At 61.3% G+C, this 55728-nt stretch carries 62 protein-coding genes (1 of these 62 only partly in view); 10 read left to right on the top strand and 52 right to left on the bottom strand.

The genetic code is table 11. The features are described from left to right. The 46 genes from B5G06_RS04675 to glyA all read right to left on the bottom strand — a co-directional run. A protein-coding gene (locus B5G06_RS04675; protein WP_087187926.1) for an extracellular matrix/biofilm regulator RemA crosses the window boundary here: on the bottom strand, positions 1–8 show its 5' end (the start). Its footprint begins 262 nt before the window's first position; the window shows 8 of its 270 coding nt (coding positions 1–8); its start codon is at positions 6–8; the stop codon falls past the left edge of the window. An 11-nt stretch (positions 9–19) separates the two neighbouring features. Continuing rightward, positions 20–898, bottom strand: coding sequence for a YicC/YloC family endoribonuclease (locus tag B5G06_RS04670; protein ID WP_087187925.1), 879 nt, complete (start codon positions 896–898; stop codon positions 20–22). Positions 899–977: 79 nt separating this feature from the next. Then, positions 978–1517, bottom strand: coding sequence for a hypothetical protein (locus tag B5G06_RS04665; protein ID WP_087187924.1), 540 nt, complete (start codon positions 1515–1517; stop codon positions 978–980). A gap of 3 nt (positions 1518–1520) precedes the next feature. Continuing rightward, positions 1521–2114 (bottom strand): J domain-containing protein, encoded by a 594-nt coding sequence (locus B5G06_RS04660; RefSeq protein WP_087187923.1) that lies wholly within the window; start codon positions 2112–2114, stop codon positions 1521–1523. Further along, positions 2111–2980, bottom strand: a complete 870-nt coding sequence (locus B5G06_RS04655) for a DUF5685 family protein (RefSeq protein ID WP_087187922.1) — start codon at positions 2978–2980, stop codon at positions 2111–2113. Before B5G06_RS04655 ends, B5G06_RS04660 begins: the two co-directional genes overlap by 4 nt. After that, positions 2980–3408 (bottom strand): SoxR reducing system RseC family protein, encoded by a 429-nt coding sequence (locus tag B5G06_RS04650; protein ID WP_087187921.1) that lies wholly within the window; start codon positions 3406–3408, stop codon positions 2980–2982. The genes B5G06_RS04655 and B5G06_RS04650 overlap by 1 nt, the downstream gene beginning before the upstream one ends. A gap of 40 nt (positions 3409–3448) precedes the next feature. Then, positions 3449–4693 carry a CdaR family protein gene (locus B5G06_RS04645; RefSeq protein ID WP_087187920.1) on the bottom strand — a complete coding sequence of 415 codons (1245 nt, stop codon included), beginning with the start codon at positions 4691–4693 and terminating at the stop codon, positions 3449–3451. Then, a complete protein-coding gene (gene cdaA, locus B5G06_RS04640) occupies positions 4674–5561 on the bottom strand; it encodes a diadenylate cyclase CdaA (RefSeq protein ID WP_087187919.1) in 888 nt (295 codons plus the stop codon). Before cdaA ends, B5G06_RS04645 begins: the two co-directional genes overlap by 20 nt. Positions 5562–5791: 230 nt before the next feature. Continuing rightward, entirely contained in the window at positions 5792–6919 is a 1128-nt protein-coding gene (locus B5G06_RS04635; protein ID WP_087187918.1) for an aminotransferase class V-fold PLP-dependent enzyme, read from the bottom strand. Further along, positions 6916–7170, bottom strand: coding sequence for a DUF3343 domain-containing protein (locus B5G06_RS04630; RefSeq protein WP_087187917.1), 255 nt, complete (start codon positions 7168–7170; stop codon positions 6916–6918). The genes B5G06_RS04635 and B5G06_RS04630 overlap by 4 nt, the downstream gene beginning before the upstream one ends. A gap of 59 nt (positions 7171–7229) precedes the next feature. Next, complete coding sequence (gene ispF / locus B5G06_RS04625; RefSeq protein WP_087187916.1) at positions 7230–7703, bottom strand: 2-C-methyl-D-erythritol 2,4-cyclodiphosphate synthase; 474 nt, start codon at positions 7701–7703, stop codon at positions 7230–7232. Next, the gene (ispD, locus tag B5G06_RS04620; protein ID WP_087187915.1) at positions 7700–8431 is read right to left on the bottom strand and encodes a 2-C-methyl-D-erythritol 4-phosphate cytidylyltransferase; all 732 of its coding nucleotides are present in this window, start codon (positions 8429–8431) and stop codon (positions 7700–7702) included. Before ispD ends, ispF begins: the two co-directional genes overlap by 4 nt. A gap of 93 nt (positions 8432–8524) precedes the next feature. After that, positions 8525–9001, bottom strand: a complete 477-nt coding sequence (locus B5G06_RS04615) for a CarD family transcriptional regulator (RefSeq protein WP_087187914.1) — start codon at positions 8999–9001, stop codon at positions 8525–8527. Between the two features lie 227 nt (positions 9002–9228). Then, a complete protein-coding gene (locus B5G06_RS04610) occupies positions 9229–11172 on the bottom strand; it encodes a bifunctional 4-hydroxy-3-methylbut-2-enyl diphosphate reductase/30S ribosomal protein S1 (protein ID WP_087187913.1) in 1944 nt (647 codons plus the stop codon). Next, the gene (locus B5G06_RS04605; protein WP_087187912.1) at positions 11169–11765 is read right to left on the bottom strand and encodes a lysophospholipid acyltransferase family protein; all 597 of its coding nucleotides are present in this window, start codon (positions 11763–11765) and stop codon (positions 11169–11171) included. Before B5G06_RS04605 ends, B5G06_RS04610 begins: the two co-directional genes overlap by 4 nt. Continuing rightward, entirely contained in the window at positions 11762–12442 is a 681-nt protein-coding gene (gene cmk / locus B5G06_RS04600) for a (d)CMP kinase (RefSeq protein WP_087187911.1), read from the bottom strand. The genes B5G06_RS04605 and cmk overlap by 4 nt, the downstream gene beginning before the upstream one ends. A gap of 1 nt (position 12443) precedes the next feature. Then, the gene (locus tag B5G06_RS04595) at positions 12444–13697 is read right to left on the bottom strand and encodes an NAD(P)/FAD-dependent oxidoreductase (RefSeq protein ID WP_087187910.1); all 1254 of its coding nucleotides are present in this window, start codon (positions 13695–13697) and stop codon (positions 12444–12446) included. Continuing rightward, positions 13694–14563, bottom strand: coding sequence for a MurR/RpiR family transcriptional regulator (locus B5G06_RS04590; RefSeq protein ID WP_087187909.1), 870 nt, complete (start codon positions 14561–14563; stop codon positions 13694–13696). The genes B5G06_RS04595 and B5G06_RS04590 overlap by 4 nt, the downstream gene beginning before the upstream one ends. A gap of 225 nt (positions 14564–14788) precedes the next feature. Next, positions 14789–15496 (bottom strand): pseudouridine synthase, encoded by a 708-nt coding sequence (locus B5G06_RS04585; protein ID WP_087187908.1) that lies wholly within the window; start codon positions 15494–15496, stop codon positions 14789–14791. A 67-nt stretch (positions 15497–15563) separates the two neighbouring features. Next, entirely contained in the window at positions 15564–16640 is a 1077-nt protein-coding gene (locus tag B5G06_RS04580) for a D-alanyl-D-alanine carboxypeptidase family protein (RefSeq protein WP_087187907.1), read from the bottom strand. 26 nt (positions 16641–16666) lie between these two features. Then, positions 16667–17113, bottom strand: coding sequence for a GerW family sporulation protein (locus B5G06_RS04575; RefSeq protein WP_087187906.1), 447 nt, complete (start codon positions 17111–17113; stop codon positions 16667–16669). A gap of 3 nt (positions 17114–17116) precedes the next feature. Beyond that, on the bottom strand, positions 17117–17752 hold the full coding sequence (locus tag B5G06_RS04570; RefSeq protein WP_087187905.1) for a DUF2953 domain-containing protein: 636 nt from the start codon (positions 17750–17752) through the stop codon (positions 17117–17119). Next, positions 17749–18414: an SMC-Scp complex subunit ScpB gene (gene scpB, locus B5G06_RS04565; RefSeq protein ID WP_087187904.1), complete on the bottom strand. Its 666-nt coding sequence runs from the start codon at positions 18412–18414 to the stop codon at positions 17749–17751. Before scpB ends, B5G06_RS04570 begins: the two co-directional genes overlap by 4 nt. Before the next feature lie 3 nt (positions 18415–18417). Beyond that, positions 18418–19239 (bottom strand): segregation and condensation protein A, encoded by an 822-nt coding sequence (locus B5G06_RS04560; RefSeq protein WP_343214241.1) that lies wholly within the window; start codon positions 19237–19239, stop codon positions 18418–18420. Between the two features lies 1 nt (position 19240). Further along, the gene (locus B5G06_RS04555) at positions 19241–19951 is read right to left on the bottom strand and encodes a site-2 protease family protein (RefSeq protein ID WP_087187903.1); all 711 of its coding nucleotides are present in this window, start codon (positions 19949–19951) and stop codon (positions 19241–19243) included. A 3-nt stretch (positions 19952–19954) separates the two neighbouring features. Continuing rightward, positions 19955–20650: a tyrosine-protein phosphatase gene (locus tag B5G06_RS04550; protein ID WP_087187902.1), complete on the bottom strand. Its 696-nt coding sequence runs from the start codon at positions 20648–20650 to the stop codon at positions 19955–19957. A gap of 105 nt (positions 20651–20755) precedes the next feature. Next, positions 20756–21508, bottom strand: a complete 753-nt coding sequence (locus B5G06_RS04545) for a fumarylacetoacetate hydrolase family protein (protein WP_087187901.1) — start codon at positions 21506–21508, stop codon at positions 20756–20758. Then, positions 21505–22104, bottom strand: coding sequence for a ribosome biogenesis GTP-binding protein YihA/YsxC (yihA, locus tag B5G06_RS04540; protein WP_087187900.1), 600 nt, complete (start codon positions 22102–22104; stop codon positions 21505–21507). The genes B5G06_RS04545 and yihA overlap by 4 nt, the downstream gene beginning before the upstream one ends. A gap of 45 nt (positions 22105–22149) precedes the next feature. Further along, positions 22150–24549 (bottom strand): endopeptidase La, encoded by a 2400-nt coding sequence (gene lon / locus B5G06_RS04535; protein ID WP_087187899.1) that lies wholly within the window; start codon positions 24547–24549, stop codon positions 22150–22152. A 108-nt stretch (positions 24550–24657) separates the two neighbouring features. Further along, positions 24658–25971 carry an ATP-dependent Clp protease ATP-binding subunit ClpX gene (clpX, locus tag B5G06_RS04530; protein ID WP_087187898.1) on the bottom strand — a complete coding sequence of 438 codons (1314 nt, stop codon included), beginning with the start codon at positions 25969–25971 and terminating at the stop codon, positions 24658–24660. 94 nt (positions 25972–26065) lie between these two features. Continuing rightward, complete coding sequence (locus B5G06_RS04525; RefSeq protein WP_087187897.1) at positions 26066–26647, bottom strand: ATP-dependent Clp protease proteolytic subunit; 582 nt, start codon at positions 26645–26647, stop codon at positions 26066–26068. Between the two features lie 120 nt (positions 26648–26767). Next, positions 26768–28201 (bottom strand): trigger factor, encoded by a 1434-nt coding sequence (gene tig, locus B5G06_RS04520; RefSeq protein WP_087187896.1) that lies wholly within the window; start codon positions 28199–28201, stop codon positions 26768–26770. Positions 28202–28319: 118 nt separating this feature from the next. Then, positions 28320–29000 (bottom strand): metallophosphoesterase, encoded by a 681-nt coding sequence (locus B5G06_RS04515; RefSeq protein ID WP_087187895.1) that lies wholly within the window; start codon positions 28998–29000, stop codon positions 28320–28322. Further along, positions 29001–30488, bottom strand: a complete 1488-nt coding sequence (thrC, locus tag B5G06_RS04510; RefSeq protein WP_087187894.1) for a threonine synthase — start codon at positions 30486–30488, stop codon at positions 29001–29003. Next, on the bottom strand, positions 30476–31420 hold the full coding sequence (locus B5G06_RS04505) for a dipeptidase (RefSeq protein ID WP_087187893.1): 945 nt from the start codon (positions 31418–31420) through the stop codon (positions 30476–30478). The genes thrC and B5G06_RS04505 overlap by 13 nt, the downstream gene beginning before the upstream one ends. A 14-nt stretch (positions 31421–31434) precedes the next feature. Continuing rightward, positions 31435–31806: a YraN family protein gene (locus B5G06_RS04500; RefSeq protein ID WP_087187892.1), complete on the bottom strand. Its 372-nt coding sequence runs from the start codon at positions 31804–31806 to the stop codon at positions 31435–31437. After that, a complete protein-coding gene (locus B5G06_RS04495; protein WP_204220744.1) occupies positions 31803–32408 on the bottom strand; it encodes a ribonuclease HII in 606 nt (201 codons plus the stop codon). Before B5G06_RS04495 ends, B5G06_RS04500 begins: the two co-directional genes overlap by 4 nt. Positions 32409–32422: 14 nt before the next feature. Further along, positions 32423–33277: a ribosome biogenesis GTPase YlqF gene (gene ylqF, locus B5G06_RS04490; RefSeq protein ID WP_087187890.1), complete on the bottom strand. Its 855-nt coding sequence runs from the start codon at positions 33275–33277 to the stop codon at positions 32423–32425. Between the two features lie 135 nt (positions 33278–33412). After that, on the bottom strand, positions 33413–35407 hold the full coding sequence (locus B5G06_RS04485) for an amidohydrolase family protein (protein WP_087187889.1): 1995 nt from the start codon (positions 35405–35407) through the stop codon (positions 33413–33415). A 366-nt stretch (positions 35408–35773) separates the two neighbouring features. Beyond that, positions 35774–36115: a 50S ribosomal protein L19 gene (gene rplS / locus B5G06_RS04480; protein WP_087187964.1), complete on the bottom strand. Its 342-nt coding sequence runs from the start codon at positions 36113–36115 to the stop codon at positions 35774–35776. Between the two features lie 138 nt (positions 36116–36253). Then, positions 36254–36835 carry a site-2 protease family protein gene (locus B5G06_RS04475; RefSeq protein WP_087187888.1) on the bottom strand — a complete coding sequence of 194 codons (582 nt, stop codon included), beginning with the start codon at positions 36833–36835 and terminating at the stop codon, positions 36254–36256. Then, the gene (locus B5G06_RS04470) at positions 36836–37747 is read right to left on the bottom strand and encodes a M23 family metallopeptidase (RefSeq protein WP_242955346.1); all 912 of its coding nucleotides are present in this window, start codon (positions 37745–37747) and stop codon (positions 36836–36838) included. 136 nt (positions 37748–37883) lie between these two features. Next, positions 37884–39155 carry a replication-associated recombination protein A gene (locus B5G06_RS04465; protein WP_087187886.1) on the bottom strand — a complete coding sequence of 424 codons (1272 nt, stop codon included), beginning with the start codon at positions 39153–39155 and terminating at the stop codon, positions 37884–37886. A 90-nt stretch (positions 39156–39245) separates the two neighbouring features. After that, positions 39246–39446 (bottom strand): helix-turn-helix transcriptional regulator, encoded by a 201-nt coding sequence (locus B5G06_RS04460; RefSeq protein ID WP_087187963.1) that lies wholly within the window; start codon positions 39444–39446, stop codon positions 39246–39248. Next, positions 39443–39799, bottom strand: a complete 357-nt coding sequence (locus B5G06_RS04455) for a DUF3796 domain-containing protein (RefSeq protein WP_087187885.1) — start codon at positions 39797–39799, stop codon at positions 39443–39445. Before B5G06_RS04455 ends, B5G06_RS04460 begins: the two co-directional genes overlap by 4 nt. Positions 39800–39927: 128 nt before the next feature. Beyond that, entirely contained in the window at positions 39928–41169 is a 1242-nt protein-coding gene (gene glyA, locus B5G06_RS04450) for a serine hydroxymethyltransferase (protein WP_087187884.1), read from the bottom strand. Positions 41170–41307: 138 nt separating this feature from the next. On the opposite strand from glyA, the gene nth reads away from it, so the two are divergent. The 4 genes from nth to mreB all read left to right on the top strand — a co-directional run bounded on the left by nth (position 41308) and on the right by mreB (position 44392). Beyond that, entirely contained in the window at positions 41308–41955 is a 648-nt protein-coding gene (gene nth / locus B5G06_RS04445; protein WP_087187883.1) for an endonuclease III, read from the top strand. Positions 41956–42347: 392 nt separating this feature from the next. Beyond that, complete coding sequence (locus tag B5G06_RS04440; RefSeq protein WP_087187882.1) at positions 42348–42527, top strand: hypothetical protein; 180 nt, start codon at positions 42348–42350, stop codon at positions 42525–42527. Then, positions 42524–43180: a ComF family protein gene (locus B5G06_RS04435; RefSeq protein WP_087187881.1), complete on the top strand. Its 657-nt coding sequence runs from the start codon at positions 42524–42526 to the stop codon at positions 43178–43180. Before B5G06_RS04440 ends, B5G06_RS04435 begins: the two co-directional genes overlap by 4 nt. Before the next feature lie 189 nt (positions 43181–43369). Beyond that, positions 43370–44392 carry a rod shape-determining protein gene (gene mreB / locus B5G06_RS04430; RefSeq protein ID WP_087187880.1) on the top strand — a complete coding sequence of 341 codons (1023 nt, stop codon included), beginning with the start codon at positions 43370–43372 and terminating at the stop codon, positions 44390–44392. Between the two features lie 94 nt (positions 44393–44486). On the opposite strand, the gene B5G06_RS04425 is transcribed toward mreB, so the two are convergent. Continuing rightward, positions 44487–45269 (bottom strand): type III pantothenate kinase, encoded by a 783-nt coding sequence (locus B5G06_RS04425; protein WP_242955345.1) that lies wholly within the window; start codon positions 45267–45269, stop codon positions 44487–44489. Positions 45270–45281: 12 nt separating this feature from the next. Further along, positions 45282–45749 (bottom strand): metallophosphoesterase family protein, encoded by a 468-nt coding sequence (locus B5G06_RS04420; RefSeq protein ID WP_087187879.1) that lies wholly within the window; start codon positions 45747–45749, stop codon positions 45282–45284. A gap of 72 nt (positions 45750–45821) precedes the next feature. On the opposite strand from B5G06_RS04420, the gene B5G06_RS04415 reads away from it, so the two are divergent. The 3 genes from B5G06_RS04415 to B5G06_RS04405 are packed head-to-tail and all read left to right on the top strand — an operon-like array spanning position 45822 to position 46794. Then, positions 45822–46082: a hypothetical protein gene (locus B5G06_RS04415; RefSeq protein ID WP_087187878.1), complete on the top strand. Its 261-nt coding sequence runs from the start codon at positions 45822–45824 to the stop codon at positions 46080–46082. 24 nt (positions 46083–46106) lie between these two features. Then, positions 46107–46526, top strand: coding sequence for a hypothetical protein (locus B5G06_RS04410; RefSeq protein ID WP_087187877.1), 420 nt, complete (start codon positions 46107–46109; stop codon positions 46524–46526). Next, the gene (locus B5G06_RS04405) at positions 46519–46794 is read left to right on the top strand and encodes a hypothetical protein (protein WP_087187876.1); all 276 of its coding nucleotides are present in this window, start codon (positions 46519–46521) and stop codon (positions 46792–46794) included. The genes B5G06_RS04410 and B5G06_RS04405 overlap by 8 nt, the downstream gene beginning before the upstream one ends. On the opposite strand, the gene B5G06_RS04400 is transcribed toward B5G06_RS04405, so the two are convergent. Genes B5G06_RS04400 through trpS form a run of 4 tightly spaced genes read right to left on the bottom strand, consistent with a single transcriptional unit; the run spans position 46791 to position 50883 of the window. After that, positions 46791–47546: a hypothetical protein gene (locus B5G06_RS04400; protein WP_087187875.1), complete on the bottom strand. Its 756-nt coding sequence runs from the start codon at positions 47544–47546 to the stop codon at positions 46791–46793. The genes B5G06_RS04405 and B5G06_RS04400 overlap by 4 nt on opposite strands. 52 nt (positions 47547–47598) lie before the next feature. Continuing rightward, complete coding sequence (gene wecB / locus B5G06_RS04395; RefSeq protein WP_087187874.1) at positions 47599–48747, bottom strand: non-hydrolyzing UDP-N-acetylglucosamine 2-epimerase; 1149 nt, start codon at positions 48745–48747, stop codon at positions 47599–47601. Beyond that, complete coding sequence (locus B5G06_RS04390; RefSeq protein WP_087187873.1) at positions 48744–49859, bottom strand: MraY family glycosyltransferase; 1116 nt, start codon at positions 49857–49859, stop codon at positions 48744–48746. The genes wecB and B5G06_RS04390 overlap by 4 nt, the downstream gene beginning before the upstream one ends. A gap of 22 nt (positions 49860–49881) precedes the next feature. Next, a complete protein-coding gene (gene trpS, locus B5G06_RS04385; protein WP_087187872.1) occupies positions 49882–50883 on the bottom strand; it encodes a tryptophan--tRNA ligase in 1002 nt (333 codons plus the stop codon). Positions 50884–51062: 179 nt separating this feature from the next. Between trpS and gltX the strand changes: the two genes are divergently transcribed. The 3 genes from gltX (at position 51063) to B5G06_RS04370 (ending at position 55333) form a co-directional block, all read left to right on the top strand. Beyond that, complete coding sequence (gltX, locus tag B5G06_RS04380) at positions 51063–52547, top strand: glutamate--tRNA ligase (RefSeq protein WP_087187871.1); 1485 nt, start codon at positions 51063–51065, stop codon at positions 52545–52547. A gap of 55 nt (positions 52548–52602) precedes the next feature. After that, the gene (locus B5G06_RS04375) at positions 52603–53961 is read left to right on the top strand and encodes a PepSY1/2 domain-containing protein (protein WP_087187870.1); all 1359 of its coding nucleotides are present in this window, start codon (positions 52603–52605) and stop codon (positions 53959–53961) included. 193 nt (positions 53962–54154) lie between these two features. Then, positions 54155–55333: an iron-containing alcohol dehydrogenase gene (locus B5G06_RS04370; protein WP_087187869.1), complete on the top strand. Its 1179-nt coding sequence runs from the start codon at positions 54155–54157 to the stop codon at positions 55331–55333. Positions 55334–55728: the final 395 nt, after the last annotated feature.

The following is a 55728-nucleotide window of genomic DNA, read 5'->3' as shown; positions in this document are numbered from 1 at the left end:
AGTTTCATGGGGCCGCTCCTTACTCGATGTTCTGGATCTGTTCCCGGATCTTCTCGATCTCGGCCTTGATATCCACCACATAGCCGGCGGTTTCAATATCGCTGCACTTGGAGCCAATGGTGTTGGCCTCCCGGTTGAACTCCTGGATCAAAAAGTCCAGCTTGCGGCCGATGGCGCCGCCCTGGCTCAGCATATGGTCCAGCTGGGACAGATGGCTGCGCAGGCGGACAGTCTCCTCGTCCACCGCCACCTTGTCGGCATAGATGGCCGCCTCGGTGAGAATGCGGCTCTCGTCGATCTGAGTATTCTGGAGCACCTCATTCATCCGGGCCACCAGCTTGGCACGATAGTCGGCCACGATGCCGGGAGAGCGGGTTTCCACCTTGGACACCAGGCCCTCGATGGTGGCCGCCCGGGACCGGACGTCCTGGCACAGCTTCTCCCCTTCCCGGGTGCGCATGGCGTCAAAGTCGTCCAGCGCCAGATCCAGCACCGTACAGATATCGGCAGACAGGGCCTCCAGGTCCTCCTGGGTCTTTTCCACCAGGAACACGTCCTGGAACCGGGAGAGCAGGGATACAGAGATGTCGTCCTTCAGGCCATAGCTGTCCCGCAGGTCCTTAAGGGCGGCGTAATAGCCGTCGGCCACAGGCTTGTTCACCGAAATGGCCACGTCGCCATTGGCGGAGGGGCCAATGGTGATGTACACGTCCACCTTACCCCGGGAAATCCGGCTCTGCACCCGGCTCTTCACCGCGTCCTCGGCAAACACATAGATGCGGGGCAGCTTGACGGTGCAGTCCAGATAGCGGTTGTTCACCGAGCGCAGCTCCACCGTGATGGGACGGCCGTTCAGGTTGGCCTCTCCCCGGCCATAGCCGGTCATACTCTTGACCAAATGGGGTTCCCCCTGTCGTGTATAGTGTCTCCCGCCGCCCGGCGGGAGGAAAGCATCTAATCTTATATATTATATCAGACTACCGATTCTTCCGCAAGCCCCTGTCCACCCGGGCCACATAGAAGGCAATGAGCTTGGAAAAGCCGATGTCATAGATGACAAAGCCGATGTTGCCGGCAGCAAAGACCATCCAGCTCTGGCTGAGGGCGGCGGGCAAAAAGGGCAGAAAGAGTGCCTTCAGCCCGAACCACAGCACCGCCAGGGCGATGTTGCAGCAGACCAGCTTGCCCACCCATTCCAGTACCCGGCTGGGCAGCCGCTCCAGCAAGCTTTTCACCATGGGCCACAATCCGAAGAAAATCAGGTAGAGCAGCGCCACACTCTTGCTGGGGATAAGGAGCAGACCCAGAATACCGGTGGCGCCGTAGCAGAAAAACCCGGCGGCCAGGCTGGCGGACACCACCGCCCCTGCCGGAAACACCCCCGCCACCGCCACCAGCGCCAGCTTGCCGCTGGGCGCCAGGAAGGCCAGGTAGAGGGAGATGAGGGACAGGCCGGTGAGCAGGCCCACCAGCGCTGTCCGACCCGCACCGCCGCGATAAGAACCACGCCCTGCCATGGCTCAGTTCCCGCAGCCGCCGCACAGGCAGTTAAGGCACATACAGGCGGTACACATATCGCAGGCATCGGGGCCGCTGCCGTAGCCGTAGGGCCGGTAGGCCTGGCCGCCCTGACGCATCATCATCAGGGCCTGACGGTATTCGGCGTTGGAGGGGTCCATGTTGCAGGCGATCTGGATGTGCTGGGTGGCCTCGTCCAGCCAGCCCTTCCGGTAGGCCAGAGAGCCGGTGAGGAAGTGCCACTCGGCATCCTGGTTGGGGGCGGAGCGGAGCAGCTGCTCGGCCCGGCTCAGATCCCCCATATTGATGGCCTGGCGGACCTGGTTGTACAGGCTGGAGCCCTGGGAGGAGGAGCCGTAGGACTGCTGATAGCCGCCCTGATAGCTTCCGCCCTGGTGGCCGCCGCCGGAGCGCATCTTGGTAATGGCGTCGTAGGCCTCGTTGATCTCCTTCATCTTCTCCTCCGCCAGATCGGCCAGAGGATTGTTCTGATAGTTGTCGGGATGGTACTTCCGGGCCAGTTCCCGGTACGCCCGCTTGATCTCGTCGTCGCTGGCGTCAGGCTTTACACCCAATACGCTGTAAGGATCGCTCATGTATGTTTTCTCCTGTCTGTATGATTGGCGGCCTTCCATTGGCCGGTAAAAACCAGTTCTTCCACGGCGGGCAGGCCCAGATAGAGGATATTCTCCACCGTCTCCTGCCAGTGGCCCAGCTCCAGCAGGGCCATGGCGGACCGAGCCAGATTGAGAGAGTGACGCAGAGTGGTGCGCATGGTCTCCCGTCCCTCCTCCGGCCTGCCGTCAAAGCGGGTCAGGATGGGATTGTAGGAGCCGGTACGCTTGTCCTCCTCCAGATCGTCCCAGGCGTCCACCAGGTAGATCCACCGTCCGATGTGGTAGAGCAGCTGTTCCATGGCCCGGTCCCGGGCCCGGTCCCCTGAGGGGGGCGCGGCAGCGGTGAGCAGCCGGGCAAAGGTGTCCGCCGTCCGGTCCATGGAGGGACAGCGTTCGTTTTCCAGGGTCTGAAGTTCCTCCAGGCACCGGCGCACCTGGGCATCAAACTCCGGCCGGGCGGCCGCCGCCTTTTTGTAGCCCCGTCGGAGCAGCAAAGAGAGCAGCCGGGCGGGCAGCCCCTTCCAGAAACCGCTGTCGTCTACCGTGTCCCGCAGCTTCCAGTAGCTGAGGATGGTACCGGCATCGGCGGCTGCGTCCACTCCGTCAGAGAGGACGCAGTTCTTCTTCCTGCACCACAGCCGGGCGGGACATCGCCTGGAGGCAGGCTCCGGCTTTGCCCCGTCCAGCAGCATGGCCAGGAAGGTGAAGTCGTAGTTGAGGAACATCCGGGCCAGAAAGCCGTGGCGCTTGCCCAGAGCGTGGCACACTCCGCAATAGAGGGCCTCATAGTCCCGGTTCTGGCACACCTTCAGTTCGTCCCGCCAGGGACGCACATAGCCGAACATCAGTCAGCTGGATTGATGGCGGTGATACAGAAGGTAATGGAGCGGTTGCGGCGGACCTGCCGGTCCAGCAGCACCGCCAGCAGCACGCCCAGGGCAAAGCCGATGCCGCCCACCGCGGCGCTGATGCCGCTGCTCAGCTGAAAGGCAGCGCAGATAAAATAACCCAGGAAAAACAGGATAAAAGGCACCAGATAGACCACCACAGCCGCCTTCAGAATGCCGCCGGTGGAGGACTCCACCCGCACCATGTCGCCGGGCATGGCCCGCACCGGGTTGGCCGCCATGACGGCCACGGTGGAGCTGACCATCAGCTCGCTGCATCCGCCGCCGCACTTGGAGCAGTCGTGGCCGCAGGCGGACTGACGCTTCACCGCCACCTCCGCCCGGCCATCGGGAAATACTTTGGTTACTTTTGCAGTTTGAATCATGGGATCACCTTGGTTTTTCTCTTTATTCTGTGACAGGAATCTAGGTCAGAGACACGGATATGGCGTATTCGCCCACCACGCCCACGCTGCTGCTGCCATCCAGGTAGACCTTGACCGGGACAGTGCGGCTGCCGGTGGAGGGATCGGTGTTGGACAGGTCGGCTACGATCCGAAGCTGGGACTCGGTGATCTCATTGACCTCCTCCTCCGGGCCCCGGATGAGGACGCTGCACGACTTGGTGATGGCCTCCGCCTCATAGCCCTCGGGCGTGTTGATGATCTCGATGTTGTCCACCTTCATGGTGCGGGTAGCCAGACCCTGAATGGTCACCGTCACATTCACTTCGGTAATGCCGCTGACGTTGGTCAGCTCCGGGGAGAGCTCAATCTCCTTGGTAAACACATTGGTGCCGTATACGTCGGCCAGTTTGATATCACCCAGGGAGATTTCCTTCAGGCCCTCCACATCAGCCTGATCGCCGGACACCATGATGGTGTCGGTGGGACTGAAGGTCACCTTGGCGTCGGCCGCCGTAGCGCCGCCGCCCTCGATGAGGTTGACGGTGAGGGGTACTTCCTTGAGCACCTCCACCGGCAGGGTCACCAGAACGGTTTGGGGATCGGCCTGAATGTTGCTCCCAGTCACCGCGTTTCCGTCCGCATCCATGAGGGTCACCGGACACTGCTCACTGTAGGTGCTGGTCAGGTCCTGCTGAGCCACGGTCACCTGGGCATACTGCACCTCGTTGACCAGCTCCTCCTGGCCGCTGATGGTAATGGTCTCCGGGGTGATGGAGAACTCGCCCCGCTGATAGCCCTCAGCCACACTGCCCTCAAAGACCGCCTGTACCGGCACATCCTTTTCCGTCCAGCGGGACACGGTAAAGTCCACAGTGGAGGGGCTTGTATACCGCAGATCGATGGCGTCGGTGGAGGTGATGGATCGGGGATAGCTGATGATACGGGTGGTGATGGGAATGGATTGCTCACCCGGTTCGGTAATGCCGGACACATCGATATTCACCGTCACATCCCCCTGGGACAGGCGGTTGAACACCTCCCGGCGGGCCTGGATATTGAGGCTCACCGTCTGATCGGCTCCCTGGGAGATCATCAGGCCCCGCTCTTCCAGCACGTCCAGGCCGCTGAATACCACCTGTACGTTGCGGACGGTACCGGTGGTCAGGGGGTTGGCCTCCTTGCCCACATAGATCCAAAGGGCGAAGGCCAGCAGCAGGGAGACCAGAATATAGAACCACTTGGAATCAGTGATCTTTCTCACCATTCAGCTTCTCCCCCTTTCCGCCCCGGAACAGCGACATAAATTTGAACTTGGACGGAGCTTCGGTCTGTTCCTGCTCGGGCATAAGCTCATTGCGGAGCAGCCGTTCCAGGGTTTCGGGGGCCAGATGCCGCTTGAGCATCCCGCCCACCGCCACCGAGATGGAGCCGGTCTCCTCCGACACGATGGCCACCACCGCGTCGGTGTGCTCGCTGGCGCCGATGCCCGCCCGGTGGCGCATACCCAGCTCCCGGGACAGATTCACGTTGCCCGACATGGGGAGCATACAGCCCGCGCCCACGATCCGGCCGCCCCGGACGATGACGGCGCCGTCATGGAGGGGGGCCTTGTTCCAGAAGATGTTTTTCAGAAGCTCGGCGCTCACCGAGCAGTCCAGGGCAGTGCCTGTCTTGATGGCATCATCCAGCATATTCTTCCGCTCAAACACCATCAGCGCACCGGTCTTGGACTTGGACAGAGAGGCGTAGGCCTCCACCGTCTGGGTGATGGCCCCATCCAGCTCGTTGCGTTCCTCAGCGTGGGTAAAAACCTGGCCCAGGCTGGTACGGCCCATCTGCTCCAGGAAGCGGCGGATCTCCGGTTGGAAAATGACCACCAGAGCCACAACGCCCCATTCCACCACCCTGCCCAGCAGGAAATTAACGGTGTTAAGCTGAAGCAGGCTGGAGGCCCACAGGGCCACAATGAGCACCAAAATGCCCTTTGCCACCGCCCCGGAGCTGGTGCGGCGGATGAGCATAATGAGCTTATAGATGATAAACGCCATAATCAGGATGTCGATGATATCGAAGATCCCGATGGGGGTCACCATCCCTTTGAGCTGCTGCAGCAGATATAAAATGCCTTCCATACTCCCACGTCTCCCGCTCTCCGGCGGCGCCGGTCATTGCTCCCTGGCCGGTCCTGTTGAACCGACCTACTTTAACCAATTTATTATACTGTATTCCCCTGTGCTTGACAAGGGTAAGCAAGATCAATTTTCTGTGAATTCCGCTCACCGTTCCCTCAGATCCGACGGGGTCCGACGCTTTCCTGGCAGCAAAAAACCCTCCGGGCCGAGGGCCTTGGAGGGCATTTCGCTCAGCGGGAGGACTGGACCAGCCGGGAGACCTCCCACACAAACCGGTCCACCTCCGCCGGGGTATTGAAGTCGGAGACACTGGCCCGGACGGTGCCCGCATCCAGAGTGCCGGCGTTTTCATGGGCCAGAGGGGCGCAGTGGAGCCCCGCCCGCAGGGCGATGCCCCGGCGGCTCAGGGACTCCCCCACCGCCTCGCAGTCCATCCCCTCCACCTGGAAGGAGAGCACGCCGCTCTGACAGGCCGGGTCCCGTGCCTGAAAAGCTTTTACATGGGGCAGCCGGGCCAGCCCCTGGGCTGCCCGTCGGATAAGGGCCCCCTCCCGTTTGCCGATAGCCTCCGGGGTGCGGGCGGCCACATAGCGCAGCCCCGCCAGCAGTCCGGAAATGCCGGGCATATTGTGGGTCCCCGCCTCCAGCCGGTCAGGCAAATAATCTGGCATGGTCTGGAGGGCGGAGGCACTGCCGGTACCACCCTGGATCAGAGGGACCGCCTCCCCGGCGCAGAGGAGCAGCCCGGTCCCCTGGGGCCCGTACAGCCCCTTGTGGCCGGGCATGGCGATGAAGGCCGCCCCCAGCTTCCCCTGCCGCACCGGCAGACAGCCGGCGGACTGGGAGGCGTCCACGATGAGGGGAATCCTTCGGCGGCGGCACAGGGCGGCGATCTCCTCCATGGGCAAGATAAAACCGAACACATTGGAGACATGGGTACATACCACCGCCGCCGGGTCCGCCTCCAGCCCCGCCTCAAAAGCGTCCAGCAGCCCCTGCCGGTCAAACAGAGGCGCCTTGGCCACCAGGAGTCTCGCCCCCAGAGCGTGAAGGGGCCGGGTGACGGCGTTGTGTTCCCATGGGGAGATGAGCACCCGATCCCCCGGCTTCACCAAGGAACGGATGGCGATGTTCAGGCCGTGGGTGGCGTTGAAGGTAAACACCACCTGCTCAGGGCTCTCCATGCCGAAGAGGTCGGCCGCCGCCTGTCGGCAGGCAAAGGCGGTCTCCGCCGCCCGTCGGGCGGGCAGGTGCCCTCCCCGCCCGGGGCTGGCCAGGTGGTTTACCGCCCAGGCCGCCGCCCGGGCCACGGCGGGGGGCTTTTGCAGGGTGGTGGCGGCGCTGTCCAGGTAGATCACAGCCCCACCTCCCGGTAGCCGCCGTCCTCCGCATGGAGGAAAATCCGCTTGGGTGTGAGGCCAGCCCGGTTGAGGATCACCAGGGCTTTGGTAAGGCTGCGCTCGGCCACCTTCACCGAGTGGCTGCACCCCTCCCGGTCGATGAGTTTGGGGGATCGAAGAATGCGGGCCGTGATCCCCGCCCGCTCCAGCGCGGCGGCTGTCCGCTGGGCATAGGTCAGGGAGCGGCAGACAATGAGATAATAGACCATAAAAAACGCTCCTCTCGCACCAGCATATGTGCAAGAGGAGCAAAGGGTGAACCGTGCATTTAAATGGACTCCAGCAGACAGACAGCGTGGGCGGCCATACCCTCCCCTGTCCCGGTAAAGCCCAGGCCCTCCTCGGTGGTGGCCTTCACGCTAACCTGATCCACGTCCAGTCCCAGCCGGGCGGCCAGATTGGCCCTCATCTGGGAAATGTGAGGGGCCAGCTTGGGGCGTTGAGCCAGGATGGTAGCGTCAATGTTGCCCACCCGGTACCCGGCCTGGGTGAGGCGCTCCCCCACCCGCTCCAGCAGCACCAGGCTGTCCGCCCCGGCGTAGGCCGGGTCGTTATCGGGGAACAGCTTGCCGATGTCCCCCAGGGCCGCCGCCCCCAGCAGGGCGTCCATAATGGCGTGGGTCAGTACGTCGGCGTCGGAGTGGCCCAGCAGCCCCTTCTCCCAGGGGATGTCTACCCCGCCCAAAATCAACTTCCGGCCCTCCACCAGCTTATGTACGTCATATCCGTGTCCGATTCTCATACTTCTTCCCTCCAGGCCAGCAGGGCCTCAGCCATAGCCACGTCCTCCGGCGTGGTCAGTTTCAGGTTGCAGTAATCGCCCTGGGTCAGAGCCACCCCGATACCCAGCCGCTCCACAGCGGAGCAGTCGTCAGTGAGGTCGGCATCCGCCTCCAGTGCCTTGGTGAGGGCCCCTCGAATCAGATCCCGCTGGAACACCTGGGGGGTCTGGACGGCGTAGAGCACCGACCGGTCGGGGGTGGACTCCACCAGACCGTCCCGGGCCACCTTTACTGTATCCTTCACCGGCACAGCGGGGGCGGCGGCGCCGCACTGGGCCGCCCGGCGAATCGCTTCCTCCAGTACCTTCTGGCTCACCAGAGGACGGGCGCCATCGTGGATGGCGGCCAGCTCGATGGAGCGGCTCAGCTCCTCCACCCCGGCCAGTACCGACTGGGTGCGGGTCTCCCCGCCCCGTACTACCTTTCGCACCTTGGACAGGGCGGCATCCCGGCACAGACCGCTGATGGGCACGATCAAATCCTCCCGGGTAACCACCACGATCTCGTCAATGAGGGGGCAGTTGTCCAGGGCCCGCAGGGTACGGATGATCACCGGCACCCCGTCCAGGGGGAGCAGCACTTTGTCTTGCCCCATCCGGGTGGAGCTGCCCGCCGCAGGCACCACCGCGCCGCAGCGGAGGGATTCCGGCCTGTCCCGATGAAACAGCCGGGAGAATATGCCTGCCATGTTGGTTCCTCCTTCTACAAAAAAGGAGCCTGCCGGCCCCTTTTTATCGCTTGATATGGGCGGGGCGGTTGGCCGTCCCTCCGTTGTATCCTATTACGCCATAGCGGTATTGATGCGCTTTTCCACGTCCTCATAGCTGGCGTTCTGGGAGAGCACGATCTCTGAGATCAGAATCTGTTTGGCGGAGTGGAGCATCTTGCGCTCTCCGGTGGAGAGGCCCCGCTCCTCATCCCGGTGGGTCAGTCCCTTTACCACCCGAGCCACTTCCAGCAAATCCCCGCTTTTCAGCCGGAGCATATTTTCCCGGTAACGGCGGTTCCAGTTTGGGGTCATATCCACCTCGATGCCGGGAATGGCGGCAATGACGCGTTCCGCCTCCTCCCCGTTGATCACCGGGCGCACACCAATCTCCTCGCTGTTCTCCGTGGGGATCATGACCAGCATCCCGCCCACAGGCAGCTTGAGAATGTAGTACTCCCGTACGACACCGTTGATTTTCTTCTGCACGATGCTGTCCACAATACCAGCACCATGCATCGGGTGAACGATTTTGTCCCCTACCTGAAACACGATCCCACCTCCAAGCAGATCTGTCCGGTTCCTATACACTCCTTACCTTGTTTTATCCGATACAAGTTCATTATAGACCGGATTTCAATGCTTTGCAAGTAAAATCCCTTGCGTCTGTGTAAAAAAGCGGGGAATCCGGGCGAAAAAGCCTCCGCTGTGCTGCTCTGTGGTCCAAAATGCAAAAAACCGGGGACGCCAGAACTGGCGTCCCCGGTTGGGTGACGGAATTACTCCTCCTCGGGAGCAGCCTCCTCGTCGCCGCCCTCCAGCAGAGCGCGGATGGACAGGGAGACCTTCTTGTGGTCGTAGTCGATGTCGATGATCTTCACGTCCACCATCTGGCCCTCGCTCAGCACGTCGCCGGGCTTGTCGATGCGGTGATCGGCAATCTGGGAGATGTGGATCAGACCGTCCACACCGGGCACGATCTCGGCAAAGGCGCCGAAGGTCATCAGCTTGACCACGCGGACATTGGCCACGTCGCCCACCTGATACTTGCTGGTGAAGATCTCCCAGGGATTCTGGGAGCGATCCTTCATGCCCAGAGAGATCTTCTTCTTCTCGGGGTCGAAGGAGATGACATACACCTCAACGGTGTCGCCCACGGAGACGACCTCGGAGGGGTGCTTGATGCGGGACCAGGACAGCTCGGAGATGTGGACCATGCCGTCCACGCCGCCGATGTCCACGAAGGCGCCGTAAGAGGTCAGGCTCTTCACGGTACCGGTGTAGCGCTTGCCCTCCTCGATGTTGGCCCACACCTCGGCGGCCTTGGCAGCACGCTCCTCGGCCTCGACGGCGCGGATGGAGCCCACCACGCGCTTACGGGCGCGGTTGACCTCGGTGATGCGCAGGCGCACCTTCTGCTTGACCAGCTGGCTCATGGGGGTGTCACGGGGCAGACCGGTCTGGGAAGCGGGCACGAAGACGCGCACGCCCTTGATGGACACGACGACGCCGCCCTTGTTTTCCTCGGTGACCACGCCCTCGACGGTGGTGTGATCCTCCTTGGCCTGCTCCACGTCTTCCCAGCTCTTCACGGTGTCAAGGCGCTTCTTGGAAAGGGTGACAACACCCTCCTGGTCGTTCACGCGCATGACGTAAGTCTCAATCTCATCGCCAACCTTTACCAGGTCCTCGACCTTGACCGTAGGGTCGTCGGTCAGTTCGGACACCGGTATGTAGCCGGCGTGCTTGGTGCCAAGATCCACATAGATCTCAGTAGGCGTAATGCCAGTGACAACGCCCGTGACCTTCTCCCCTGTATTTAAAGTCTTGATCGATTTCTCCAGCATTTCAGCGAAGGATTCCTCGATCTCAATGTTTTCGTCGCTCATTTTGTCATAGACCTCCTTTATAATCCACTCAGGCGTGGACGCGCCCGCAGTGATTCCAATAGAAGCCTTCCGGTACAGGGTGGAAGGTTCCAGCTCTGCCGCCCGTTCGATCCAAACGACCATGGGACAGAGCGCTTTGCATAACTCGGCCAGCCGTTTGGTGTTGGAGCTTTCCCGCCCACCGATGACGACCATAGCATCGCTTTTGGCGGCCAGCGCCTGAGCCTCAGACTGCCGTTTATACGTAGCATTACATATTGTATCAAAAATTTTTAAATTTGTACACTCTTTTTTTGCTTTTTTTACGCACTCTGTCCAGATAAAGTGCGTGGAGGTGGTTTGGGACACCATGGTGATGGGCAGTTCCCGCCGTTTGGGGTCCTCCTCCAGCCACTGGGCCAGAGCCTGTTCCCCTTCCAGCACAACAGGATGGGCACACCAGCCGGCGATGGCAGCCACCTCCGGGTGGTCGGGCATCCCGATGATGAGTACCTGCCGGCCCTCCCCCTCCGCCTCCTCCACAATGCGGTGGATGCGGGAGACATTGGGACAGGTAGCGTCGATCACAGGACAGCCACGCTCCTCCAGGGCCTTGTGGACCGCCCGCCCCTCCCCGTGGGAGCGGATGATGACGGCAGTACCGGGCGGTACCTGGTCGGGAGACTGGATCAGCGCCACCCCCTGCTCCTTCAGATAGTCAATGACGCTGCCATTGTGGATGATGGGGCCCAGCATGGCACAGGGTCTGCCGCTTTTGGCGGCCTGTTCCGCCAACTCCACCGCACGCCGGACGCCGTAGCAGAACCCGGCGGACCGGGCCAGCTCCACCCTCATCGTCCCGCCTGAGGCTGCAAAGCCTCGATCCGTCTCATCAGGTCCTCGGCGATGGCCTTGTACTCATCCGGGGTAGGCCGCTTGGAGGTTGTTTCAGGGTAATAAGGCTCCCCGATGACCACCGGATTCCAGCGGAACCACCGCTTTTCCGCCGGAACATATATGGGCACGATGGGCACGCCGGTGCGGACGGCCAGCATGGCGGCGCCCGTCTTGGCGTCTCCCATATCCCCGTCCTGATGACGGGTACCCTCGGGGAACATGAGCAGCAGCTCTCCGTTTTTCAGATACTTCATGGCGGTCTTGATGGCCCCGATGTCAGCCTGGCCCCGTTTGACGCCGAAAATGCCGCCGTGCTTCAGGATCCAGCCGATGATGGGCCAGTGCATGACCTCCTCCTTGGCCATGACGTGGATCTGGTGCTTCAGGCCCAGGGCGTAGGCCACAAAGAGGGGGTCGCTCATCCGGGTGTGGTTGGCGCACAGCAGGGCGCCCCCTTCCGGAAAGTTCTTCTTGTTGATGCAGCGGGTGGGTTTAAAGATACGGAAGACCGGCCAGAGAACGATATAGGCCAGGATATAGATGATATTCATGCCTGCAACTGCTCCTTTGCAATCTGAATCAGCAGGTCCAAGCTTTGTTGCAGGTCCAGCTGGGTGGTATCGGCCAGAACCGCATCCTCCGCCTGACGCAGAGGCGCGGCAGAGCGGGTGCTGTCCTTCTCATCCCGCTCCTTTACGTCCCGCAGCACCGCCTCATAACCGGCACTCTGGCCCCGCTCCTTCAGCTCCAGCCAGCGGCGGCGGGCCCGTGCCTCGGGAGCTGCGGTAAGGAAGATCTTTACGTCAGCCTCAGGCAGCACCACGGTGCCGATGTCCCGGCCGTCCATCACCACGTCGTGCTCCTGAGCCAGTTTCCGCTGGCGGTCCAGCAAAAAAGCACGGACCTCGGGTATGGCGGACACGCAGGAGGCGTACCAGGAGATCTCATGCTGCCGGATGGCCTGGGATACGTCCTCTCCATTGAGGTACATCCGCTGTTCCCCGTCCTCCCCGTAGCCCAGACCGATGTCCATGCCGGGCAGCAGGGCGGTCACCGCCTCTCTGTCCTCCGGGTCTGCGCCGGTACGGAAGGCGCGCAGGCCCACGGTACGATAGATGGCCCCGGTATCTACATACAGGTAACCCAGCGCCTTTGCCAACGCCCGGGCCAGGGTGGATTTTCCCGCCCCGGAGGGTCCGTCGATGGCAATGCTCCTGTGCTTGGTCATATCACTCTGCCTCCTTGGAGGGACGAACGAACTCCGCTGCGCCTCGTCCCGCCGCCCGGCCGGTGGACCAGGCGATCTGCAAATTAAAGCCGCCGGTGTAGGCGTCTACATCCAGCACTTCCCCGGCAAAAAAGACCCCGCCCGCCTTCTTGGAGGCCATGGTATGGGGGTCTACCTCAGAAGTTTTGACGCCGCCGGCAGTGACAATGGCCTCGGCGATGGGCCGGGGTCCGGAAATATCGATGCGAATGCACTTGAGGGTCTCCACCAACCGGCGGCGCTGCCCCTTGGTCACCGAGTTGGCCTTCAGGTCGCCGGGAATGCTGGTCAGCTCCAGCACCACCGGCACCATGAGCCGGGGCACCAGCCCCTCCAGCACATGGCGGAAATCCTTGTTGGCCCCCTCCCCCAGGTCCCGGAGCACCCGGGCATCCAGCTTTTCCTGGTCCAGGGCGGGTTTCAGATCCAGCAGGATGTAGTAGTGTTCCTTCCCCATGTCCCGCATATGGGCGGAGGCGGAAAGGATCAGGGGCCCGGTGATACCGAAGTGGGTGAAGAGCATCTCCCCCTGCTCGGCATACACCGTCTTTTTCTTACTGTTTTTCACCTGGATAGCCACGTTCCGCAGGCTGAGACCCTGCATCTGGGCGCAGAATGCCTGCTCCGCCACCAGAGGTACCAAAGAGGGCCGGGGCTCCACGATGGTATGGCCCAGCACCTTGGCAAAGTCGTAGCCATCGCCGGTAGAGCCGGTGAGCGGATAGGACACGCCGCCGGTGGCGATGACCGCCGCCTGGCAGAGATAGTTCCCCTTCTCCCCCTGTACGCCGGTGATGTGTCCCTCCTCCAGGATCAGGCCGGTGGCCCGGTCCTGGACGATGTCCACCCGGGCATTCCGCAGAGCACGCAGCAGGGCGTCGATGATGTCGGCGGCCTTGTCGGACTGAGGAAACACCCGGTTGCCCCGCTCGATCTTCAGCGGTACCCCAAGGCCCTCAAAGAAGGCCTCCGCCTCCTCGGGGGAAAAGCGGGTGGCGGCGCTGGTAAGGAACCGGCTGTTGCCGGGGATGTTTTGCAGCAACTCCTGCACCGTGCAGTGGTTGGTCACGTTGCACCGGCCCTTGCCGGTGATGTACAGCTTGCGGCCCAGCTTAGGGTTGCGCTCCAGCAGGGTAACGGACACGCCCTGCTCCGCGGCGGCCAGGGCCGCCATACACCCGGCGGCGCCGCCGCCAATCACGATGATCTCACTCAAGGGTTTTCGTCCACCTTCTCATAGACCTCATACTCGTCCCAGATTCGTTCCAGACTCTCAAAGGTACGGGAGAGGTCGTCGTTCTTCTTTCGGCCGATGGCCACGATCAGGGCATTGACCAGGCTGAGGGGGGCCACCAGGGAATCCACGAAGGAGGCCATGTCGCTCTTGGCCAGCAGGGTGATGGTGGAATAGGGAGCCAGCGGGGATGCCGCCGAGTCGGTAATGGCAATGGCCTCCGCCCCCCGGTCGTGGGCAAACTGCATGGCCTTCACCGTCCGGCGGGAGTAGCGGGGGAAGCTGATCCCGATGATCACGTCCTCCGGCCCGATGTGGAGCAGCTGCTCAAAGACCTCACTGCTGGAGGTGGTGTGGATGATGGTCACATTGTTGAAGATCAGGGTAAAATAGAACCCCATAAAGCTGGCGATGGCGGCGGCGGAGCGCACACCCAGAATATAGATGTGGCGTGCCTTGACGATGGCGTCCACCGCACGCTGGAACTGGGCCTGGTCGGTCTCCTCCATGGTCAGGCGGATCTTCTCAATGTCGGACTGCATCACCATGGACAAAATGTCGTGGTCTCCGATGCGGTCGTTGGTCACCTCGATGCGCTGGATGGAGGTGAGCTTGCTGCGGATCATCTCCTGCAGGGCCTTCTGCATGGCGGGATAGCCATCGTAGCCCAGCTCAGCGGCAAAGCGCACCACAGTGGACTCGCTCACCTTTACCGTCTTGCCCAGCTTGCTGGCCGTCATGAAGGCGGCCTTGTCATAGGACTCCAGGATAAAGTTGGCGATGAGCTTCTGCCCCTTGGAGAAGGTATTCATTTCAGATTGAATGGTAGAGAGAATATCTTTCGGCATAACCAGTACCTCCCGGCGTTCTGATCCCTGTCGACATAACGCCGTTAACCTTGATGACAAAGAATCCCGGTCCATCCCCCGGTGTGACCGTGGACAGACCGGACAGAAAGACGGCCGCGCAGCCGCGGTACGTCCCTTGATTCAGTAAACACTATCATACTGGTTTTCCGAAAGAAAAGCAATCCCCTTTTTGCAAGAATTCTATCATTTCCTGCAAAAAGTCCCTCAGGCTCTGGGTGGGACCTGCTCCAGCAGGGCCACTTCCTCCCTGCTGAGGACTCTCCAGCGGCCCGGCTTCAGCTCTCCCAGGGTGAGGGCTCCCTCCCGCACCCGGCGCAGGCGGGTGACCTGGAGTCCGGCGGCGGCGCACATCCGCCGCACCTGCCGGTTGCGCCCCTCATGGATGGTGACGGACAGAATCCCCTCCCCCGCTCGCTCCACTTGGGCGGGACTGAGGGGCACGCCGTCCAGCTCCATGGGACCCCGCAGCACCGGCAGAGCGGCGGGGATATCTCCTTTCACCCACACCAGATACTCCTTCTCCACCTCATGGCTGGGATGGATGAGCCGCTGGGTCAGCTCCCCGTCGTCGGTGAGGATGAGCAGGCCCTCCGAATCCAGGTCCAGCCGGCCCACCGGCCACACCCGGGCCCCGCAGCCTTTCACCAGGTCGCCCACGGTTTTCCGTCCCTTCTCGTCGGACAGGGTAGTGACATAGCCCCTTGGCTTGTTGAGCATCAGATAAGTACGCTTTTCAGGACCCTTCAGGGGCCTGCCGTCCACCCGGATATCGTCTTTGTCCGGGTCGGCCTTATCACCTACAGCGGCAGGCTTGCCGTTCACCGTCACCCGGCCCGCCGCCAGCCAGCCCTCCGCCGTCCGGCGGGAGCAAACACCGTGGGCGGAGAGTATTTTTTGCAGCCGTTCTTCCACCGGCAGTCTCCTTTCCGCAGTTGAGGCCTGCCGTAAAACGGCAGACCTCTTCTGTATTGTGTCAAATTCATCCGAACAGCCGCTGCCACCACCGCAGAGGGGCCACGTTGTTGGCCGCGCCCGTCTGGTAGAGCAGGGGCAGCCGGCCGATCTCATCCCCGTTCAGGGTGAGGGTGAGGCTCCCCGCCGGGAACCCGGCCTCCACCGGGGCCTCCACCTGCTCCGGCAGGTCCACCGTACGCTGGACGGTCTCGCCCTGGGCCAGCGGGTAATAAAAGTCGGACACGGTGCTCACCCGGGTGAAAGGGCACAGACTGCCCGTCACCGGAATGTGGGTCCACTCCCCCGCCGACGCCGCCAGGGTCCGGGGATAGGTGGCAAAGCCGTAGTCAAAGAGGGCGGCGTGGTCGGTCCAGTCGTTGGGGGCGTTGAGGGTGACGGCGATGAGCTCCTGGCCATCCCGCAGGGCGCTGGACACCAGGGTCCGTCCCGCCTCGTCGGTGTAGCCCGTTTTCAGGCCGGTGCACCCCTCATACCGCCACAGCAGCTTGTTGTGGTTGGTCAGGCTCCGACCAGCAATGAAGACAGACCGGGTGGAGACGATGGCCCGCAGCTCCTCCCGCTCCAGCACCGCCCGGGCCAGGATGGCCATATCGTAGGCGGTGGAGCAGTGGTCGGGATCGTCCAGACCGTTGGGGTTTGCAAAGTGGGTGTCGTTCATGCCCAGCTGGGCGGCCTTTTTGTTCATCTCCGCCACGAAGCTCTCCACGTCTCCCCCGCAGTAGCCTGCAATGGCCAGGGCCGCGTCGTTGCCCGAGGAGAGCATCAGCCCGTAGAGCAGAGCCTCCAGGGTGACCTTCTCCTCCGGCTTGAGGTACATGGAGGAGCCCTCCGCCCCCGTCCACTCACGCTTGATGGTTACCGTGGAGGACAGATCGGGGTGGAGTTCCACCGCCACCAGGGCGGTCATCAGTTTGGTGATGCTGGCGATGCTCCTCTGTTCCCGGGCGTTTTTCTCATAGAGCACCCGCCCGCTCTCTTTGTCCATCAGGATGGCCGAGGAGGCGGACGGGGTGGGTTCTGCCCCGAAAACGGGCAGGACCAGCAGAGACAGAACCAGCAAAAGGGCGCACCAGCGTTTCAAAACAGCATCACCTCACGTTGATGCCGTTAGTATACGCCCTCAAACCCCGGTTTATCCGTGCCCGGGTTGGCGGCCTTCTCTGCCTTTTTCTTCTCCTGCTGCTTCTCAATGAAGTCCGTGATCTTGTCGATGGCCTCGGGCACCATCTCCACCACCCGGTCCACAGTGGTAGCGGCGGGAGGCGCCACAGGCAGCAGCTTCACCGAGCCGTCCTTGACCACCAGGAAGCCCACCGGGATCAGGTTGATGCCCGCCCCGGCGCCGCCGCCGAAGCAGCTGTTGTCCTCCGGCTTCTTGTGCTTGCTGCCAAACTCAGTGCCGCCGGAGCCCACACCCACGCTGAGCCGGGAGATGGGGATGATGGTCACCTCGCCGGTGACGATGGGCTGGCCCACAATGGTGTTGGCGTCTGCGATCTCACGGACCTTGTCCACGATCTCGCCCATCAGATCTCCGATAGGATGCTTTTCCATAGCTTAAACCGCCTCTTTCTGTGTTTCCTGCCGGGATTTGCTCCCGCTTTTTTGTTTGGAAAGGATGGGCAGTACCTTGGATGCCACCCGGACGCCCAAGGCAAGGATCTGCCCGATGGTCAATGTGGCCGCCGCCCGCAGATATATAGTGGGATGCTCGGTGGTAAAATCCACGTTGGTGCGGATGCGCCACTCCTTCACCTTGAAATTTTGCTCCACCAGGGGCCAAAACATACCGATGGCCCCGTTGAGCCTGCCGTAATTCACCGCCGTCTTGGCCGGATCGGCGGAGGCAACAACCATGTCCAAGTAGAACTGGTCAATGCGGATCTTCCGCCGCAGCTGCCCGGCGGCATCGGTCACCACCGGCAGCAGTTCTTTCACCAGATCAAAGATTTCTCCCGCTGTCTTGGGTTTCTTTGGAGGCTTAGACTTTTTTTGTTTGGATGCCTTGGCTTTTTTTGCCTTGGCCGGTTTGGGCTGTTTGGCCTTCCGGGGAAAGAGGGTCACCCGCACCGGGCCTACCAGCAGCCGAACGGTAAAGGTCTTTTGGGCGTACTCCGCCCATACCCCCACCCGGATCAGGCTGAGCAGCACCAGCGCCAGGACCACGATCCCCAGAACCAGCAGCACAATCATGCCCCAGACTCCTCCTCAGACTTGGCCAGCTCCCTGGCGGCTTCCTCGATCTCTTCTTCGGTAATGGCGGACAGGTTCTCCCCTTCCTCCGCCGCCTTCAGCCGCTCCACCGCCGCCTGCATCTCCAGGGTAATTTGCCCGTCCTCCGGCGGCATATTGGGCAGCTCGGGCAGTTCGTCCAGGCTGGACAGGCCGAAGGACCGCAGGAAGGTCTGGGTGGTGCGGTACTGGATGGGCCGGCCCGGCACCGCCAGGCGGCCTCCCTCCTCGATCAGGTCCCGCTCCAGCAGCAGGCCGATGGTGTAGGAACTGTCCACCCCCCGCACCTGGTCCACATAGGCCCGGGTGGCCCCCTGGTTGTAGGCGATGATGGCCAGCACCTCCAGGGCCGGCTGGCTCAGCCGGGCGGGGCGGCGGGTCTCAAAGGCCTTGCGGATGTAGGGGGCAAACTCGGGGGCGGAGCACAGCTGATAGCTGGTCTCCAGCCGCACCAGCCGGATGCCCCGGCGCTCATAGCTGTAGCGGTCGGCCATACGCTTGCACACCGTGTCCACGGTGCCCCGGTCCAGGTCCAGGGCCAGGCACAGCCGTTCCACTCCCACCGGCTCCCCGGCGGCAAAGAGGATGCCCTCGATGGCCGATTCGATTTCCTTTACTTCCATAGATTATCCCCCGTCTGACGGCTCATAAACATCGGTGGAGTAGTCGGGCTCCTCCCCGCCCTCCCCGGTGCTGGTGATGGTGCAGTCCTGCTCCGTCCCGGCCAGGCGCACCCGCCGGGCCTTGCACAGTTCCAGCACAGCGATGAAGGTGGCCACGATCTCCGACCGGCTCCGGTTGCCCCGGAACAGGGCGGAAAACCGGGTGACCCCGAACCGGGCCAGCCGCTCCAGAATCTCGTCGGCCTTATCGGCCACCGGATAGGGTTCCCTACCCACAATGCCCTCAAAGGCGGCTATGGGGGGCGGCAGCCGGTGGTCAGTCCTGGCCAGGACCGACTTCATGGCCTTCAGCAGGTCCTCAGGCTTGTGGACGTAGCGGTAGGTCTTGTCCGCCTGGATGGCCTCCGGCGGCTTGGTCAGGTAGTCCCGCCCCACCGCGTAGCGGTCGGACAGGGTGGGCACCACCGCCTTGATGCGGACATAGTCCTCCCGCCGCTGATGCTCCTCCAGGGAGGCCATCAACTGTTCCAGTTCGGTGAGGGCCTCCTCATCGTGGATGGACAGCAGCATCCGGGTCTTGATGTAGACCAGCTGGGCCGCCATGGTGACGAACTCGCTGGCCACCTCCAGGTCCAGCTGCCGCCGCTGGTCCATCCAGGCCAGATATTGGTCCAGAATCAGGGAGATCTGAATGTCCTTGATCTCCATCTTGTTCTTGCTCAGCAGATGGAGGATCAGGTCCAGGGGACCGTTGAAGTCCTCCAGGTCCTCCCGGTTCTTGACCACTTTTTCCAGATGGTAAATGGGCGTTTCGATGGCACTCACCTCAAAACAGGTTCAGAATAGTGGAAACGTCCTGGAGATAGAGCAGCCATTCCAGCGGCATTCCGGTGATGGCGCACAGCCCCCGCAGGCACTGGACCATCAGGAAGGTCAGGGGCTTGTTGAACACCCCCACCAGCACCAGGATGATGAGCAGGCCCATCACATACTTCTCATATTTGAGGACGGTATAGTAGGCCCGGTCGGGCAGAAATGCAAAGAGGATCTTGGACCCGTCCAGGGGGGAGATGGGAATCAGGTTGAACAGGCCCATGCCCACCCCCAGCAGGGCCATGTTGGACAGAAAGCACAGTACCAGCAAGGTACCCTTGTTTACCGGGGCCATCTGCCAGACGGCGGAGGACAGGGCCACTGCCGCCAGGGCAGTGAGGAAGTTGGCCGCAGGCCCTGCCAGGGCGGTGAGGGCCATGCCCCCCTTGGGGTGCTTGAAGTAGCGCATATTGACGGGCACCGGCCTGGCCCAGCCCACCTTGGCCACCACCATCATCAAAAGACCTATCAGGTCCAGGTGCTTGATGGGATTGAGGGTAAGCCGTCCGGCATTTTTGGCGGTGGGATCGCCCAGCCGGTAGGCCACAAAGCCGTGAGACAGCTCATGCAGGGTGATGCACAACAGAGCGGCCACGGCGCTGATGAGCAGAGCCACAAGCCCCCACCAGTCCATGTGCTGGGCAAATTCACGCAGAGAACCCAATGGTCATTCCTCCAACAGTTTGCGTTTCAGCCGGTCCAGTACCGGATCGGTCAGTCCGGCGGCATACAGATAGTCCAAAACAGAGCCGTAGGCCCCCTCCAACCTCTCCAGGCAATCCTCCAGATATTCCGGCTTGGAGAGGCCCACATAGGCGGGCAGGTCGGAGCGGGTCTCCCGCATCCACCGGATCACCGGGCGGATATAGGTCTGGGACACCTGATAGTCGGCCAGGATATCCAGCCGGTCCACTCCCGCCAGAGTGAGCAGCAGGGCGGCAATGCAGCCGGTGCGGTCCTTCCCCGCCATACAGTGGAAGAGCACACCCCCAGGTGCGTCGGTGATGGTCTCCAGCACCGAGCGTATGGTGTCCTTCCGCTCCAAGGTGCGGAAATAGCCCAGGCCGATGAGCTTCTCCTCGTTGGGCAACTTCTCGCCGGTAGACATGGGAATGAAATGGCAGGAGAAGCCGGAACGGGCCGTCAGTTCGTCAGGGAACTGTCTCGCCTCCGCCGGGCTGCGCAGGTCGATGATAGTAGTGATGTTCCGCTCCAGCAGAAGCTGGACATCGGCGTCGGTCAATCCCATAGGGTTGTCCCCCCGCAGCAGAACGCCCCACCGGGTGGTCCTCCCATCCGCCGTAGGATAGCCGCCCAGATCCCGCAGGTTGAGCATCTTCCCCAGCACGATTCGCCGTTCCATTCCATTTCACCTCAGTTCTGTCCATAATTTGATTCCGATTATATCAAATTTTCCCGAAAAACACAAGCCGGACCGGCGGGTTTGCCCAGCCGGTCCGGCCTCTGCTCAGATGATGTGGTTCCGCAGGGTACCGATGCCCTGAACGGTGACCTCCACGGTGTCGCCGGGGGCCATGGGCCCGATGCCCGCTGGGGTACCGGTGGTCACCACGTCGCCAGGCTCCAGGGTCATGGAGGCGGTGATGAACTCCAGCAGCTGAGGCACCGCCGTCATGAACTGGCTGGTGTTCCCCTGCTGGACCACCACCCCGTTGAGCCGGGTCTCGATGGCCAGAGCGTCGGGGTCCACCTCGTCGGTGACCACGGGGCCCAGAGGGGCAAAGCCGTCCATGCTCTTGCCCCGGGTCCACTGGCCGTCCCCCTTCTGCACGTCACGGGCGGTGACATCGTTGAGGCAGGTGTAGCCCAGGATATAGTCTGCAAAGTTCTCCGCCTTTACATCCTTTGCCCGGCGGCGGATAACGAAGGCCAGCTCCCCCTCGTAGTCCAGCCGCTCCACAAAGGCGGGAGCGTGGACGGTTCCCTCGGGGTGGTTGAGGGTATTGGGGGCCTTCAGGAAGAGGATGGGCTGCTCAGGTACCCCCTCCCCCATCTCCATGGCGTGGTCGTAGTAGTTCTTGCCCACGCACACGATCTTGGTGGCCTCGCAGGGGGCCAGAAGGCGGCAGGCCTCCAGAGGCAGACTCTCCCCGTCGTAGCAGATCTCCTCAAAGGGCGGGCGGGTCACTGTGCGCACCAGGTCCCCATGGAGCACTCCCCACACGCCCTTGCCGTCCCGCAGCAGCTTCACATATCTCATGCCAGTCCCTCCGCGTGATCCAGAATCAGATTGAGCAGTTCCTGCTTGCCGTCTCCCTTCTCAGCCGAAAAGGGAATTACCTTTACACTATCATCCAGCTCCAGGGTCTCCCGGATACGGGCCAGATTGGGCTCGATGTCGCTCTTGCGCAGCTTGTCCAGCTTGTTGGCCACCACGGCAAAGGGCTTGCCGCTGTTCTTGAACCACTGAGCCATGGTACAGTCGTCGGCGGTGGGCTTGTGGCGGGAATCCACGATCATCAGTCCCAGGGTCATCAGGGAGTTGTCGGCAAACCACTCCTCCATGAGCCGCCCCCACCGCTGCTTCTCCGCCAGGGACACCTTGGCATAGCCGTAGCCCGGCAGATCCACCAGATAGAAGGCGGAGTCGATGAGGAAGTAGTTGATGTGGGTGGTCTTGCCGGGGGCTGCGCCCACCCGGGCAAAGTTCTTCCGGTTCAGGAGCCGGTTGATCACTGAGGACTTGCCCACGTTGGAGCGGCCGGCAAAGGCCACCTGGGCCAGCCGGTCCCGGGGAAAATCAGACGCCTTGGCGGCGGAGCGGACAAATTCCGCTTTTTGCAGATTGATGGGCATAATTACCTCCCAAATGTGTATGCGCAGCGGGGGTTTGCCCCCGTCTTACTGGCGCAGATTGGGCCGCTCGGCGGTCTGGGCCCCGGTGTGGGCCTGAGCCAACGGCTGGGCAGGTTCACACACCTTCAGGTCCAGGGCCTCAGCCAGCACCTGGTCCACCTGCTCCACAGGCACGAACCGCAGACCCGCCTTGACGGTGGGATCGATCTCCTCCAGGTCCTTCTCATTGTCCGCCGGGATGAGAACGGTGCGGATGCCGTTGCGGTAAGCGGCCATGGTCTTTTCTTTCAGGCCGCCGATGGGCAGCACTCTGCCCCGTAAAGTAACTTCGCCTGTCATCGCCAGTTCCGTCTTGACCGGCATACCGGTGAGGGCGGACACCATAGCGGTGGTGATGGCAATACCGGCGGAGGGGCCGTCCTTAGGCACCGCTCCCTCCGGGAAGTGGATATGGAGGTCCTTTGTCTTGTGGAAGTCGGCCTCAATGCCCAGCTGGGCAGCCCGGCTGCGAATGTAGGTCAGGGCGGCATGGGCAGACTCCTTCATCACGTCGCCCAGGTTGCCGGTGAGCTCCACCTTGCCGGTGCCGGGCACCACGGCCACCTCTACCTCCAGGATCTCTCCTCCCACGCTGGTCCAGGCCAGACCGTTGACCACGCCCACCTGCTCGGTCTGGGGGATGTGGTCGGGGTGATACCGGGGAATGCCCAACAGCTCCTCCAGATTTTTCTCTGTAACGCTGACCGACTTTACAGTTCCTGTCACCAGGCGCATAGCGGCCTTACGGCACAGGGCGCCGATCTGCCGCTCCAGGATACGCACACCGGACTCCCGGGTGTAACCCCGGATGAGGGTACGCAGTGCGTCGTCGGACAGCTTGAACTTGGCCTTTGTCAGGCCGTGGCGCTTGATCTGCTTGGGGATCAGGTGGCGCTTGGCGATCTCCACCTTCTCCTCGTCGGTGTAGCTGCTCAGCTCAATGACCTCCATCCGGTCCAGCAGGGGCTTGGGGATGGTGTCCAGTGTGTTGGCGGTGGTGATGAAGAGCACGTCGGACAGATCGAAGGGCACCTCCAGGAAGTGGTCCCGGAAGGTAGCGTTCTGCTCGGCATCCAGCACCTCCAGCAGCGCGGAGGCGGGATCGCCCCGCTGGTCGTTGCCCAGCTTGTCGATCTCATCCAGCAGCAGCAGCGGATTGCAGCTGTCGGCCTGCTTGATGGCGGCAATGATGCGGCCGGGCATAGCCCCCACATAGGTCTTGCGGTGGCCCCGGATCTCAGCCTCGTCGTGGACGCCGCCCAGAGAGATGCGGGCCATGTTCCGGTGAATGGCGTGGGCCACGCTGGTGGCAATGGAGGTCTTGCCCACGCCGGGCGGGCCTACCAGGCAGATGATCTGCCCCTTCATCTGGGGAGAAAGCTGCTTGACGGCCAGGAACTCCAGGATACGTTCCTTTACCTTCTCCAGGCCGTAGTGGTCCCCGTCCAGCACCTTGCGGGCGGCCTCCACGTTGACTCGCTCTTTGGTGTACTTTCCCCAGGGCAGTTCCAGCACAGTATCCAGGTAGTTGCGCAGCACAGTAGCCTCGGCGGAGCCGAAGGGCTGCTTCTCCAGCCGGCCCAGCTCCTTGGTCAGCTTGTCCGCCACCTCCTGGGGCAGCTTGGCCTGGGCAATGCGCTGGCGGTACTCCTCCAGCTCGCTGTCCCCCTGGCCGTCCTCCCCCAGCTCCTGCTGGATGACCTTCAGCTGCTCCCGCAGCACATAGTCCCGTTGGCTCCGGGTGAGTTGGTCCCGCACCTTGTCCTGCATCTGGTGCTCCAGCTCCAGAATGGCCACCTCCCGGCGGAGGTTCTGGCACAGCTTCTCCAGCCGGCGGACGGGGCGCAACTCTTCCAGAATGGCCTGCTTGTCCCCGGTGCGCATGGGCAGGTTCTGGGCGATGTAGTCGGCAATATAGCCCGGCTCCTTGCTGGAGAGCACCGACAGCAGAATGTCGGGAGTCATCTTGGGGGCCAGGTCGATGTAGTTCTCAAACAGCTCGTAGGTCTGACGGATCAGCGCCTCGGTGCGGGCAGAGCGGCGGAAGGTGGTCTCCTCCGGGATCTCCTCCACCTGGGCGGTGAAGTATGGCGTGGTCTGGGTCAGGCACTGGAGCCGTCCGCGGCTGACGCCCTCCACCATCACCCGCACATTACCGCCGGGCAGGCGGAGAATCTGGCGGACGGTGCTGATAGTACCCACCCGGTAGAGGTCGGCCTCCTTAGGCTCCTCCACCGCCATGTCCCGCTGGGCCACCAGGAAAATAGGCTGGCCGGAGGTCATGGACTCGTCCAGGGCCTTGATGGAGGCCTCCCGGCCCACGTCAAAGTGGAGCATCATATTGGGAAAGATGGTCAGCCCCCGCAGGGCCAGGGCGGGCATGACCGCGGGCAGATTGGTTTGCATGGTTTTCCCTCCTCTCGGGAATATGAAACAGGAGACAGGACCGGGGGCGGCCGGTCCTGCCCAGTCTCCCGGTTCCTGTCTCCTATATTGGTTTTATAGCTGTTTTATTCAGGACACGTTGCCCTTGGGGGCCTTTCCGCCGTGCTCGGCACGGAGGGACGCGCCGCCCAGCCTGGGCCGGTGGGTGCGCTCCGGGTCGTGCTCCACCATGGGAGGCACATGGTCCTTGACGCTCTCGGCGGTGATGGTCACCTTGGTAATGGTGGGGTCGGAGGGCACGTCGTACATGACCTGGGTCATGACCTCCTCCAGCACCGCCCGCAGGCCGCGGGCGCCGATACCACGCTCAATAGCCTTGTCGGCGGCCGCCTCCAGGGCGGCGCTGTCAAAGGTGAGATCCACCATATCGTACTCCAGCAGCTTCTGGTACTGCTTCACCAGGGCGTTCTTGGGCTCGGTGAGGATGCGCACCAGCTGGTCCTTGTCCAGGGCGTTCAGGGTGGTGATCACCGGCAGACGGCCCACCAGCTCGGGGATGATGCCGAACTTTAGCAGGTCGTGGGGCTGGACCTCCTTGAAGATAGCGGTATCCTTCTCCTTCTTGCTCTGGATCTCGGCGCCGAAGCCGATGGTCTTTTTGTCCAGACGCTGCTCGATGATCTTCTCCATGCCATCGAAGGCGCCGCCGCAGATGAAGAGGATGTTCTTGGTGTTGATCTGGATGAACTCCTGATGGGGGTGCTTGCGGCCGCCCTGGGGGGGCACATTGGCCACGGTACCCTCCAGGATCTTCAGCAGGGCCTGCTGCACACCCTCGCCGGACACGTCGCGGGTGATGGAGGTGTTCTCACTCTTGCGGGCGATCTTGTCGATCTCATCCACATAGATGATGCCCCGCTCGGCCAGCTCGATGTCGTAATCGGCGGCCTGGACCAGACGCAGCAGAATGTTCTCCACGTCGTCGCCCACGTAGCCCGCCTCGGTGAGGGTGGTGGCGTCGGCAATGGCGAAGGGCACCTTCAGGATGCGGGCCAGGGTCTGGGCAAACAGGGTCTTGCCGCAGCCAGTGGGGCCCATGAGCAGGATGTTGCTCTTCTGGAGCTCCACATCCTCCCCGCCGCCGAAGTAGATGCGCTTATAGTGGTTGTATACCGCCACGGACAGAGCCACCTTGGCGTCCTCCTGGCCGATGATATACTGGTCCAGCACGTCCCGGATCTCCCGGGGGGTGGGGATCACATCGGGGATGTCGGGGGACACGGACTCCTCCGGGTCGTAGTTGTCGTCCAGAATGCTCATGCACAGGTGGACGCACTCATTGCAGATATAGGCCCCGGGGCCGGCGATGATGCGGGCCACCTGGTCCTGGTGCTTGCCGCAAAAGGAACAGCGTACGCTTTTGCGCTCGTCGTTTTTTGGCATATCGTTACCTCGTCGTACTCTGGATTGGTTGCAGATGGGAGCAGGTAAAAAGCCGGAAAGGGAGCGGGGCGTTTCCTCCCCGCTCCCCCGCAGATTACCGGGAATAGATGACCTTGTCGATCAGGCCAAACTCCTTGGCTTCCTCAGCGGACATGAAGTTGTCGCGCTCACAGGCGGCAGTGACTTCCGCCACATTCTTACCGGTGTTGTCGGCCAGGATCTGGTTCATACGCTTCTTGATGATCTCCAGGCGCTTGAGGTGGATGGCCATATCAGTGATCTGGCCCTGAGTGCCGGCGGAGGGCTGATGGATCATGATCTCCGCGTTGGGCAGTGCCAGGCGCTTGCCCTTGGCGCCGGAAGAGAGCAGGAAGGCCCCCATGCTGGCCGCCATACCGATGCAGATGGTGGATACATCACACTTGATGTACTGCATGGTATCATAGATGGCCATACCGTCTGTAACAGATCCGCCGGGACTGTTGATATAGAACTGAATGTCCTTATCCGGGTCCTGGGCCTCCAGGTACAGCAGCTGGGCTACCACCAGGCTGGCGGTAGTGGCATTGACCTCCTCGCCCAGGAAGATGATGCGGTCGTTGAGCAGGCGGGAGAAAATGTCGTAGGACCGCTCGCCCCGATTGGTTTGCTCCACTACATAGGGTACTAAGCTCATGATTGCGAAACTCCTTTATTCTGATGTCGGGGCGCCGGGCCTCCCTCTCAGAGACCCGGGCCCCGGACCATCCCCATCCTTGGGCAGGCTTACCTCAAAGTATGCCCGCCTCACGGCGTCTTATTCCTCAGTTTTCTCCTGAGCGGGAGCCTCCTCAGCGGGAGCCTCCTCGGTCTTCTTCTTGGTGGTGCGGCGCTTCTTGGGCTTCTCCTCGCCCTCGGCAGCCTCACCCTCGGCCTCCTCGGCCTTCTTCTTGGTGGTCTTCTTCTTGGCGGGAGCCTTGCCCACCTTGGCGCTGTCATAGATGACCTGCTCGGCCTTCTGGATGGCCAGGCCCTTCTTCACGTCCTCAGCGGGAGCGGCAGCCTTCACCTGATCCAGCTCCATGTGGTACTCGTCGGCCAGACGCTTGTACTCGGCCTCCAGGTCCTCGTCGCTGATCTCAATGTTCTCAGCAGCCACAACGGCGCCCAGAGCCAGGTCACGGCGCACCCGCTCCATGGCGGCGGCGGCGGCCTGAGAGCGGACCATGTCGATGGTCATGCCGGTCATAGCCATATACTGCTCGAAGGGGATGCCCTGAGCCTGGATGCGGCGGGCCATATCCTCCACCATCTGGTCGGTCTCGTAGGCCACCATGGCGTCGGGGATCTCAACCTCCATGTTGTCCATGACCTGCTCCATGATAGCGGCCTCAAAGGCGCGCTTGGCCTGGGCCTCACGGCGCTCGGTCAGCTTGTCGGCCAGATCCTTCTTGAAGGCCTCCAGGGTGTCAAACTCGGACACGTCCTTGGCAAACTCGTCATCCACGGTGGGCAGCTGCTTCTCCTTGACCTCGTGGACCTTGACCTTGAACACCACGGGGGCGCCGGCCAGATCCTCGGCGTGATAGTCCTCGGGGAAGGTGACGTTCACGTCCTTCTCGTCGCCGGCCTTGGTGCCAACCAGCTGATCCTCAAAGCCGGGGATGAAGGCGCCGGAGCCCAGCTCCAGGCTGTGGCCCTCGGCCTTGCCGCCGTCAAAGGGAACGCCGTCCTTGAAGCCCTCGAAGTCGATGACCACGGTGTCGCCGTTCTGAGCCTCACGCTCCACGGTCACCATACGGCTGGCGCGGTTGATGTAGGGCTTGAGCTCGTTGTCGATGTCCTCGTCGGTGATCTTGACCTCTTCCTTCTCAGCGGTGAGACCCTTGTACTCGCCCAGCTTCACCTCGGGACGGACAGTGACGGTGGCCTTAAAGGTCAGGCCGTCCTTGCCGGCCTCCAGAACCTCCACGTTGGGCCAGGACACCACGTCCAGCTTCTCCTGCTCCACGGCATCGGCATAGGCCTTGGGATAGAGCTCGTTGATGGCATCTTCATAGAACACGCCGGAGCCGAACATACCCTCGATGATCTTCCGGGGAGCCTTGCCCTTCCGGAAGCCGGGCACGTTGATCTTGTTGCGCTGCTTCAGATAAGCCTTCTGGACCGCGGCCTCAAACTCCTCGCCGCCGATCTCGATGACCAGCTGAACGGCGCTCTTTTCCTGCTTCTCGACGCTTTTGACATTCATCTTGTTAACTTCCTCCTGTCAGCCCCGGGGCCCGGACAGGGGTCCAGGACGGGGCAGCTTTCGCGTTATCCGTTATATATTATCAGATGTGCGCGGAAATTGCCATAGTTTTTTTCAATTATTCCAGGATTTTTTGGGGCTGGAACCCCACATAGTCGGCCGCCACCAGATGATAGACCACCGGACCGTACTTTCCTTCCACCGCCAAACGGTGGCTTCCGCCGTGCAGGTGGCCGTAATAACAGGCCTCCACCTCATACTTTTCAAGCAGCGCGATGATCTCCGCACAGCGGTAGCCCTGATACAGGGGCGGGTAGTGGAGAAAACACAGCTTCTTCCTCTCCCCCGCCGCCTTCAGGGAGGCCTCCAGCCGGATCAGTTCCCGGTTGAACACCTTCTGGTCCCCTTTTTCCTCGTAAAACCAGCCCCGGGTGCCGCACAGAGCGTACTCACCGTATTCGTAGCAGTTGTTGTGGAGGATCTTCAGGGTAGAAAAGCCCTTCTCGGCAAAAAAGCGGTTCATCTTGGATGCGGTATTCCACCAGTAGTCATGGTTGCCCTTGAGCATCAGCTTGCGGACGCCGGGCAGGCTGTCCAGAAAGGCGAAGTCGGCCTCCGCCTCCTCCAGGCTCATACCCCAGGACAGATCGCCGCACAGCACCACCGTGTCCTCCGGGCCTACCGCCTGAAAGCCCTCCCGCAGCTTGTCCACATAGCCCTCCCAGCCGCCGCCGAACACGTCCATGGGCTTATTGGAGGCCAGGGAGAGGTGGGTATCGCCAATGACAAACAGGGCCATTTACTTGAGCATCTCCAGCACCTGGTCCACCATGTGCTCCTTGGAGACGGTCTGGTTAAAGCGCACGCTCTTATTCTTGAGGGCAGCCAGAGGAGCAGGCACGGGCACGCCGGTGAGCTCGGCCAGCTGATCCAGGATAGCGGTCCCCTCCGCCAGCTCGGTGACGCCCAGGGCGCCCAGCACGCTGTCGCAGAACTTGAAAGGGCTGGCGGTGGACACCACCACAGCGGGGGTCTCGTCGCCGGTCTCCTTCCGGTACTGATCCAGCACGTCAAAGGCAACGGCGGTATGAGGATCGATGAGGTACTTGTGCTCCTGCCACATCTGACCGATGACCTTCTGGGTCTGGGCATCATCGCAGCAGCCGGCGGCAAAGATGCGGCTGAGCTTGGTCTGGATGGCGGGGCTTACCTTATACATTCCCACGGTGTTCAGCTGGTTCATATAGCCTCGCACCTCGGCGTCGTCATGGTTGCTCAGGGCAAAGAGCATCCGCTCCAGGTTGGAGGAGATCAGGATGTCCATGGAGGGGGACATCGTATTGTAGAAGGTGCGGTTGCGGTCGTACTGACCGGTGCGGATGAAGTCGGTGAGCACGTTGTTGGCATTGGAGGCACAGATCAGCTTATTGATGGGCACGCCCATCTCCTTGGCGTAGTAGGCCGCCAGGATATTGCCGAAGTTGCCGGTGGGGACGCAGACATTGATGGGGTCCCCCTTCTGGATCTTCTCGTCCCGCAGCAGGTCGCAGTAGGCCGAGATGTAGTAGACGATCTGAGGAAGCACCCGGCCCCAGTTGATGGAGTTGGCGGAGGACAGGAAATACTCCCGCTCTGCCAGCTGCTCCCGCAGGGCCTCGTCGGAGAAGAGCTTCTTCACGCCGGTCTGGGCGTCGTCAAAGTTGCCCACTACGGAGCAAACTCCCACGTTGCCGCCCTCCTGGGTGTTCATCTGCAGCTCCTGGATGGCAGACACGCCGTCCTTGGGATAGAACACCAGAATACGGGTGCGGTCCACGTCCCGGAAGCCCTCCAGGGCAGCCTTACCGGTGTCGCCGGAGGTGGCCACCAGAATGCACACCGTCTTGGACTCCTGATTCTTCTTCAGGGAGGCGGTGAGCAGGTAAGGCAGCATCTGCAGCGCCATGTCCTTGAAGGCGCAGGTGGGGCCGTGCCACAGTTCCAGGCAGTAGGTCTTGTCGTCCACCTGCCGGACAGGAGCCACCTCAGGTACGTCAAACTTGGCGCCGCCGTAGGCCTTGCTGGCAAAGGAGGTCAGCTCGGAGGAGGTGAAGTCGTCCAGATAGGAGTTCATCACAAAGACCGCCCGCTGCTGGTAGGACATATCCCGCATGGTATTCAGGCCGTTGGGAGACAGCTTGGGAAACACCTCGGGGGTCATGAGGCCGCCGTCGGCGGCCAGTCCCCGGGCAATGGCCTGAGCTGCGGTGCAGCGGTCCTGTTTGTTTCTCGTGCTTACATAGTACATACTTTGCTCACTACCCTCATCAGATTATTGAAGAACAGATCCTGCACCAGGGCCAGGCCGTAGCCCCGCTCCAGCAGGAAGTGGTAAAGCCGTTCATAGTCCTGGACTCCGGCCATGCTGCCGGCCAGGGGGCTGCATCCGTCCAGATCGCCCCCCAGGGCGATGTTTTTCTCGCCCCCCAGCTCCAGCCAGTGGTCCAGATGGGCGGCAATGGCCTCCAGATCCGCCTTACCGCCCACAAACTCAGCGTAGAGGTTCAGTCCCGCCACGCCGCCATGCTCTATTATGGCAGTAAATTGCTCGTCGGTCAAGTTCCGGGGATGAGAAAACGCAGACCGGCTGTTGGAATGACTGGCAAAAAAGGGACCGGACAGGGTATCCGCCACACCCCAGAAGCCCGGGTCGGACAGATGGGACACATCCACCAGCACTCCCAGCTCCTCCGCTTTGCGGACAAAGGCCTTTCCCTGAACGGTCAAGCCCTTGTCGGTGTCCTCTGCGTTGGTGCCGCCCAGAGCGTTGGCCCGGTTCCAGGTGGGATTGACCGCCCGGACACCCAAAGCACAGGCCTCCTCCAGCCGTTCCACAGAACAGTCCAGCAGCTCCGCCCCCTCTACAGACAGGAAGGCGGCCATCTTCCCGGCGGCGAAGGCCTTCTCCGCCTCCTCTGCCGTCCGGCAGTGGGTAATCACAGAGGCGTTGGCCTCCATTTCCCGGGAAAAGAGCTGGTATTCCCGCTCAAAGGTCTCCCGGGGTGTAAGCCCGAGGAAATCCTCCGGCTGACCAAAAAGGGCAAAGAATTGAGCGTACCGGCGGAAGGCTCTCCCCCGCTCCAGATCCACATGATAGGAATTGCGGCCAAAGCCGCCCCCCTCCAGGCAGCATTTCAGCACCGTATCACAGTGTCCGTCAAAGACGTCGATCTCCGGCAAGGCACCCGCCTCCTTTAAAACGCATTTTCCCAATAGTGAAACTCCGGTTCCCGGGTAGCCATGCCCTGGGGCGCATACAGCTCCGCCACGTCGAACCGGGGCTGAAGCCCTATGTCAGGGTGCTCCGCCAGCCAGCACTCCGCCGTGGTACGCAGCTTCTGCTGCTTCCGCCGGTCCACCGCCGCCCGCCCAGGGGCGAAGGAATCATTCTTCCGCAGCTTCACTTCTATAAAGCATAAATACTTGTCAGTCGTTGCAATCAGGTCGATTTCTCCAAACCGGCAGTGATAACCGGCAGCAACGATGGTATAACCCCGCTGCCGCAGCAGCTCCGCCGCCTTGGCCTCCCCCCAACGGCCCAGCAGCTTGGCCTCTCCCCCGCTCATAGCTTTTTCAGGAAGGTGCGGCGGTGGATGGGACAGGGCCCGTACTGCCGCAGCCGTTCATAGTGGAGTTTTGTGGGATATCCCTTGTGCTGCTCAAAGGCGTACTGGGGGTACTGTTCCGCCATCTCCTCCATGTACCGGTCCCGGCTCACCTTGGCCAGAATGGAGGCAGCGGCAATAGATGCCGACAGGGAATCTCCCTTTACAACTGTTGCGTGGGGCGTGGTGACGGCTCCGTACTTTCCATGGTCCCGGTTACCGTCGATGAGGGCGAAGTCGGGCTTGACGCTCAAGCCGTCAATGGCCCGCTGCATGGCGTTCATCCGGGCGCTGAGGATATCAGTTTCATCAATCTCCTCCGCCTCTACCCATGCCACGCTCCAGGCCTGGGCCTGCTCTATAATCAGATCGTAGAGCTGATCCCGCTTTTTAGGAGTCAGCTTTTTGGAGTCGTTGAGGCCGGGAATATCCAGTCCCCGGGGCAGGATCACCGCGGCGGCGTACACCCGACCGGCCAGGGGACCAGCTCCCGCTTCGTCGCAGCCACATACCAATTCATGGCCCTGGGCCCAGCAGTCCCGCTCCAGTTCCCACAGATCCATATAGTATATCTCCTTTACACCTCTTGGGGGGTCTCCAGGGTAAAGTTACCCAGCTTGCCGCTGCGGTACTCCTCCAGCAGCACCCGTGCCATACGCTCGGTGTCCACCTCGCCGCCGGAGATCAGAAAGCCCCGCTTGCGGCCGCAGGCCTCCAGCAGCTCCCAACCGGCCAGGCCGGGCTGGGGCTCCACCTTGTATCGGTCGGTGATGGCCTGGGGATACCGGGCGCCCAAGATCTCCATCAGGTGGCAGGCCAGGGTCTCCCGGTCCATGATTTCATCCTTCACCGCCCCGGTAAAGGCCAGGTGCATTCCGGTGATCTCGTCCTCAAACTTGGGCCAGAGAATGCCGGGGGTGTCCAGCAGGTCCAGGCCCGGGTCCACGTTGACCCACTGCTTGCCCCGGGTGACGCCGGGCTTGTTGCCCGCCTTGGCGGACTTCTTTTTGGCCACCTGATTGATAAAGGTGGACTTGCCTACGTTGGGCACCCCTACCACCATGGCCCGCACAGGGCGGCCTACCAGTCCTTTTGCCTTCCACTGCTCGATCTTGTCCTTCAGGGCGGACTTGATAGCGGCGGAGAATTGATTGACTCCCTTGCCGTCCCGGGCGTTGGTCTCCATGACCCACCAGCCCCGCTGGCGGAACCAGTCCCCCCACACCTTGTTCATGGCCGGGTCGGCCTGATCCGCCCGGTTGAGGATGATGAGCCGGGGCTTGTCGCCCACAATCTCATCGATATCCGGGTTGCGGCTGGAAATGGGAATGCGGGCATCGATGATCTCCGCCACTAGGTCCACCAGCTTCAGATCCGCCTGGATCTGCCGCCGGGTCTTTGTCATATGGCCGGGATACCATTGGATGTTCATGCTCCCGCCTCCTTTGGTTCGGTTAGAATAGATTTTATGCTCCATTATACACAAGATATAGTAGTTTGAAAAGAGCAAACACGCACAAAAAAGCGGCTCCGGATCAATCCGGAGCCGCTTTGCGGAACAGAGAATTTACTTGAGCCAGCCGACAGAGACACAGGAGCTGAGGCCGTACCAGGTCACGTTGCGGCCCAGGCCCTCAAAGAGGGCGCGCACGCCCACATACTCCACGCCGTCCACGGTTTTGACGGGCAGGGTGACCGACTGGTCGTCCAGCTTGATGGTGACCATGCCGTCGGCCTTGGTCTGGGCGGCGCTGAGGCCGTTCACCGTGTCGTTGAGGGGCACATAGATGGTGCCGGGCTCAACGTACAGCTTGCTGTTGTAGGTCAGGGGCAGGCCGTTCCACATGATGGTGGGCTGGGACAGGTCCTTGGTGTACACCACTTCCCCGCCGGAGACGGTGGTGAGCACCTGGATGTCCTTGATATCCTCGGCGGGGCAGTTCATGTAGTCCCGGTCAATGACCACGAAGTCGGCCAGCTTGCCCACCTCCAGGGAGCCCTTGATGTCCTCGTTGAACTCGCCGTAGGCCGCCCAGATGGTGAAGGAGCGCAGGGCCTCCTCCCGGGTCATGCACTGCTCGGCATGCCAGCCCTCGGGCGGCTCGCCCAGACGGTCCTTGCGGGTGACCGCGGCATACAGGCCATGGTAGGGATTGACCAGTTCCACGGGGGCGTCGGAGCCGTTGATGATGATACTGCCGCTGTCAATGATGGTGCGCCAGGCGTAGGCGCCCTTCAGCCGCTCGGCGCCGATGCGGTCCTCGGCCATCAGCATATCGGAGGTGGCGTGGGTGGTCTGCATGGAGGGCAGGACCCCCATATCAATGGCCCGCTGGATGTCTTCCAGGGTCAGGATCTGGAAGTGCTCGATACGCAGGCGGGGATCCTCTCTGGGATTCTCCTCCATCACCCGCTCATAGGCGTCCAGCAGCTGGTGGTTGGCGCCGTCGCCGATGGCGTGGCTGCCCGTCTGATAGCCGTTATCATAGGCCAGCTTCACCAGCTGGTACATCTCCTCGTCGGAGGATCTGTAATTGCCCAGATGACCGGCCCGGTCGCTGTACTCTTCCAGCATGGCGGCGGAGCGGGCCCCCAGGGAGCCGTCGCTGAACAGCTTGACCGCCCGGACGTCCATGTGTTCATTATACAGACCGTCCTGAGGATTATTGTTGCGCAGATAATCGGCCTGAGCCCCCTCGGTGGAGGACAGGGACATCAGAATATAAGCGCGCAGCTTCAGACTGCCGTCCTCATACAGGGGCTTGTACACCTCGTTCAGGGTCTCCACGGAGGTGCCGGCGTTCATGGCCGAAGTGAGCCCGTAGGAGAACAGCTGATCCTGGGCCAGCAGCAGGGCCTGCTTCTGCTCCTCGATGGAGAACGCGGGGAGCAGGGCGCTGATCGGACTCATGGCGGTATCGGTCACACAGCCCAGCAGTTCTCCGTCCTCCGTCTTCAGATACTCGCCGCCCTGGGGATTTGGGGTATCCTTCGTGATGCCCGCCAGCTCAAAAGCCATGGAGTTCACCCAGCACATATGGCCATCCGCCCGGGTGAGGTACACCGGGTTGTTGGGGGCCACCGCGTCCAGCTCCTCCTTGGTGGGATAGTCGCTGTCCTCCCACACGGTGTTCATCCAGCCCCGGCCGCGGATCCACTCGCCGGGCTGGGCCGCGTCGGCCGCCTCCTTCACCGCGGCCAGAATGTCCTCCTTGGGTTTCCAGAAGGCATCGATCTGAAGCAGGCTTTCGCCAAGACCGTTGATATGCATATGGCCCTCGATCAGGCCGGGGATCACGGTGTTGCCGCCCAGATCCACCACCTTGGTGCCGGCGCCGATGTAGGCCTCCACACCGGCCTCATCGCCCACATAGACCAGCCGGTCGCCCTTGACGGCAATGGCGCTGGCCACGGTGAACTCCTCATCCACCGTATAAATATTGCCGTTGCGGTATACACTGTCGGCAGCTTCGGGTGCCGCCGCAGAGGCGGGGAAGAGGGAGAGAAGCATGGTAAGTGCCAAAATCGTGCCAAGAATGCGTCCAAAGCCTTTGCGTGACATGAATTTCGCCTCCTATTTGATTCTTCTTTCTCAGTTTCCCGGTGTGTGCGATTGGGCCTATCCTCCTTTCCTCTTGCTCTTGCCTGTAGCGTATCATGAAGCATTTTCTTTTGCAAGACGGTTTTTCAAAAGTCCATTTATGCCTCTGTATTCCTCTATTCTGTCTGAAACCATTTAAAAACCTTAAAAATATTTCAGTTTCTTTATGAATTATAACCAAAACAAGAATATCAAACTTCGTCGTTCTCAATTTGGAAATGCATTTTTGTGCAAGATGGCAAATAGTTTGCATATTCTAACCACTTTTAGACATAAAAAAAGAGAGAGGCAGCTGCCTCTCTCCTTTTTCGGATAAATCCAATGCGATTAGATGCGCTCCTTAACCTTGGCGCTCTTACCCACGCGGTCACGCAGATAATACAGCTTGGCGCGGCGCACCTTACCCTTGCGGACGATCTCGATCTTGTCCACAGCGGGAGCGTGGATGGGGAACACCTTCTCCACACCAACGCCGTAAGACACGCGGCGAACAGTGATGGTCTCCTCGATGCCGCCGTGCTTCTTGGCGATCACGGTGCCCTCAAAGACCTGGATACGCTCGCGGTTGCCTTCCTTGATGTGCACGTGCACACGGACGGTGTCGCCCACATTGGCCACGGGGGGCTCAGCCTTCTGATACTTGGCGCTGAAAGCCTGCATAAGATCCATTTGATTTTCCTCCTGTTGATAGGCGTTCTTACCGGCCATATTCCCGCCGTCCTTCTCTGGACAGCAGCCGCAGAGGACCGCCCTTTATTGAGTCCGAGATAGTATATCATGCCCCACCACAAATTGCAAGCAGATTTTTCATTTTTTCTTGGTTTTCCGCAGCGGGATGGCGGACAGCCACAGAGCAACCAGCAGCAAGGTCAGGTTGCCCTCCCCTACCCGCCACAGCAACAGCGCCCCCATGGTCAGGCCCATGGACAGCCCAACGGAAAGCAGGCCCACCACCGGCTGTGCCCAGTCCTCCCTGCCCGCCAGGGTCAGCAGGCAGCTCAGCGCCCGGCCTCCGTCCAGCGGCCCCACCGGCAGCAGATTAAACAGGCCCAGAGCCAGATGGAGGCCGGTAAAGCACCACCAGGTCTCCCCCAGTCCCGAACAGAGCCAGGCACACAGCAGGTTGACCGCCGGTCCGGCCAGGGCGGCCGCCAGCTCCCGGGCGGGGCCCAGGGGACAGCGTGCAGACAGGGCCATCTCCGCCCCCACGCAGGAGAGTTTCAGCCGGGCCACTCTGCCTCCCAGCAGCCGGATGGCGGCATAATGGCCCAGCTCATGGAGGGCGCAGGCCGCCAAAGCCTGGGGCACCAACCCCCCGCTGTCCAGATAGTACAGCAGGGCCCACAGCAGCAGGGCCCCTGCCGTGATCTCCACACGCCCCCATCTCATTCAGTTGGTCTCGATATAGTAGATGGGATTGATCCGCACCCCGTTGAACCGCAGCTCCAGATGCAAATGGGGTCCGGTGGTGTTGCCGGTGTCGCCGGACAGGGCCACCGTGTCCCCTGCCTTCACCGTCTGACCCTGACTGACCAGTAGCTGACTGCAATGGGCGTAAAAGCTCTTCACCCCGTTGGCGTGGCTGATCTGGAGGTAGAGGCCGTACTGATCGGGGTCGTCGCCAATATAGTCTACCACTCCGTCGGCAAAGGCCTTGACCTGGGTACCGGTGTTCACCGCCAGGTCTACTCCGTTATGGAACTTCTCCTCCCCGTCCACCGGGTGCTCCCGCCAGCCAAAGGGTGAGGTGAGCACCCCCATCACCGGGCTCACTGTCTCCCCCACATCCAGCCGGTACTTATCCATGGAGGTGTTGTCCGGCAGAGCGGGACCGGTGTAGTCCACGTGCTCCACCGCCGGTTCCGGGGTGGGAGTCGGCTCTGGGGCGGCCTCCGGCTGTGGCGCCGGTGTGGCGGCCACCGCCGGGGTGGCCTGCGGGTCGATCTTCAGCCCCAGGGTCCCGGTGCCTTCCTGACGGCCAAAGCCGCTGAGCCAGGCAGCCTGGGCGGCATAGAGGGCGTTCTCCCCCGCCGTTCCGCCGGTCTTGGCCTCTTCCCCGCCCAGCATCTGGCTCCAGGCATCCCCCAGGGTATCCAACATCGGCTCTCCCTTGGAGATAGACTGGCCCAGGTCGGCAAAGACCGCCTGAAAATCCGTGTCCCCCCGCAGCAGGCCCAGCACCTGCTCCCGCAGGTCGGCGATCCGCTCCGGGAAGATCCCTTTTCCGATAAATACCGCCAAAAACAGTGCCAGACAGACCACCAGCTGGGTGATCCGCCGCCTCTCCCGTGGGCCCAGCACTGTTTTTCCCTTCTTTTGTCCCGTTCTTCTGCTGGCAACCCTGCTTCGCTGCTCTCTCATGCCGGCCCGCATCCCTTCTGTATGAGTGTGGGCTATCTATATGCGGCAGAGCAGTGGTTTATGCGGACAACCCGATTTAAGGTTTGCCCCCCATGATGGCGTCCCAGTACCGTTTGGCGGCCTGTTCCACCTTGTTATCTCCGTACTGATAATAGTGACTGCCCGCCAGGGCGTCGGGCAGATACTGCTGTTTCACCCAGTGGTTGGGGAAATCGTGGGGGTAGAGGTACCCCTGCTCCCGCTCCATCCCGGCCGAATCGGCGTGGACGTTCTGGAGGTGCCGGGGATAATCTCCCGTCTTGCCCTTGCGGATGTCAGCCTGGGCAGCGGCAATAGCCTTGTACACCGAGTTGGACTTGGGAGCGGTGGCCAGCAGGATGGCCGCTTGGGCCAACGGCAGCCGTGCCTCAGGCAGGCCCAGCTGGAGGGCGTTGTCCACCAGAGCCTTAACGATGAGGGCCGCCTGGGGATAGGCCATGCCCACGTCCTCGCTGGCCGAGCACAGCAGCCGCCGGATGGCGGTGATCAGGTCCCCCGCCTCCAGCAGCCGGGCCAGATAGTGGCAGGCGGCATCCGGGTCGGAGCCCCGCAGAGACTTCATCAGGGCGGAGGCAATGTCGTAGTGGTCGTCCCCCTCCCGGTCATACCGCATGGCGGAGCGCTGAGCCACCGTCTGGGCGTCGGCCAGAGTGACAAGGAGCTTTCCTTGCTCCCGCTTGGCGGAGTTGAGGAGCAGCTCCACCGCGTTCATTGCCTTGCGCACGTCCCCGCCGCAGGCGGAGGCGATATGCTCCTTCACGCCCTCCTCGCACACTACCTCGCCCTCCAGCCGCTCCCCCATGAGTCGGATGCCCCGCTCCACGGCGGGCAGCACGTCGGCGGCGGTGAGGGGCTTGAATTCAAAGACGCTGGAGCGGCTGAGTACCGCGTTGTAGACATAGAAGTAGGGATTCTCGGTGGTGGAAGCAATGAGGGTGATTTTGCCGTTCTCCATGAACTCCAGCAGGGACTGCTGCTGCTTCTTGTTAAAATACTGGATCTCGTCCAGATAGAGCAGCACCCCGTCGGGGGCCAGCATGGTGCCGATCTGAGCCATGATCTCCTTGATGTCGGAGATGGAGGCGGTGGTGGCATTAAGCCGGTGGAGGGGCCGGTTGGTGCGCTTGGCGATGATGTTGGCCACCGTGGTCTTGCCGGTGCCCGATGGGCCGTAAAACACCAGATTGGGGATGTTGCCTCCCTCAATGATGCGGCGGAGCAACCCTCCCTCCCCCAATATGTGGCGCTGGCCCACCACCTCGTCCAGAGATTGAGGCCGGATCTCGTCCGCCAAAGGCCGGTATGTCATGGGAACGACCTCCCTTAAAAGCAGAATGGAGCGGAATTACTTCCGCTCCATTCTAACACACGTTCGATTGACCGTAAAGAGAAAATGCCCCTATTCCTCTGTGACGGTAAAGACCTTTTCAATGGACACACCGAATACCTTGGCGATATTCCAGGCCAGTACCAGAGAGGGATTATACTTTCCCTTTTCCAGATTGCTGATGGTTTCCCGCCGGACCCCCACCCTTTTGGCCAGCTCCTCCTGACTGAGTTCCAGCCGGGCCCGGTGCTCCTTGATCCGATTGTATATCATGACCGGGTATACCACCATTCCTTACAATTGCTCCAGAAGTCGGACAAGGCGTATACCGCAACCGCCACGCCCCAGCCCAGGGCAAAGGCCGGATACAGCCCTTCTCTGGTGCCCCCTCCCAGCAGCAAGCAGCCAAGGGCTGCCACCACAGAGACCGTCATACCTGCAAAAAAGCCCAAGGCCGCCGAGCGCTGGATCCGCCCTTCCTCCATTTCATCCGCCCGGACAAAGAAATACTGGAAGTCCACCGCAAAGGCGAAGAAACCCAAAAAGGCCCGTTCCGGCGTGAATACTCCCACAAAACCCAGCAGAGACAGTAAGCCGATCAGTCCATACCACCGTTTGGTCTTCATCTCATTCCCCTTTATATGTGTGATGTATTTCGCTCATCTTGTGATAAATATACCATATCATAATTTACCTGTCAAGCTGGATGGGTGGACGCAACAAGGCCGCCCGAAGGCGGCCTTGTGGAACGTTCTTATTCGTACAGGGGGTATTTGGCGGTGAGCTGGGCCACCTGGGCACGCAGGTTCTCCTGGTTGTCCTCGAAGTTGGTGGCGGTCTGCCACATGACCTGGGCAATGACCTTCATGTCCTCCTCCACAAAGCCCCGGCTGGTGGCGGCGGGAGTGCCCACCCGGATACCGGAGGTAACGAAGGGCTTCTCGGGGTCGTTGGGGATGGCGTTCTTGTTGACGGTGATGTTGACCTCGTCCAGACGGTGCTCCATCTCCTTGCCGGTGAGGTGGGCGGGCCGCAGGTCCACCAGCATCAGGTGGTTGTCGGTGCCGCCGCTCACCAGATCAAAGCCCTCCTTCAGCAGGGCGTCCGCCAGGGCGGCGGCGTTCTTCACGATCTGCTGCTGGTAGGTCTTGAACTCCGGCTTGAGGGCCTCGCCCAGGGCCACCGCCTTGGCGGCGATGATGTGCTCCAGAGGGCCGCCCTGGCTGCCGGGGAAAATGGCGGAGTCGATCTTCTTGGCCAGCTCCTCCTTGCAGAGGATCATGCCGCCTCTGGGTCCCCGGAGGGTCTTGTGGGTGGTGGTGGTCACCACGTCGGCATAGGGCACCGGGTTGGGATGGAGCCCGGCGGCCACCAGACCGGCGATGTGTGCCATATCCACAAAGAGGTAGGCTCCCACCTCATGGGCGATGTCGGCAAAGGTCTTGAAGTCGATGACGCGGGGGTAGGCGGAAGCGCCGGCCAGGATCATCTTGGGCTGATGCTTCTTGGCCAGATCCCGGACCTGGTCGTAGTCGATATAGCCCTGCTCGTTGACCCCATAGGCCACCATGTTGTAGTTCTTGCCGGAGAAGTTGACGGGAGAGCCGTGGGTCAGGTGGCCGCCGTTGGCCAGATCCATGCCCAGCACGGTGTCGCCGTGCTCGCACAGAGCCTGATACACAGCGAAGTTGGCGTTGGCGCCGCAGTGGGGCTGCACATTGGCGTGGTCGGCTCCGAAGAGCTGGCAGGCCCGCTTGCGGGCGATCTCCTCCACCACGTCCACGCACTGGCAGCCGCCGTAGTACCGCTTGCCGGGATAGCCCTCGGCATATTTATTGGTGAGCACCGTACCCGCCGCGGCCAGCACCGCCTGGCTGACGAAGTTCTCAGAGGCGATGAGCTCAATGTTGCGCTGCTGCCGGGCGTACTCCGCCTCAACGGCCTGACCTACCTCCGGGTCCTGGGCGGTAAGAAACTCCATGATATCCTTGACCAATGTCTGTCGCCACCTTTCAAAATTTTAGCGATTTAACTCATTATACCGGATGATTCCCAAAATTACAATCGTCACCATAGGAAAAACCCTCTCGTTTTTTGCTGCGTTGTGTGTTATATTGTCTAACGAGGTGATCCTATGAAAGACCATCAGGATGTCATTGCCATTGTGGAGGAGCTCAAGCGCCTCTACCCCGACGCCCTGTGTTCCCTGCAATATCCCAAGCCCTATGAGCTGCTCTTCGCCGTCCGTCTGGCTGCCCAGTGCACCGACGAGCGGGTCAATATGGTCACGCCCGCCCTGTACGCCCGCTTCCCCACTCTGGAGTCTCTGGCGGAGGCCGACGTCAGCGAGGTGGAGACCTACATCCACTCCACCGGCTTCTTCCGGGCCAAGGCCCGGGACATCGTGGCCGCTGCCCGGATGCTGGTGGATGTGTACGGCGGCGTGGTACCCGACAACATGGAGGACCTGCTGAAGCTGCCCGGCGTAGGCCGCAAGACCGCCAACCTGATCCTGGGCGACGTGTACAAGACCCCCGGCGTGGTGGTGGCAGATACCCACTGCATCCGCATTACCGGCCTGCTGGGCCTCACCGACGGCACCAAGGACCCGGTCAAGACCGAGATGCAGCTGCGGAAAATCCTTCCCCCGGAGGAATCCAGCGACTTCTGCCACCGGATGGTGCTCCACGGCCGGGCGGTGTGCGTGGCCCGGCGGCCTGACTGCCAAAACTGTACCCTGCGGCCCTGGTGCGATCATTTCCAGAAGAGCGTTGGAGATTAAGCCGATTAGTTCCAAATAGTTTCGCCCTGTTGGGCGAGTGCCTTTCTGTGCGGACAGAAAGGCACCAAAGAACCGTCAAAGGGGAGAGGGATTTCGATTTCCCTCTCCCCTTTGAAATCCCCTCTCCTTAAAACGACCAATCAGGGGGGAGACTGCGGTCTCCCCCCTATTGGATGTCCCCCCCTGGGGACGGGCCGATGAGGACATCGGCCCCTACATCAATCTTGGAAGTCTGTTTGTAGGGGCGGGCGCCCACACCCGCCCGCCCATCCCATCTAGTCGAATTTTGTGCGTGCAATTTTGTGCACTCCCCCATATTCCACCCAAACTTTCATACTATATATCCAGGATGCGTGCAATCGCACGCAAAGCAGGATGGAGGTGTGAAAGATATGGGAAAAGAAGTCAAACACATTGGCTTACGGGTCACGCCTGAGATCCATCAGAAACTGCGGTATATTGCATCTTATGAGGGCAGAACCATCAATGGACAGGCACATTATCTGATCCAAAGCTGCATCCGGGAATTTGAAAAGGAGCACGGGCCGATTCCGGCGGAGGGATCAAAATGAGCGGGCCGCTGGGCTTTGTGCTGGACCTGCTCTTCCCGCCCAAGTGCGTGTTCTGCGGGAAGGTGCTGGACTCCGGCGAAAGCGGCTTCTGCCGGCGCTGCCAGCGGGAACTGCCCTGGCTCACCGACGGCGAAGCGGAACTGACAGGGGAATTTTTCTCTCTGTGTGCCGCGCCGCTGCGCTATCAGGACAAGGTACGGGATTCCATCCACCGGTACAAATTCAAAGGACGCCGTGGCTATCATAAAGTATACGGCAAATTGGTGGCCCAGTGTGTCCATGATCATTTGGACGGTCGGTACGATCTTATCACCTGGGTGCCTCTCTCCGACCGGCGAAAGAGGGAGCGTGGCTATGATCAGGCCTTCCTGCTGGCCAGCGCCGCCGCTCTGGAGCTGGGAGATGTGGCGGTGGAGACCCTGCGGAAGGAGCGGAATACCGATCCCCAGTCCGGTATCACCGAGGATGCCCAGCGCCGGGCCAATGTACTGGGTGCCTACACCCCGGTGGACCCGGAGCTGGTAGCAGGCAAGCGGATCCTGCTCATTGACGATGTGATAACCACCGGTTCCACCCTGTCCGAATGCGCCCGCACCCTGCGTACCATGGGGGCAGAGGATGTGGTGTGCGCCGCCCTGGCCCGGGCCAGATAGGCGGACTGACCGGTCATCTGCCGGGAAAATTCAGAAAATTAGCGGAAATTTACGTTGAAATGGCGGGCATACTTCTGTATAATATAAAAGATTCAAGCTGGACTAGTATATCCAGTCTTGTCTGACTGAGTTGGTTTTCTGGTCAGTCATTACCATTCATCATACAGAGTAAAACGTCGAGGTGCAGGTATGTTCAGTAAAGATATCGGTATCGACCTGGGTACTGCTTCTATCCTGGTCTATGTAAAGGGCAAGGGCGTGGTCCTGCGGGAGCCCTCCGTGGTGGCCATTGACAAGAATACGGGCAAGCTGCTCAAAGTGGGCACCGAGGCTCAGCAGATGCTGGGCCGTACCCCCGGCAACATCGTAGCCATCCGTCCCCTGCGGGAGGGCGTTATCTCCGACTACGATATGACCGAGCGGATGCTCAAGGAGTTCATCCGCAAGGTGACCTCCTTCCGGCTGTTCAAGCCCCGCATTGTTATCTGCGTTCCCTCCGGCATCACCGAGGTGGAGGAGCGTGCCGTCATCGACGCCGGCATCCAGGCCGGCGCCCGCCGGGTGTACCTCATTGAGGAGCCCGTAGCCGCTGCCATTGGCGCCGGTATCGACATCGCCAAGCCCGACGGCCACATGATCGTGGACATCGGCGGCGGCACCACTGATATTGCCGTCATCTCCCTGTCCGGCATCGTGGAGTCCACCTCCATCAAGATCGCCGGCGACCAGTTCGACGAGGCCATTGTCAAGTATATCCGCCGCAAGCACAACGTGCTCATCGGCGAGCGTACTGCTGAGGAGCTGAAGATGCAGATCGGCTGCGTGTTCCCCCGCCCCGAGGAGCAGACCATCGAGATCAAGGGCCGCTGCCTGATGACCGGCCTGCCCCGGGTATTCTCCGTGTCCTCCAGCGAGATGATCGAGGCCTTCGAGGAGGTTTCCACCCGCATTCTGGAGGCCATCCACGGCGTGCTGGAGCGTACTCCCCCCGAGCTGGTGGCCGACATCTCCACCAACGGTATCGTTATGACCGGCGGCGGCTCCCTGGTCTGGGGCTTCGACAAGCTGATCGAGTCCCACACCGGCATCGAAACCCATGTGGCCGACGACGCCATCTCCTGCGTGGCCTACGGCACCGGCAAGAGCCTGGACGACGTGGACTCCATGCAGGACGGCACCATCAACCTGTCCCGCCGCAAGCAGATGAACTAAATCGAAACCTCACAACATTTGGCGTGCCGCAGTTTGCGGCACGCCTTTTTTAAAAAAGCGGTAGGCACTGCAATGCAATGCCTACCGCTTTTTCTTAGTGTTTCTTTTCCCGCTCATAGATGATGCGCAGACCGTCCAGCACCAGCTGGGGGTCCACCACATCGATGAGGTCGGTATTGTCCGCCACCATCCGGGCCAGCCCGCCGGTGGCAATCACTTTCACGTCCGGCTCGCCGATCTCCTTCTTGGCCTGACGGATCAGGTATTCAATGGCTCCGATATAACCCATCACCGCTCCTGCCTGGATCTGGCCCACGGCGGTGGTACCCAGCACGGTAGCCGGTTTCACCAGCTCCACCCGGGGCAGCAAAGCAGTCTTTTGGAACAACCCGTCGATAGATACCCGTACCCCGGCGGTGATACAGCCGCCCAGGTACACCCCGTCCTGACTCACCGCGTCCAGGGTAGTGGCGGTGCCGAAGTCCAGCACAATCAGAGGTTTCCCGTATTTGGCCATGGCAGCGATGTCGGCCGCCGCCCGGTCGGGACCCAACCGCTCCTCACTGGCACAGGGCACATAGGGAAGCCGGGGGTCCAGTCCGTCATCCAACACCAGAGGGGTCTTGCCCACATACTTTTTCATGGCGTTGGTGAGGGTGTGCATCACCTGGGGCACCACCGAGCCGATCACCACATCCTCGATCTGGTCCAGCTCCAGGCCGAAGCGCTGGAAATACTGGCACACCAGCAGCCCCAGCTCATCAGAGGTGCGGTCGCTGTCCGTCATGGTGCGGAAGCTGCCCTTCAGCTCCGCCCCCTCATAGATGCCGAACACCATATTGGTGTTGCCCACGTCCACCGCAAGCAGCATAGCCATCCTTCCCTTCTCTTATAAATGACTGAGGTAACACACCGCGCCGCCATCCTCCAGGACAGCCACAGCGTAGGTGTGAGGTCCAAAGGTACCAACCGAACCGGGATTCACGATCCACATCCCGTTTTCAAACTCGCAGAAGGCCTCATGGGTGTGGCCAAAGCACAGCAGATGGGCCCCTGCTTCCCTGGCCGCCCGCACCGCCATTCCCATACCCATCTTCACATGGTAGATGTGGCCGTGGGTCATCAGAATCTTACAGCCCTCCAGGGAAAAAACCCGCTCCTCCGGCAGGTCGGGCCGTCGTCCGTCGCAGTTGCCGGGGACGTAGGTTACCGGGATGTTCGGGAACTTGGCGGCCAGGTCCTCGGCGTCCCGGGCCAAATCCCCCAGGTGGAGGATGCGATCAGGGCTCTCCAGCCGCACAATATCCTCCATGTTGGCCACATTGCCATGGGAATCAGAAAAAATCAGCAGTTTCATACAATCACCTTCTCAAGGGCGGTACATATAATGAAGTGAACGCCACTATATATTAGGGATGGAGTTGATGATATGGGTCAGAACAAAACCGATCCCACCGCCGCCCTGGAGCACAACCGGGCCCTGCTGGAGCAGGTGATCCACTCCCCGGACGCCCAGCGGCTGATGGAATTGCTCAATCAAAATGCCGGCGGCAAGCTGAAAACCGCCGCCGCATCCGCCGCTCTGGGGGATACCAAAGATCTGCTGGCCATGGTGCGCCAGGTGATGCAGAACCCAGAGGGCGCCAAACTGGTGGAACGGCTCAATCAAACCGCTCCCAAACAGGACTGATTTTACGCCAAGGAGGGATGGCCCGTGGCCCAGTTGGAAGAACAACTCAACCAGATCCTGGGCAATCCCCAAGCCATGGAACAGATCATGTCCCTGGCCCAGTCCCTCTCTGGCAAGCAGGAGGAGCAGGCATCCGAACAACCCCCGGCAGAACCGGAGTCTGAACCGGCCGACCAGCCGCCGGCAGAGAGCGACGCTCCCTCCCCCCTGTCCGCCCTGGACGGGCTGGACCCCAGGCTGCTGCGGATGGGGATGGGGCTTTTGTCGGAGTATTCCGCCCAGGACGATAAAAAGACCGCCCTGCTGGCCGCACTCAAGCCCTTTCTCAAGCCGGAGCGGCAGGAAAAGATGGATCAGGCCGTCCGCATCGCCCGGCTTACCCGGGTGATCCGGACAGCGCTGCGGATGTTCCGTGACCGTGGAGAGGAGGAGGACGATGTATAACCGCTACATCCCCAACGGCACCTCCTATACCAGGATACCCCAGGAGGATGCCCCCTCTCCCCCGCCCCGGGAAGAGAAGCGCCCCCCAAAGGCGGGGGGCAAAAAGAAAGCGGGCGCGCTGGGTGAGCTGCTGAAAAGCCTGAAGCTGGACAGTCTGGACACCGGGGATGTGCTGCTTCTGCTCATCCTGCTCTTTCTCTTTCTGGAGGGGGACGACATGGAACTGGTCATCACCCTGGCTCTGGTGCTGCTGTTGGGACTCAATTAACTCAGGTCGTGGAGCACCGTACCATCGGGCAGCACAAAGGATGCGTTTTCCGGCACGGGCCGGTCCACCGAAAAGGCGCTCATCCGATAAATCAGCTGACCTTCCAGCCTGGTTTCGGCGCAGGAGAGCAGGCCGCTGTCCGTGGAGATCCAGTATCGCTCTACATAACCCTGACTGTCAGGCACGGTCTCCACAAAGATGCAGGAGACGCCCTCTTTATCCTCATAGCCGGCATCGGCAATATCCGACTGCTTCAGCTTGAGCACATCCTCATAGGTGGGGATACGCTGACCCTCCAGATCAGCGGAGTCCTCATCCGCCGCCCCGGTAAGCACCCGGCTGTTCCCCTCGTACCACAGCCAGAACTGATCATCCCCTACAATGGAATGGCGGACGGTACCGCCGGGCAGCGTGGCAGTGGTGTGTGTCCAGCCATCATCCACCCACACGGTAGCGTGGGTAACACCGCTCTGGCACTCTCCCCAGAAATCCTCAATGGTCACATTCCGTCCGTAACTCTCCGGCCGGGTCAGGGTGTGCTCCACCACATACTGTACTGTCTCAGTGGTGATCTCCACCCGCACATACTCCTCCTCCCCTGCCGGCTCCTGGGACTGGCTGGCCGCCGGGGTAGGAAGCTGGATTTTGGCGGTATCAGGCGCAAAAAGGCCGAGCCCAAAGCTGGAGAGCATGGCGACAGTAATGACGATGCCGATGAGCACCACCAGGATATTCCGATTGCGCCGTTCCATGCCGCTCCCTCCTCAGGCTCGACCAAGGGATCTGATCTATTCACAAACTTGCTTAAACGCCGAACTCCTCCGGCTTATCACTTCTCAGGCCGAACTGCCACTCGATAGCATCCACAATTCTGCGGCAGGCAAAGCCGTCGCCGTAGGGGTTGACTGCGTGGGCCATTTCATGGTAGGCCTTCTCGTCGGTCAGCAGCTCAGAAGCCATACGGAAGATGGTCTCCTCCTCAGTACCGGCGATCTTGACGGTACCGGCTTCCACGGCCTCGGGCCGCTCAGTCTCCCGCCGCAGGACAAGCACAGGCCGTGCCAGGGCCGGGGCCTCCTCCTGCAAGCCGCCGGAGTCGGTCATCACCAAATAGGACCGGGCCATCAGGTTGTGCATCTCCTCCACATCCAGAGGATCGATGAGGTGGATGCGCTGGTGGCCGGACAGGTACTTGGCCGCCGCCTCCCGCACCACGGGAGACAGGTGGACCGGATACACCAGTTCCACATCCTCAAAGGACTCCGCCACCCGGCGGAGGGCGGTCATGATATTGGCCATGGGCTGGCCGTAATTCTCCCGCCGGTGACAGGTGACCAGAATGATTTTTTTGTGCTCATAGTCCAGCTGGTTGAGCAGCTCAGTCGAAAAGTGATAATCCTTTACAACCGTTGTCTTAAGGGCGTCAATGACGGTATTGCCGGTGATAAACACCCCGTCGGTGATGTCCTCCCGGGCCAGATTGGCCACGTTGCTCTTCGTGGGACAGAAATGCAGGTCGGCAATGTCGCCCACCAGCTTCCGGTTCATCTCCTCCGGGAAGGGGGAGTACTTGTCCCACGTCCGCAGGCCGGCCTCCACATGGCCCACCTTGACCTGATGGTAGAAGGCGGCCAGAGCACCGGCAAAGGTGGTGGAGGTGTCGCCGTGAACCAGCACCAGATCGGGCTTGGCCTGCTCCAGCACCTCCTCCATGCCCAGCAGGCACTTGGTGGTGATGGTGGACAGAGTCTGTCGGGGCTCCATGATATTCAGGTCATAGTCCGGCTTCAGATGGAAGATGTCCAGCACGGAGTCCAGCATCTGGCGGTGCTGGGCAGTGACGCAGCAGATGGAGGTGATGCCCGGACGGTTTTGAAGCTCCTGCACCAGGGGGGCCATTTTAATGGCCTCCGGCCGGGTGCCGAAGATGGTCATAACACGGATCTCTTTCATTTCTGCTCCTCCTCCGGACTTTCTTCCGGCTGCTCCTCAGATGCTTTTCCCTTCTCCATATCCTTCCGGTTATTGCTCAGAAAGATATGTCCGGCAATGGCGCCGGCAAAACACAGGGCCATCAGCAGCAGCATGGCCTTCACCGGTCCGCTGGTGGTGAGCACCACGGCGGACAGACCCAGAATACCGCTGATGATATAGAGCACCGCCACCGCCTGCTTCTGGTTGAAGCCCATATCGATGAGCCGGTGATGCACATGGCTGCGGTCGGCGTGCATGGGGCTCTGGCCGTGAGCAATGCGGCGGATGAAGGCAAAACAGGTGTCGAAGATGGGCAGGCCCAGCATCAGGAAGGGCACGGCAAAGGAGATAATGGTATAGAACTTGAACAGGCCGTTGACCGACACCACCGCCAGGATATAGCCCAGGAAGGTGGAGCCGGTGTCGCCCATGAAGATCTTGGCGGGGTTCATGTTGTAGGGCAAAAAGCCGATACACCCGCCGGCCAGAGCGGCCATGAGCAGGGCCACGTCGCCCTCGCTGACCACCAGGGCGATGACCAGCAGCGTCATGGAGCTGATGGTGGAGACACCGCAGGCCAGGCCGTCCAGGCCGTCGATCAGGTTGACGGCGTTGGTGATGGCAACGATCCACAGCACCGTCACCGGGATGGACAGCCAGCCCAGATCCCAGTACAGATTGGAAGAAAAGACGTTGGGATTGGACAGGGTCTCGATGACATTGCCCGAGAGCACCGCCACCAGGGCGGCACCGATCTGGATCAGAAACTTCAGCTTGGCGCCCAGAGCATAGATATCGTCAAAAATACCCAGCACCACGATGATGGTGGCGCCCAGCAGCATTCCCCGCATCTGGGCGTTCAGATCCAGGAAGAGCAGTACGCTGAGCAGGAAGCCCAGGTAAATGGCAAGGCCTCCCATCCGGGGAATAGGATGATCGTGCATCCGGCGGTTGTCCTTGGGTACGTCCACCGCGCCCACCTTAAAGGCCAGGCTCTTGACCACCGGCGTGGCAATCAGCGCCACCAGAAAGGCCACCACCAGAGCGGCCGCCACCATCCCCAGCAGGGGAAGCTCGGAATTGATTGGCATAGGAAAGATGCTCCTTTATCTCTCAGCGGGGGATGAAGCCCACTTTTTTATGGACCTTACGCAGGGTCCGCTGGGCCACCGAGGCGGCCTTCTCTGCGCCGGCGCGGTACAGGCCCTCCAGATAGGCCTTGTCGCCCAGCAGGCGCACCGTCTCCTCCCGGACAGGCCGGAGCAGTTCCACCACGGCCTCACCCACAGCGGGCTTGAAGGCGCCGTAGCCCTTGCCCTCAAACTCCACCTCGATCTGCTCATAGGTCTTGCCGGTAACGGCGGCATAGATGTCAATGAGGGTGGCCACGCCGGGCTTGTTGGCACGGTCATAGCGGACACAGTTTTCCGTGTCGCTGTCGGTGATGGCACGCTTGAACTTGCGCATAATATCGTCGGGGCTGTCCATCAGGTAGACGCAGCCCTCGGGGATGGACTTGCTCATCTTGCTGTCGGGCTGGTTCAGGCTCATGACCCGGGCGCCCACCTTGGGGATATAGGCGTCAGGCATGGTGAACACATCGCCGTAGATGCCGTTGAAGCGCTGGACAATGTTGCGGGTGAGCTCCACGTGCTGCTTCTGGTCCTCCCCCACCGGCACCAGGTCGGCCTGATAGAGCATGATATCAGCGGCCATCAGGGAGGGGTAGGTGAACAGGCCGGCGTTGACGTTGTCGGCGTGCTTGGCGGACTTGTCCTTGAACTGGGTCATGCGGGACAGCTCGCCGAACATGGTGTAGCAGTTGAGCACCCAGGCCAGCTCGGCATGGGCGGGCACGTGGGACTGGATGAACAGGATGGACTTCTCCGGGTCGATACCGCAGGCCACCAGCTGGGCAAAGAGCTCGATGGTCTGGCGGCGGAGGGCGGCGGGGTCCTGCCGCACGGTAATGGCGTGCTCATCCACCACACAGTAGACACAGTTATATTCGTCCTGCAGGGCTACCCAGTTGCGCAGGGCTCCCAGATAGTTGCCCAGGTGGAGGGCGCCGCTGGGCTGGATGCCGCTGAAGATGACTTTCTTATTCGTTTCCATAACAGGTTCACACCCTTGTCAAGAGATTTCTGCATAGTTGACGATATAATACCACATTTCCCGGCGGTTGACAAGAATAACAGGGCCGCACTATTGACAATTCTAGGGCTGAAACGGTAGAATAAAGGTTACGATTTGACACCCGTCACCCGGGTATTTTGTTCAACGGAGGGATCTGTATGGATCTGAACTGGTTTGAGGAACTGGAGGGCCGCATCCCCCACGACGGCGTGCGCACCCGTTTCGCCCCTTCCCCCACGGGCTATATGCACGTCGGCAACCTGCGTACCGCCCTGTACACCTGGCTCATCGCCCGTCACAACGGCGGTAAATTCATTCTCCGCATCGAGGACACCGACCAGGGCCGTCTGGTGGAGGGCGCCACCGACGTCATCTACAACACCCTGCGCAAGTGCGGCCTGACCTGGGACGAGGGTCCCGATCTGGGCGGCCCTGTGGGCCCCTACATCCAGACCCAGCGCCGGGACCTGTACGGCAAGTTTGCCGAGCTGCTGGTGGAGAAGGGCCACGCCTACTACTGCTTCTGTGAAAAGACCGAATCCGAGGAGGACTCCGGCGATTTTGACCGGGCCGCTGATCCCTGCCGGGATCTGGACCCGGAGGTTGCCAAGGCCCGGGTGGCCGCCGGCGAGCCCTACGTCATCCGCCAGCGCATCCCTGCTGAGGGCACCACCACCTTCTCCGACGCCGTGTTCGGAGACATCACCGTGGAAAATAAGACGCTGGACGACCAGGTGCTCATGAAGCGGGACGGTCTGCCCACTTACAACTTTGCCAACGTCATCGATGACCATCTCATGGGCATCACCCATGTGGTACGCGGCTCCGAGTACCTGTCCTCCGCCCCCAAATACAATCTGCTGTACGAGGGCTTCGGCTGGGAGGTGCCCACCTATATCCACTGCTCCCCCGTTATGCGTGACCAGCACAACAAGATGAGCAAGCGCAAGGGTGACCCCTCCTACGAGGACCTCATCGCCATGGGCTACCTGTCCGAGGCAGTGGTGAACTACGTCACCCTGCTGGGTTGGTCCCCCAAGGGCGAGTATGCTGAGCGGGAGTTCTTCACCCTCAGCGAGTTGGCTGATGTGTTCGACATCGGCGGTATCTCCAAGTCCCCCGCCATCTTTGACATCGAAAAGCTGAAATACTTCAACGCCAACTATCTCCGCGCCCTCTCCCCCGAGGCCTTCTATGAGGGTGCCGAGCCCTACCTGAAGGAAGCCGTCAAGACCGAGGACATCGACCTGAAGCTGATCGCTCCCCTGGTGCAGCCCCGGTGCGACACCTGGCTGGACATCGCTCCTCAGGTGGACTTCTTCGACGCCCTGCCCGAGTACTCCAATGAGCTTTACTGCCACAAGAAGATGAAGACCAACGAGGAGAACTCCCTGGAGGCCCTGGAGCAGGTGCTCCCCGTGCTGGAAAATCTGCCTGAGTGGACCTACGACGCCATCCACAACGCCCTCATCGGCCTGGCTCAGAAGCTGGAGCTGAAGAACGGCCGCATCATGTGGCCGGTGCGTACCGCCCTGTCCGGCAAGGCGGTCACCCCCGGCGGCGCGGTGGAGCTGTGCCACATTCTGGGCAAGGAGGAGACCCTCCGCCGCATCAAGCTGGGTATGGCTCAGCTGGCAAAATAAGTGTCACATAGTATGCCCCCTTTTACCCATACTAGCGGTAAAAGGGGGCGTTTTTATGTCAAAACAGAAGATCCGGGTGCTGGCTGTCAGCTTTCTGGCGGCGGCCTTCGCCATCACCGCCGGCTTTGCCATCCAGGGCCACGCCCAGGCCAGGCAGTACCGGCGGCTGCTGGACAACGGCTACCGCCATGCCTTCGCCGAGCTGGCCACCGCCACGGGAGAACTGGAAGTAGCACTGACCAAAATGAGCCACGCCACCTCCCCCGCCCTGTTCGCCTCTCTGTGCGCCCAGGCCTACTCCAAGGCTCAGGCCGCCCAGGCTGCTCTGGGCGAGCTGCCCTACGGCAATGTGGAGCTGGAGCAGACCGCCGCCTTCCTGGCCCGGGCGGGTGATTACGCCATGGCCCTGGCCCAGGGGACCTCAGCGGAGCTGGTATGCACCGACGAGCACCGAGACGCCCTGTTCCAGCTGTCCGAGGCGGCCGGCGAACTCTCCCTCACCCTGGAGACCCTCCAGGCTCAGCTGAGCGCCGGGGCCATCCGGCCGGAGGATCTGGCGGAGGCACGCGAGCGGCTGGCGGCCGAGGACGGCAGCGGTCAGGTCAACGGCGGCTCCGCCTTCCAAAGCGTGGAGTCCGACTTCCCCGAGGTACCCACCCTGATCTACGACGGCCCCTTCTCCCAGCACCTGGACGGCCGCACCCCCCGGATGCTGGAGGGCCTGCCCCAGGTCACTGAGGAGCAGGCCCGCGAAGCGGCGGCGGCTTTCCTGGACCTGCGGCCTGAGGTATTCACTCTCACCGCCAAGTCCGAGGGCAATCTGCCCTCCTACGGCTTTACCGCCATGGTGGACGGCGGACAGCTCTATATCCAGGTCACCTGTCAGGGCGGACAGATCCTGGAGGTATTCTCCTCCCGTACCGCCGGAGAGCCGGTGCTCAGCCGGACGGAGAGCTGTGAAAAAGCCGCCGCCTTCCTGGCGGAAAAAGGCTACGCCAATATGGCCCCCAGCTATTTTATGGAACAGGACGGAGTGCTGGCAATCAACTTTGCTCCGGTGGAGAACGGCGTCTACTGCTACCCCGATCTGGTGAAGGTGTCGGTGGCCCTGGACACCGGCGAGGTGGTAGGCTTTGAGGCGGCGGGCTACCTGACCCACCACGGCAGCCGGGACCTGTCCTCCCCCGCCGTGGACGCCCAGACCGCCCAGGCCCTGGTGGACGACTCCCTCACCGTTCTCTCCCACCAGTTGGCTCTCATCCCCACCGGCGGCGAATACGAGGTATTATGCCACGAATTCAAGTGCCAGGCCCAGGACGGCACCCATGTTCTCATCTACGTCAACGCCCAAACCGGCAAGCAGCAGCACATTCTCCTTCTTCTGGAGGCCGAAAACGGCACCTTGGTTCTATGATAAAAGCCACAGCAGGCGTACAGTTGTATGCCTGCTGTGGCTTTTTTGCGGAAATTGGTAGAACCAAAAGTTTGGAACGAATAGTTTCTTCTCCATGGATTGACAAAGAATTAACAATGTGCCATAATAGGGGCCGTAAGATCGTTAAACATTTAACGATCAAAATTTAATGAGACATACGGAGGTATTTACCATGTCCCGTTTTACCCTTCCCAGAGACATCTATTACGGCCCCAACGCCCTGGAAAATCTGAAGAATCTGAAGGGCACCCGCGCGGTACTGGTGCTGGGCGGCGGCTCCATGAAGCGCTTCGGCTTTGTGGACAAGGCGGTTGCCTATCTGAAGGAAGCCGGTATTGAGACCAAGCTCATCGAGAACGTGGAGCCCGATCCCTCTGTGGAGACCGTCATGAGCGGCGCTGCCGTGATGCGGGAATTCCAGCCCGACTGGATCATCTCCATGGGCGGCGGCTCCCCCATCGACGCCGCCAAGGCAATGTGGGCCTTCTATGAATACCCCGAGACCACCTTTGAGGATCTGATCACCCCCTTCTCCTTCCCCGAGCTGCGTCAGAAAGCCAAGTTCTGCGCCATCCCCTCTACCTCCGGCACTGCCACCGAGGTCACCGCCTTCTCCGTCATCACCGACTATCAGAAGGGCATCAAGTATCCTCTGGCCGACTTCAACATCACCCCCGACGTGGCCATCATCGACCCCGCTCTGGCCGAAACCATGCCCCCCAAGCTGGTGGCTCACACCGGCATGGACGCTCTGACTCACGCCATCGAGGCCTATGTGTCCACCCTGCACACCGTCTTTACCGATCCTCTGGCCCTGAAGGCCATTGACATTGTGAACCATGATCTCATCAAGTCCTACAACGGCGACATGACTTGCCGTGAGGAGATGCACTACGGTCAGTGCCTGGCCGGTATGGCTTTCTCCAACGCTCTGCTGGGCATCGTTCACTCCATGGCCCACAAGACCGGCGCCGCCTTCTCCACCGGCCACATCACCCATGGCCTGGCCAACGCCATGTACCTGCCCTACGTCATCGCCTACAACGCGAAAGCGCCCGGCGTGGCGGAGCGCTATGCTGACATCGCGAAGACCATGGGCATCACCGGCACCGTGGAGGAGTGCGTGGAGGGCCTGCGTGCCAAGATCCGCTCCATGAACGACGCCATGGGCATCCCCAACACCCTGAAGGACTTCGGCATCATCGAGGACGAGTTCAAGGAGAAGCTGACCGCCATCGCCACCAACGCGGTGGGCGACGCCTGCACCGGCTCCAACCCCCGTCCCATCGATCCCGAGACCATGGCCAAGCTCTTCACCTGCATCTACTACGGTGAAGAAGTCAACTTCTGATCTCCCACAAACCCTTACCCATACATACAAGAGGAGCGCAGCTGTCGGGCTGCGCTCCTCTTGTATGTTATCTTTTTGATCAGACGCGAAAGACAACCCTGACGGTTTATCTCCGCGCTAAGTGCCGCCACCTTGTGGCGGTTGCGCTTCAAATCGCCCTGCGGGGCAGTCTTTCACACTATCTTTCCCTCCGAAATCTGGGCTACACAGGTTTTGGGGCAATCTCATAAAGACAGGAGGAGCGCAGTCAATATCGACTGCGCTCCTCTTGTTTGATTTGGTGGTACCAAAGACAACCCCCGGCTAAGCCGGGGGTAAAAAATAGCTTAAAGCGAGGAGAAGAGTAGAAAAAGAAAAAACTCCCTGATAAGGTAGAAGTGGTTTGCCGACCACAC

The organism is Flavonifractor sp. An52, assembly GCF_002159385.1.
Taxonomy (GTDB): Bacteria; Bacillota; Clostridia; order Oscillospirales; family Oscillospiraceae; genus Flavonifractor; species Flavonifractor avicola.
This window is presented reverse-complemented; position numbering and strand designations above follow the sequence as displayed.

Coding starts and splice junctions, on each gene's coding strand:
- B5G06_RS04440 (WP_087187882.1), top strand. CDS start 42,348: ATGGGAAAAGAAGTCAAACACATTGGCTTACGGGTCACGCCTGAGATC.
- B5G06_RS04655 (WP_087187922.1), bottom strand. CDS start 2,980: ATGTTCGGCTATGTGCGTCCCTGGCGGGACGAACTGAAGGTGTGCCAG.
- B5G06_RS04495 (WP_204220744.1), bottom strand. CDS start 32,408: ATGGATCTGTGGGAACTGGAGCGGGACTGCTGGGCCCAGGGCCATGAA.
- B5G06_RS04525 (WP_087187897.1), bottom strand. CDS start 26,647: ATGAGCTTAGTACCCTATGTAGTGGAGCAAACCAATCGGGGCGAGCGG.
- thrC (WP_087187894.1), bottom strand. CDS start 30,488: ATGTACTATGTAAGCACGAGAAACAAACAGGACCGCTGCACCGCAGCT.
- ylqF (WP_087187890.1), bottom strand. CDS start 33,277: ATGAACATCCAATGGTATCCCGGCCATATGACAAAGACCCGGCGGCAG.
- B5G06_RS04610 (WP_087187913.1), bottom strand. CDS start 11,172: ATGAGGGTGGAGCTGGCCCGGTCCGCCGGGTTCTGCTACGGCGTCCGG.
- B5G06_RS04545 (WP_087187901.1), bottom strand. CDS start 21,508: ATGAGATATGTGAAGCTGCTGCGGGACGGCAAGGGCGTGTGGGGAGTG.
- wecB (WP_087187874.1), bottom strand. CDS start 48,747: ATGAAAGAGATCCGTGTTATGACCATCTTCGGCACCCGGCCGGAGGCC.
- B5G06_RS04435 (WP_087187881.1), top strand. CDS start 42,524: ATGAGCGGGCCGCTGGGCTTTGTGCTGGACCTGCTCTTCCCGCCCAAG.
- B5G06_RS04370 (WP_087187869.1), top strand. CDS start 54,155: ATGTCCCGTTTTACCCTTCCCAGAGACATCTATTACGGCCCCAACGCC.
- B5G06_RS04375 (WP_087187870.1), top strand. CDS start 52,603: ATGTCAAAACAGAAGATCCGGGTGCTGGCTGTCAGCTTTCTGGCGGCG.
- lon (WP_087187899.1), bottom strand. CDS start 24,549: ATGCAAACCAATCTGCCCGCGGTCATGCCCGCCCTGGCCCTGCGGGGG.
- B5G06_RS04460 (WP_087187963.1), bottom strand. CDS start 39,446: ATGATATACAATCGGATCAAGGAGCACCGGGCCCGGCTGGAACTCAGT.
- B5G06_RS04515 (WP_087187895.1), bottom strand. CDS start 29,000: ATGGCCCTGTTTGTCATTGGCGATACCCACCTCTCCCTGGCCTCCAAT.
- ispD (WP_087187915.1), bottom strand. CDS start 8,431: ATGGCAGGCATATTCTCCCGGCTGTTTCATCGGGACAGGCCGGAATCC.
- trpS (WP_087187872.1), bottom strand. CDS start 50,883: ATGGAAACGAATAAGAAAGTCATCTTCAGCGGCATCCAGCCCAGCGGC.
- B5G06_RS04475 (WP_087187888.1), bottom strand. CDS start 36,835: ATGAGATGGGGGCGTGTGGAGATCACGGCAGGGGCCCTGCTGCTGTGG.
- B5G06_RS04405 (WP_087187876.1), top strand. CDS start 46,519: ATGTATAACCGCTACATCCCCAACGGCACCTCCTATACCAGGATACCC.
- B5G06_RS04630 (WP_087187917.1), bottom strand. CDS start 7,170: ATGGTCTATTATCTCATTGTCTGCCGCTCCCTGACCTATGCCCAGCGG.
- cdaA (WP_087187919.1), bottom strand. CDS start 5,561: ATGGAAGGCATTTTATATCTGCTGCAGCAGCTCAAAGGGATGGTGACC.
- B5G06_RS04575 (WP_087187906.1), bottom strand. CDS start 17,113: ATGGAAAAGCATCCTATCGGAGATCTGATGGGCGAGATCGTGGACAAG.
- clpX (WP_087187898.1), bottom strand. CDS start 25,971: ATGCCAAAAAACGACGAGCGCAAAAGCGTACGCTGTTCCTTTTGCGGC.
- yihA (WP_087187900.1), bottom strand. CDS start 22,104: ATGCCCATCAATCTGCAAAAAGCGGAATTTGTCCGCTCCGCCGCCAAG.
- cmk (WP_087187911.1), bottom strand. CDS start 12,442: ATGACCAAGCACAGGAGCATTGCCATCGACGGACCCTCCGGGGCGGGA.
- B5G06_RS04420 (WP_087187879.1), bottom strand. CDS start 45,749: ATGAAACTGCTGATTTTTTCTGATTCCCATGGCAATGTGGCCAACATG.
- B5G06_RS04665 (WP_087187924.1), bottom strand. CDS start 1,517: ATGGCAGGGCGTGGTTCTTATCGCGGCGGTGCGGGTCGGACAGCGCTG.
- scpB (WP_087187904.1), bottom strand. CDS start 18,414: ATGGAAGTAAAGGAAATCGAATCGGCCATCGAGGGCATCCTCTTTGCC.
- B5G06_RS04455 (WP_087187885.1), bottom strand. CDS start 39,799: ATGAAGACCAAACGGTGGTATGGACTGATCGGCTTACTGTCTCTGCTG.
- B5G06_RS04415 (WP_087187878.1), top strand. CDS start 45,822: ATGGGTCAGAACAAAACCGATCCCACCGCCGCCCTGGAGCACAACCGG.
- rplS (WP_087187964.1), bottom strand. CDS start 36,115: ATGGATCTTATGCAGGCTTTCAGCGCCAAGTATCAGAAGGCTGAGCCC.
- nth (WP_087187883.1), top strand. CDS start 41,308: ATGAAAGACCATCAGGATGTCATTGCCATTGTGGAGGAGCTCAAGCGC.
- B5G06_RS04425 (WP_242955345.1), bottom strand. CDS start 45,269: ATGGCTATGCTGCTTGCGGTGGACGTGGGCAACACCAATATGGTGTTC.
- B5G06_RS04485 (WP_087187889.1), bottom strand. CDS start 35,407: ATGTCACGCAAAGGCTTTGGACGCATTCTTGGCACGATTTTGGCACTT.
- B5G06_RS04645 (WP_087187920.1), bottom strand. CDS start 4,693: ATGGTGAGAAAGATCACTGATTCCAAGTGGTTCTATATTCTGGTCTCC.
- B5G06_RS04390 (WP_087187873.1), bottom strand. CDS start 49,859: ATGCCAATCAATTCCGAGCTTCCCCTGCTGGGGATGGTGGCGGCCGCT.
- B5G06_RS04400 (WP_087187875.1), bottom strand. CDS start 47,546: ATGGAACGGCGCAATCGGAATATCCTGGTGGTGCTCATCGGCATCGTC.
- B5G06_RS04550 (WP_087187902.1), bottom strand. CDS start 20,650: ATGGAACGGCGAATCGTGCTGGGGAAGATGCTCAACCTGCGGGATCTG.
- B5G06_RS04590 (WP_087187909.1), bottom strand. CDS start 14,563: ATGCCGAAAGATATTCTCTCTACCATTCAATCTGAAATGAATACCTTC.
- B5G06_RS04605 (WP_087187912.1), bottom strand. CDS start 11,765: ATGAATATCATCTATATCCTGGCCTATATCGTTCTCTGGCCGGTCTTC.
- B5G06_RS04500 (WP_087187892.1), bottom strand. CDS start 31,806: ATGAGCGGGGGAGAGGCCAAGCTGCTGGGCCGTTGGGGGGAGGCCAAG.
- B5G06_RS04465 (WP_087187886.1), bottom strand. CDS start 39,155: ATGACATACCGGCCTTTGGCGGACGAGATCCGGCCTCAATCTCTGGAC.
- B5G06_RS04650 (WP_087187921.1), bottom strand. CDS start 3,408: ATGATTCAAACTGCAAAAGTAACCAAAGTATTTCCCGATGGCCGGGCG.
- mreB (WP_087187880.1), top strand. CDS start 43,370: ATGTTCAGTAAAGATATCGGTATCGACCTGGGTACTGCTTCTATCCTG.
- B5G06_RS04660 (WP_087187923.1), bottom strand. CDS start 2,114: ATGAGCGATCCTTACAGCGTATTGGGTGTAAAGCCTGACGCCAGCGAC.
- gltX (WP_087187871.1), top strand. CDS start 51,063: ATGGATCTGAACTGGTTTGAGGAACTGGAGGGCCGCATCCCCCACGAC.
- B5G06_RS04570 (WP_087187905.1), bottom strand. CDS start 17,752: ATGATTGTGCTGCTGGTTCTGGGGATCGTGGTCCTGGCGCTGGTGCTG.
- tig (WP_087187896.1), bottom strand. CDS start 28,201: ATGAATGTCAAAAGCGTCGAGAAGCAGGAAAAGAGCGCCGTTCAGCTG.
- ispF (WP_087187916.1), bottom strand. CDS start 7,703: ATGAGAATCGGACACGGATATGACGTACATAAGCTGGTGGAGGGCCGG.